The sequence below is a fragment of the Flavobacterium weaverense genome (assembly GCF_003688495.1).
Taxonomy (GTDB): Bacteria; Bacteroidota; Bacteroidia; order Flavobacteriales; family Flavobacteriaceae; genus Flavobacterium; species Flavobacterium weaverense.
On the sequence record NZ_REFH01000009.1, the window covers coordinates 288,357 to 346,027 of the forward strand.

Sequence of the window (57,671 nt, forward strand, 5' to 3'; positions counted from 1 at the left end):
CCAGACAAAGCGATTGACTTGATGGACGAAGCCGCTTCAAAACTTCGTATGGAAATCAATTCAAAACCTGAAGAATTGGATGTTTTGGATCGAAAAGTAATGCAATTAGAAATCGAAATTGAAGCGATCAAAAGAGAAAAGGACGAAAGCAAGCTTAAGATTTTAGGAATGGATTTAGCAAACCTGAAAGAAGATCGTAACGAAATCTACGCTAAATGGAAATCTGAAAAAGATGTAGTTGATAATATTCAAGCTGTAAAAACAGAAATTGAAGATTTTAAATATGAAGCAGAACGTGCAGAACGTGATGGTGATTATGGAAAAGTAGCTGAAATTCGTTACGGAAAAATAAAAGAGGCACAAGAGCGGTTAGACATATTAGTTAAGGAATTACAAGAAAATCAATCTGGAACTTCATTGATAAAAGAGGAAGTGACTCGTGAGGATATTGCTGAAGTGGTAGCGAAATGGACTGGTATTCCAGTTATGAAAATGCTTCAAGGGGAACGTGAAAAACTACTAAAACTAGAAGATGAATTACATCAAAGAGTTGTAGGTCAAGAAGAAGCTATTGAAGCAGTAAGTGATGCAGTTCGCAGAAGTCGCGCTGGACTTCAAGATATGAAAAAACCTGTGGGAACTTTCCTTTTCTTGGGAACAACTGGAGTTGGAAAAACCGAATTGGCAAAAGCACTAGCCGAATATTTATTTGATGATGAAAATGCAATGACGCGAATTGATATGAGTGAATATCAAGAACGTCATAGCGTAAGCCGTTTAGTTGGTGCGCCTCCAGGATATGTTGGTTATGATGAAGGTGGACAATTAACTGAGGCAGTGCGAAGAAAACCGTACTCTGTTATTTTGTTAGATGAAATTGAAAAAGCGCATCCTGACACTTTTAATATATTATTGCAAGTATTAGATGAAGGACGTTTGACTGATAACAAAGGAAGATTAGCAGATTTTAAAAACACAATAATTATAATGACTTCTAATATGGGAAGCCAAATTATTCAAGAGAAATTTGAAAATTTGAAAGGCGGTGTAGAAGCTGCGACCGAAGCTGCAAAGGTGGAAGTTTTAGCATTATTGAAACAAACCGTTCGACCGGAATTTATCAATCGTATTGATGAAATCGTAATGTTCACGCCTTTAACTACCGAGAACATTGCAAAGATTGTTGGCTTACAATTGAAAAGTGTTACTAAAATGTTAGCACTACAGGGAATTACTATGGATGCAACGCCAGAAGCGATTGCCTACTTGACTGAGAAAGGTTACGATCCGCAATTCGGAGCTCGACCTGTTAAGAGAGTTATTCAGAGAGATGTTCTTAACGAACTTTCGAAAGAAATTCTGGGTGGAAAAATAACTACGGATAGTATTGTTTTGATAGACGCTTTTGATGGAAAACTAGTTTTTAGAAATCAAACTGAGTTAGTTAATTAAATAAAAAAAAAAAATGCCAAAGCGCTGAGCTTTGGCAAAGTTTTTCAAAATCGTCAGATGAAAGTCTGGCGATTTTTTTATTTTAAGTAATATTGTCTTCCTAAAATAATTTATGAATTCTATGGATTGGGATCATTACTCCCTGCTTCAATAAAACATTTTTATCTGTCACCGCCCACACAGTAGTATCGACTACTTTTTTTGATTCAATATCTTCAAAGAAAATTTTGATTTTAGAATGCTCTAAATTACCTAGAGAAAGTGCTCTATTAATTTCACCTATTCGGGTTTTAATTTCGGTAACATCGTCAAGAACGTCTGTTGATGGAAATTTAAGAAGAGCGATATCTTCTTTATCTATGGAAATGAAATCTTCGGTCATAATTTAATATTTTAATTAATTTTATTTTATCTGACAATTATAAAAATCATCGCTTTTTTTACACAATAATAACCTACAAAATTAAAGCTTACTTCCTTTCTTACTGCCAATATTATATTAATTTAACAAATGAATAATTTAGCTTAATTCTACCGTAAAGCTACTTATTTAAAGGAAAAAAATATAAATTTTGTTAACTTTTTTTTCAGGCTATCTTCTTCCAAATACTGAGCTTAAAAAACTAAATAAAGCTATGCCTATTTTTTACTCATTATTAAATTCACTATTTTTGCTGTTAAATTTTTAGTCATGCCAAATAAGAAATACAAAATAGCAGTTATCCAACTGAACCTTAACGATATTGCTGAAAACAATTTAAAAAAATGTTTAAGTTGGGTTCGTGATGCAGCTAAACTTGGTGCCGAAGTTATTTCGTTGCCAGAACTTTACAGCAGTCATTATTTCTGCCAAAGTGAGGACGTAGACAATTTTGCATTAGCAGAACCATTGTATAGCACATCGTTTATTGCGTTCAGTGCATTAGCAAAAGAGTTGGGAGTAGTTATCATTGTACCTTTCTTCGAGAAAAGAATGGCTGGAATCTATCATAATAGCGCTTACATTATCGATACTGATGGATCAGAAGCGGGATTATATAGAAAAATGCATATTCCAGATGACCCCCATTTCTACGAAAAATTTTACTTTACTCCTGGAGATTTAGGATTTAAATCAATACCAACTCAGAAAGGAAAAATTGGAACTTTAATTTGTTGGGATCAGTGGTATCCAGAAGCTGCAAGAATTACAGCTCTTAAAGGTGCTGAAGTTTTATTTTATCCAACAGCAATTGGATGGCATCCCGGAGAAAAAGAGCAATATGGTGAAAACCAATATGGAGCTTGGATGAATGTTATGAAGGGACACGCTGTTGCTAACGGTGTTTATGTTGCTGCTGCAAATAGAATTGGTTTAGAGCAATATTTACCAAATACAGATGGAATTCAGTTTTGGGGTGCTTCGTTTATTGCAGGTCCACAAGGCGAAATTTTGGCGCAAGCCTCACACGATAAAGAAGAGATTCTTATTGCCGAAGTTGATTTAGATCTGCAAGAAAATGTTCGTCAGAACTGGCCATTTTTTAGAGACAGACGAATTGACGCTTTTGAGGATATTACTAAAAGAGCAATAGATTAATTATGAGTACAACTAATAGAAGATTTCCTGCGGAGTGGGAAAAACAACAAGGTGTTTTACTTTGCTTTCCTCACAATGGTAACGATTGGCCAGGAAAATACGAAGCTGTTAAATGGGCTTTTGTCGAATTTATCAAAAAAGTTGCTACGTTCGAAGAAGTATTTTTAATGGTTGCTGATGAGAATCAAAAAGAAAAAGTTAATGTAATGCTTGAAACTGCTCACGTTGATCTGAGCAAAGTTTCTTATGTTATTCAAAAAACGAATAGAAGTTGGATGCGTGATTCGGGACCAATTATCGTAAAAAACGGAACTGAAAGAGAAGCACTAAATTTTAATTTTAATGGTTGGGCAAAGTATAAAAACATACAGCTAGATAAACATGTTCCCAACACAGTTGGAGAATTTCTAAACATTCCTATTACGCAAGTGATGTATAAAGGAAAACCGGTAATTGTAGAGGGTGGCGCCATCGATAGCAACGGAAGAGGTACATTACTTACATCAGAAGAATGTTTAATGCATCCAAATATTCAAGTACGCAATCCAAATTTCACTAAACAGGATTACGAAGCAGTATTTAAAGAATATCTTGGAATTACTAACGTAATTTGGCTCGGAGACGGTGTTGAAGGTGATGATACTCACGGACATATTGATGACTTGTGTCGTTTTGTTAACGAGGATACTATTGTTACGATTGTAGAAACAGATCCAAAAGATCACAATTACAAACCTTTGCAAGATAATTTAAAAAGATTGCAGAACGCTAAACTTGAAGATGGAAAATCCCCAACAATTGTGGTTTTACCTATGCCTAAACGTGTAGACTTTGAAGGATTGAGATTACCAGCGAGTTATGCAAATTTCTTGATTTTAAATAATTCTGTACTTGTTCCAACATTTAATGATTCAAATGATAGAGTTGCTTTAAATATACTATCTGAATGTTTTCCAGATAGAGAAATCATAGGAATAAGTTGCACTGACTTTATCTGGGGTTTTGGAACTTTGCATTGCTTGAGCCAGCAAATTCCTGAATAAAGACAAAGGAATTATAAATTTTGAGATAAAAAAAAGACTTGTAGATTAAATATCCACAAGTCTTTTTTATTTGAGGTTTTAAATATTATTTATCTCTCGAAAATTCTATCTTTTTACCATCTGATGTAAGCATATTAAATCCATTTAGATTGTCGTTGAATTCAAATTTAAGACCTGCTTGTTTTGATTCAAAAGCATTTTTACCAATCGGCTCAACTGAAAAGCTAGGGTAATTAGTTATTGAAGCAGTTAAAGCACCATTTTTCTCAGTAAAAGTTATTTTTAAAGGTGCCATTTTAGTAGAATAAACTCCTAAGTAACCATCTAAAATTATATCTTTTTCAAGCAAACCTTTATCAACTGTCCAAATATTATTAGCAGCATTGCTATCTGGTAAAATGTGGTCAGGATCAATAGTGATACTTTCAATTTCTTCTGTCGAATCATGTTTGAAAGACCACGTTTTATTTTTCTGCCATACTTCTACTGGTAAATTTAAACGAGTAATTTTTCCAGTTTTAGTTTTCACATCTATAGCTACAGGCATAGCCATTTTTTCGAAGTTTTCTATTGTAATAACGATACCTTGTTTTGGATCATTCTTAACGTACTTCATACTATTTATTCCTTGATCTAAACGCCAGTTGTATTGAAACCAACCTCTCCAAAACCAACTTAAATCTTCACCCGCAACGTTCTCAATAGTTCTAAAGAAATCATCTGGCATAGGGTGTTTGTAAGCCCAACGATCAATATACGTTCTTAACGCTCTATCAAAACGTTCCTCGCCTAATATGTGTTCGCGCAAAATAATAAGTCCTGAACTTGGTTTTGCATATGCAAGAACACCAATGTTAGCTTCCTTCATATTATCAGGAGAACTCATTATCGTTTCAAGATTAGGACTTGTGTAATATTCTGCTCTTTGATGCATATCTGCATTTGGTTCTTTGTACTCACCATTATTAAAATCAGCAGAACTAACAGAATTTAAGAACGTATTGAAACCTTCGTCCATCCACCCAAATACTCTTTCATTTGAACCAACAATCATAGGAAACCAGATATGACCAAATTCATGATCAGTAACTCCCCATAAATCAGCGCCTTTTGATTCCCAACTACAGAAAACAATACCTGGATATTCCATACCACCTTCATTTCCGGCCACATTTGTAGCTACTGGATAAGGATATTCCATCCATCTTTTAGAGTAGTTTTCTATAGAACCTTTTGTATATTCAGTTGAACGTCCCCATGCATCATTGCCTGCGCTTTCTACTGGATAAGCTGACAATGCTAGCGATTTCTTACCACTTGGTAAATTAATTTTAGCACCATCTAATATAAATGCTGCTGAAGATGCCCATGATACATCACGAGAATTTTTCATCTTAAAGTTCCAAGTTTTTGTTGTTGCAGAAACATTTTTTGATGTTTTCTCAACTTCATCTGCAGTACGAATAAAAACAGTTTTATCACTTTGTTTTGCTTGTGATAAACGTTTTTGCTCTTCTGCAGTGTATACAGCCGTAGGATTTAATAATTCACCTGAACTCACAACAATATGATTTGCAGGAGCAGTAATACTTACATCAAAATCACCGTATTCTAAATAAAATTCAGAAGCTCCTAAATAAGGATTTGTATTCCATCCCTTTATATCGTCATAAACACACATTCTAGGATACCATTGTGCGATTGTAAATATTTTTCCATTTTTTGTTTCTAAAACTCCCGTTCTATCAGAACCTTCTAGTGGAGAGATGTAAGAAAAATCAATTTTGATATTAACTTTTCCACCTTTAGAATTAAGTTCTTGCGGAAGAAAAACTTGCATTCTTGTATCAGTAATCAAATATTTAGCTTCAGTTTCTGTAGTCTTTCCTTTAACTGTGCTAACTACTTTGACAGATTTTATTTTATGACCACCGTCAAAAATTTGACCTCTTGCTCCATTGCGACTTCCAGTTAACGGAACAATTGCATTTCCACGAGAGTCTGCTTTAAATAAATTTTGATCTAAGTGCATCCAAACAAAGTTCATTTTATCAGGACTATTGTTTGTATACGTAATTACACCTGATCCAACGATCTCATTAGTAGCCTCATTTAATTTAGCCGTCAATTTATAGTCGGCTCTGTTTTGCCAATACTCTGCTCCTGGCTGTCCACTTGCTGAACGAGTACTTGTACCGTTGTTCGAATAAAAAAACGGTGCAAACGCATCATGATAATTGTAATTAGAAACAGGACTTGTTGAAGTGCTTTTCGGGCTTTGCTGTGCCCATGCAGAGGTAATTCCCAATAATAAAGTCAGATGCAAAATGACTCCTAAGCGAATGTTTTTCATTTTTATAAATTTAATTACCAAATTAATGAAAAATATTCTTAATCTCAGATTATAATTAAATGTTTGAATTAGAATTAGGAAATTTTTATGAAAAATTCAATTGTCATATAGTAACGAGTGAATAAAATTTAAAATATATTTACATCTTAAACGTATTACTATTTTTACAAATTATAATTTTGGATATAACTATTAAAAACTCGCAGTTAACAGCAACTATAAAAAGCCTTGGTGCTGAATTATGTTCCTTGAAAGACAAATCAGAAAGAGAATATATATGGGAGGGCGATCCTAAATTTTGGGGGAAACACTCTCCTATTCTATTTCCGATTGTTGGTGCCTTAGCTCATGACTCCTATACTCTTGACAATAAGATTTATCATATGTCTCGACATGGATTTGCGAGAGAAATGATGTTTGAAATTAAAGAGCATAAAGAAGATCAAGTTATTTTATCGCTACAATCCTCTGAAGAAACTTTTAAATTATATCCTTTTGAATTTGAACTGCAAATAAGCTATACTGTAAATAACAATTCTTTAAGTATTGAATACAAAGTTATTAATAATAGCAAAGTAGATTTACCTTTTTCAATTGGAGCACATCCTGCATTTGCTTTACCATCTGCGTTTGAAAGCTATTGTGTTAAATTCGAAAAACAGGAATTATTAAAATATTTTCTTTTAAAAGACAATCTGATTTCAGATGAAACAGAAAATTTAGAATTGGAAAACAAAGAACTAAGATTAAATTATGACCTATTTAAAAATGATGCATTAGTTTTTAAAACGATGCAGTCTAAATCATTGACGATCTTAGAAAATGAAGTGCCTTTTCTAAAAGTTGATTTTAATGATTTTCCAAGTTTAGGATTATGGACTAAATTAGATGCTCCTTTTCTATGTATCGAACCTTGGTTTGGTTATTCAGATACTAAGGAATGTAATGGAAATCTTTATGAGAAAGAAGGAATTATCGTTTTAAAAAACGATGCAGTTTTTCATGCACAATTCACTATTGAAATCTTAAAATAAATAAAGTATGTTAACTGTAAATTTCCATCCTTTCCACAATCTCGAAACAGAACGTTTAATTTTAAGACGTGTTAATAGTAATGATATTAAAGAAGTTTTAGCGTTGCGCTCTAATGCTGAAACTATGAAATATATTCCGCGACCATTACTTAAAAATGATGAAGACGCGCTTGCCCACATTGCAATGATTGATGAAAAAATTGAAAGCAATGAAGGTATCAATTGGGCCATAACTATCAAAGGAGATCCAAGACTAATAGGTGTAATTGGTCACTATCGAATACAAAACGAACACTACCGCGCCGAGATTGGATACATGATTCTTCCAGAATATAATGGAAGAGGTATTGTAACTGAAGCTGTAAGAGAAGCAGTTAAATATGGATTTGAAGTCATGAAATTACATTCTATCGAAGCGATTATTGAACCTGATAATTTGGCTTCAGCTAAAGTTTTAGAAAAAAATGGATTTATAAAAGAAGCACATTTAAAAGAGAATGAGTTTTATGATGGTCGTTTTATTGATAGTGTTATTTACTCTATCCTAAACAAAAAATAGAAAAACTAACATTATTCTCTACATTTGTGATAGCGGAATTTATACATAAAAAGCTACCTAAAGTACAACTATGAAAAAAATATTCATTGCATTTTTCCTTATTTTATCTTTTTTATCGAATGCACAAACTTATATAAAAGCGAATGTCTTTACTACTTTATTAACAGTGCCTAATGTTGGTTTTGAGACTAGCATTGGCGAAAAATCCACCATAAATGTTGATGTTATCACATCTTTATGGAAATCAGTAAATGGGATTCCAAGACAGTTTCTAACTTTTACTCCTGAATATCGCTACCATTTTACAGGAAAATACAATGGTTTTTATTTAGGAGCGCATATTGGCGCTAGTATCTACAATTTCCAAAAATGGAATTATATAAACACTGATTATTATGAGAAGGGAGTTGGTTATTTTATTGGGTCAACTATTGGATATCAAGTAAAGCTTAATGATAAATTTATGTTGGATTGTTTCTTAGGCGGCGGTTGGCACCAAGGTTTTTATAAGGGATACGAAATAAGTACAGGAACACGATACGACAAGGCCGTCAATTTTAATAAAAGTGGTGAATGGTTTCCTTATCGAGGAGGAATTATGGTTTCCTATAAATTAAACTAAGATAATTTAGGTAAAGACTTAATATACAGCTCTTCTACTTGCTTTCTAGCCCAATCTGTTTTGCGAAGAAAAGTCAAAGAAGATTTCACACTAGGATTATCAGTAAAGCATTTGATTTTTATCAATTCGCTTAAAGTATCAAATCCATAATGCGCCACTAATTGCTCAACAATTTTTGATAAAGTGATTCCGTGAAGTGGATCTTTTGATTTTAAATTTTCCATTTTGCAAATATATAAAATCGACAACTAACAAATTTTAAAATAAGTTTAAATGAAAAAGTATTTATTAATTATAGCTCTTTTTGTTTTGCAAACTATCTTTAGTCAGAACAATACAAGTACTTATTATTTTATCCGTCATGGAGAAAAAATTGATAATTCTAAAAATCCAGATTTATCTAAAAGTGGACATGAAAGAGCCATAATGTGGAATGATTTATTTGCTGACATACAGTTTGATGCAATTTATTCCACTGATTACAAAAGAACAATACAAACGGTTTCACCTACAGCATTAAGCAAAAATATTAGCATCACCAAGTATAATCCGAAAGCTACTGAAACTTTTAAAAAAGATAATTTAGGAAAAAAAGTCCTGATCGTGGGTCACAGCAACACAATACCTAGTTTTGTAAATCAAATTATTGGTCAAAAAAAATATTCTGACATTGAAGATGATGTTTTTGGTAACTTATATATTGTCACTCTATTGGACGACAATGTTAGCTCTCAATTATTAAAACTAAAGTAAGCAGTAATTATACTTATAGCTAAATTCTTTTAAGAGCTAATTAGCATTCAATATTATTAATATTTTCTTTTTTATCATACCTTTGCCACACTATGTTAAAAACAATAAATATATTCAATAAAAGGGCTAAATTCGACTACGAAATAATCGAAACATTTACTGCTGGAATTGTGTTAGCTGGAACTGAAATCAAATCTATACGATTAGGGAAAGCTAATATAACGGAGAGTTTTTGCGAATTTAGCAATAACGAACTTTTTGCTATTAACACCTACATTGAAGAATATACTTTTGGTAACCAATTCAACCATAAAGCTAGAAGCGAACGTAAACTGCTTTTAAATAAAAAAGAACTGAAAGGTTTATTGAAAAGTGTGCAAGCCAAAGGATTGACAATCGTTCCTCTAAAATTGTTTACCAATGAAAAAGGAATGGCAAAACTTCAAATTGGTCTTTGTAAAGGAAAGAAAACCTACGACAAGCGTGAATCTTTAAAAGAACAAGATACCAAAAGAGACCTCGATAGAATCAAAAAAGCATTTTAAATTACATTTAAAAAGAGTAAAGTATTTATTTTAACTATAAAAAATGACTAAATTTGTCAAGACAATTTAATCAAGTCCTAAAATGAAAATGCTTCTTAAAAATGCTAGAGAAAAAAAAGGTCTCAAAACCAGAGAAGTGGCTCAACTTTTAGGGATTGATCAAGCTTTAATAAGTAAATTTGAAAGTGGCTCTCGAAAACCTACACGAGATCAAGTGATAAAACTAGCTTCATTACTAGAAATAGATTTAGAAACAATAATGGTCGCTTGGCTAAAAGAAAAAATTCTTTATGAAATTGGTCAAGATGAATTTGCTTTAAAAGCGCTAATAATTGCTGAACAAGAAATTAGACACCAAAGTAAGTCAACGACTAAAAAATTATCTTTAGCCTTACAGAAGTTATTACATGAAATTGACAATCTAAAAGCAAAACTAGATACTTTCCGTCAATATGATAGTTATCGGATTGCTCAAGCATTAGACCTAGAGTATACTTTTGAAAGCAATCGAATAGAGGGAAATACAATGACACTTCGCGAAACTGATTTAGTTATCAATGAAGGTTTGACTATTTCTGGTAAAAGCATGCGCGAGCATTTAGAAGCAATTAATCATCAAGAAGCAATTGCTTTTATAAAAGACTTAATGCAAAAAAACATACCGCTACATGAGCGCGAAGTTTTAGCCATACACAATCTAATTTTGAGAGGGATTCATCCTCAAGACGCTGGCAGATATAGAAAAGTACAAGTAATGATCAAAGGAAGTACTTACATGCCGCCACAACCATATATGGTTGCTAAGGAAATGGAGGTTTTTTTTATATGGTATGAAACTAACAAAAATAAAATTCATCCTATTGTTTTAGCTGCTGAAATGCACGAGCGTTTAGTAACTATTCATCCATTTATTGATGGAAATGTAAGGACTTCACGCTTAGTTATGAATTTGATTTTATTGCAACATGGCTATATAATTGCTAATATCAAAGGTGATTATGATAGTAAAATGCAGTACTATCAATCACTTGAAACTGCCCAAACTAAAAACAACAAAGACGATTTCATTCTTTTTATCGCTCAAACGGAAAAAGAAAGTTTAGAGCGCTACATTAGTATTATCGGTCAATAATTAACCATTTTACTAAGCCCTTCCTTTTACGAAGAGTTCAGTATAGTAATTAATTTTTATCCACTAATAAAGGAACGAATCGGAATTCTCCGAATTCATGTTTCTCAAATTGAGTTTCACTAACTCTAATTAATAAGGTCATAATCTGCACCTCTTCTCCTAAAGGAATTACGAGCCTTCCTCCCACTTTTAATTGTGCCATTAACGGTTGCGGAATAAACGGAGCTCCTGCAGTTACAATAATACTGTCAAATGGCGCGTATCCTGGTAAACCTTTGTAACCATCACCAAAAGAAATATGCTTTGGTCGAATGTTAAGCTTTGGAAATAAATTAGAAGTTTTCTTAAACAACTCATTTTGTCTTTCAATACTAAACACCTTGGCACCCATACTGCACAAAACAGCAGTTTGATATCCAGAACCTGTTCCTATTTCTAATATTTTATGCTCTTTTTTAACTTCTAATAATTGGGATTGAAAAGCTACAGTGTAAGGTTGCGAAATAGTTTGCCCAGCTCCTATCGGAAATGCTTTGTCTTGATACGCATAATCTTCAAAACTAGAGTTCAAAAACAAATGCCTAGGTATTTTTTTTATAGCCTCCAAAACACTTTTGTCAGTAATACCTTTTTTTTCTAAAACACTTACTAATTGATTCCGAAGTCCTTGATGTTTGGCTGTATCTTTCAAAATTTAATATTATTTTTTTGGTAAAAATAGAGGTAATTAAGGCAATAAGCAAGTAGCAAATTACAGATGAATTTATTATGATTTCAATAGAATTCGTTATTTTAAAAAATTGAATTTTAATTTTTATTCCTATTTTTGTAGAAAGAACATCATTATGCTAAAAATTGGAGTATTGGGTGCGGGCCACCTAGGAAAAATACATTTGCGTTTATTACAACAATCCGAAAAATATGAATTAGTGGGTTTTTACGACCCTAACCAAGAAAACGCCGAAAAAGTTGCTAAGGAATTTGGCTATAAACATTTCAGCACCATAGCTACTCTAATTCATGCCGTTGATGTAATTGATATTGTTACCCCTACTCTTTCTCATTATAAATGCGCTAAGGTTGCAATTAAATCTGGCAAGCATGTTTTTATAGAGAAACCAATTTCAAATACTGTTGAAGAAGCTGATGAAATAATTGCTTTAGCAAATGAGTATAATGTGAAAGGTCAAGTTGGTCACGTGGAGCGATTCAACCCAGCTTTTATCGCCACTAAAAATATGATCGAGAACCCAATGTTTATAGAAGCGCATCGTTTAGCTGAATTTAATCCTCGTGGAACTGATGTTCCTGTCGTTTTAGATTTGATGATTCATGATATAGATGCAATTTTAAGCGTTGTAAAATCTAAAGTTAAAAATATTAGCGCTAGCGGTGTTTCTGTTATTAGCGATACGCCTGATATTGCTAACGCTCGCATCGAGTTTGAAAACGGATGTGTAGCCAACTTAACTGCGAGTAGGATTTCGATGAAGAACATGCGCAAGTCCCGCTTTTTCCAAAAAGATGCTTACATCTCTGTAGATTTTCTGGAAAAGAAATGCGAAGTTGTAAAAATGAAAGATGCGCCAGAAATTCCTGGTGATTTTGATATGATTTTGCAAAATGCCGAAGGTGTGAAAAAGCAAATTTATTTCTCTAATCCTGATGTTGAGCAAAATAATGCAATCTTAGATGAATTAGAATCTTTTGCAAATGCTATTACTAATGATACTACTCCAATTGTTACATTAGAGCAAGCAACTGAAGCCTTAAGAGTAGCATATAGAATAATCGACTGTTTCGACAAATAATATTAAAGAACACTATTCAAATATTTTAAAAAAAATAAGAATGAAAACAATTGCAGTTATTGGTGCAGGAACAATGGGTAACGGAATCGCTCATACATTTGCGCAAAGTGGTTTCACAGTTAAACTAATTGACGTATCTGAAAAATCACTAGATAAAGGAATGGCTACAATAGCAGCTAATCTTGACAGAATGCTTTCAAAAGGAACAATTACTCAAGAAGATAAAGCTAAAACGATCACAAATATTATCACTTACACTGATATAAAAGATGGTGTTGTAGGAGCTGATCTGGTTGTGGAAGCGGCAACTGAAAATGTAGAATTAAAATTAAATATTTTTAAGCAGTTAAACGAAGCGTGTTCACACGACACGATTTTAGCTACTAATACTTCTTCAATTTCAATCACTCAAATAGGCGCTGTTGTTTCGCATCCTGAGCGCGTTATTGGTATGCACTTTATGAATCCAGTGCCGATTATGAAATTAGTAGAGATTATTCGCGGATACAACACTTCAAATGAAGTGACTAAAACGATAATGGAGCTATCTGAAAAATTAGGTAAAACTCCTGTTGAAGTAAACGACTATCCTGGATTTGTTGCTAATAGAATTTTGATGCCTATGATAAATGAAGCAATTGAAACCTTGTATAACAAAGTTGCAGGAGTTTATGAAATCGATACAGTAATGAAACTTGGAATGGGTCACCCAATGGGACCTTTACAACTTGCTGATTTTATTGGACTTGATGTATGTCTAGCAATCTTGAACGTAATGTATGATGGATTTAAAAACCCAAAATACGCGCCTTGCCCATTATTAGTAAATATGGTTCGCGCAGGAAAACTAGGTGTTAAATCTGGAGAAGGCTTCTACGATTACTCTGAGAGTAAAAAAGCAGAAAAAATCTCTAAACAATTTATATAATTTTTCAATTTTAAATGTCGAAAGCCTATGTGGTAATTTACAAAGGCTTCCGACATTTATTTTTTACTTTCCAAAAATTATGGCTAAAATATTTCCTTTTCAAGCAGTTCGACCTACTCGCGATAAAGTGTGCTTAGTAACCTGTCGCTCGTATGAAGAATATGTAAATGCAGAATTAGCCGCGCAATTAGACTTTAATCCATTGTCTTTTTTACATATTTTAAAACCTGCTTACACCAATCAGGAAACTGTTTCTTTCGAAAAAAGATACAAGCAAGTACATCAAAAATATCAAGATTTTAAAAATGAAATTATTCTAATAAAGGATAAAAAACCTGCGATATATATTCATAAAATTGTAACTAAAACGCACTCTTTTACTGGAATTATAGTGGGGACTAGCGTTAAAGATTATTGCAATAATATAATCAAAAAGCACGAAGACATTCTTGAGTTCCGAGTTCAACTACTTAAAGACTATATGAAATTTTCAGAGTTCAATACAGAACCCGTGTTAATGACGTATCCCGATAACAAAACGATCGAAAACTGGATTTTCAACTGTTGCCACAAACTTGCTGATTTTGAATTTTCTACTACCAAAAAAGAAATTCATTATTTGTGGAAAATTGAAGATACATTAGAAATTAATTGGCTACAAAATATATTTGAAAAAACAGAAAGTCTTTATATAGCAGACGGTCATCACAGAACTGAAGCTTTAAAACTACTCTCTGAAGAGAATTCTGAAAACACTTCTCAAGATCATATTTTGAGTTATCTAATTTCGGAAAACAATGTTAAGATATACGAATTCAATCGTTTAATAAAAGATCTTAATGGATTTTCTAAAAGTGATTTTATTATGGAACTCGCGAAGGATTTTAAAATTGAAAATAAATTTCAACAACCTTTCCAACCTTTAAAAAAACATCAATTTGGAATGTATCTCGATAATGAATTTTATAGTTTAGAATTAAAGAAGGATGCTGATTTATTAGAAACTGCACTAGAGACATTAGATACACAAATTTTGTATAAAAAAGTGCTTTTACCGCTTTTAGGAATAGAAGATTTGCGAAATGATGAAAGAATTGAATACCTTTCAGGAAAGCAATCTATTTTAGAAGTCAAGAATAAAATTGATCAAGGTGAGTTTGAAGTTGGTTTTTTATTATATCCTTCAAACATTAGAGAAATAAAAGCATTAGCAGATGCCAATCAAATTATGCCTCCTAAAAGTACATTTATAGAACCAAAATTTAGAAGCGGATTAGTTATCTATGAGTTCTAAAATGAAATTAATAATATAATTAAAAGATTAAAAAATGTCAATAGCTGAAAATTTACTTTCAATAAAATCTACTTTACCGGAGCACCTTACACTTGTTGCTGTTTCTAAGACTAAACCTGTTTCCGACTTGATGCAAGCCTATGATGCTGGTCAACGTATTTTTGGAGAAAATAAAATACAAGAAATGGCTGAAAAATGGGAAGAGATGCCAAAAGATATTCAATGGCAAATGATAGGCCATGTACAATCTAATAAAGTTAAATTTATGGCACCTTTTGTAAATTTAATTCATGGAGTAGATAGCTTAAAGTTATTGCAGGAAATTGACAAGCAAGCTAAAAAGAACGATCGGACAATTGATTGTTTGTTACAAATTCATATTGCTGAAGAAGAGACAAAGTTTGGATTAAATGAAGAGGAACTAACAGAACTGCTATCTTCAACAACTTTTCACGAAATGAAAAACATTAAAGTAAGTGGCATAATGGGAATGGCAACATTTACAGATAATAAAGAACAAGTAAAAAAAGAGTTTACCCATTTAAAATCAATTTTTGACAAACTACAAGATTCAAAAGAAGAAAACCTTCAACCCAAAACACTCTCTATGGGTATGTCAGGAGATTATCAGATTGCAATTGACTGCGGAAGTACAATGGTTCGAATAGGAAGTAGTATCTTTGGCGGGAGAAATTGATTGATGACTTGATAATTAAATTACTGATGTGAGATTTTAGAAATTTGATTTTTTAGAAGAATTAGTACTTATCAATCACTAGAAACTCATAAAGTAAAACTGAACACTGAATACTGAAATTTGTACGCAATACTCGACATAGAAACCACTGGAGGACAATTTAACGAAGAGGGAATCACTGAAATCGCCATTTATAAATTTGATGGGCATGAAGTTGTGGACCAATTTATTAGTTTAGTGAATCCTGAAATTCCGATTCAACCTTTTGTGGTTAAGCTAACTGGTATTAATAATGCCATGTTGAGTTCAGCTCCTAAGTTTTTTGAAGTAGCTAAGCGAATTATAGAAATTACCACAAATTGTGTTATTGTAGCACACAATGCATCATTTGATTACCGAATCTTAAGAACAGAATTTAGACGATTAGGATACGACTTTCAAGCTCGAACACTTTGCACCGTAGAATTATCAAAAAAATTATTACCAGAACAACCTTCTCATAGTTTAGGAAAACTAGTTCGCGCTCTTGGAATTCCAATGGCAGATCGGCATAGAGCAAGTGGTGATGCGCTTGCAACCATCAAACTGTTTAAGATTTTACTTGAAAAAGACTTAGAAAAAGAAATTGTAAAGGACTTTATCAAGTTAGAAGTAGAGAAAGGAATTGCTCCAAAATTACGAGAGTTAATTTCGAGCTTACCTTCAACTACAGGAGTGTATTACATTCACAATGAGAAAGGTAATTTAATATATATTGGGAAAAGTCGAAATATAAAAAAGCGCATCAATCAACATTTTACAGGCACATCAGCAAAATGTAAAAAAATTCAAGCGCAGGTTTATACCGTAACTTATGATGAGACTGGAAGCGAATTGATAGCATTATTGAAGGAAAGCGAAGAGATAAAAGTAAATAAACCAATTTTAAATAGAGCGCAGCGCAAAAGCATATTTCAATCTGCGCTATACGCGGAAAAAGATGAAAAGGGATATATAAATCTTCGAATACAAAAAGCTGACGGTAGAAAAAGAGAGATTACTTCTTTTGCCTCATTGCAAGAAGCTAAGAATGCATTATTCAGAATTACTTCCCATTATAATTTATGTCAGAAATTAACCGGATTATATGATACAAAAACAAGTTGCTTTCAGTATAGTATAAAAGAGTGCGATGGTGCTTGTATTGGTGCTATCTCGCCCGAGGTTTACAATGCAAGAGTTCAAGAATTTATAGAAAAAAATACTTTTGAAAATCAAAATATGATTTTGATTGATAAAGGTCGAAGCATTAGCGAAAGATCAGCGGTTTTAATAGAAAACGGAATCTATAAAGGGTACGCTTTCTATGATTTAAACTACCAAATCAATAACATCGAAATATTAACAAATATTATTATTCCGATGCAAAATAATCGAGACACAAAGAATATTATTCAAGGGCACATTAGAAAAAGTAAAACATTAAAAACCTTAAAATTTTAAGCGTATATTAATTAATAAAAAATTTATGGAAAGAATGAAGTCAAGATTTGACACCTTCAGACAAAAAGTAAATATCATAATATACGGAACTAATACAGCTTACGGTCGTTTATTTGATCTAGTACTTTTAGGTGTTATTGTGGTGAGTGTAATAATTGTGATGCTGGAAACAGTAAAAGGTTTTGATCAGAAATACCATATAGAGCTACTTGTTTTAGAGTGGATTATAACTATTTTTTTTACTATTGAATACATTCTTCGTATTATTTCAATTAAAAAACCAATACGCTATATCTTTAGTTTTTATGGAATAATTGACTTGCTAGCGACATTACCGATGTATTTTTCTCTGTTTTTTGCAGGTGCAAGTGTACTATCCGTTTTACGAGCAGTGCGTCTTTTAAGATTATTCAAAATTTTAAAACATCCTAAATTTTCAAATCAATCTAGCCACTTACATCAAGCCTTAATAGCAAGCAAAGGGAAAATTCTTATTTTTATGTACTTCATGTTAGTTAGTAGCGTTATTATTGGCTCGCTAATGTATGTTGTAGAAGGAAGTCAAGGAGCGTTTACAAGCATACCCGTTAGTATTTACTGGACAATAGTAACTTTAACAACCGTGGGTTACGGAGATATTTCCCCTGCAACTCCATTAGGACAGTCCATTGCTTCAATAGTGATGATAATGGGATATGGAATTATTGCTGTGCCAACAGGGATAGTTTCGGCTGAATTTGCTAGTTTTAATTTTAAAAAATCAATACCGGAGCGAGTTAATCCATGCCCAAATTGTGGAGTGGATGGACATGAATTTAATGCGAAATACTGCAATAATTGCGGTGAAGCACTCTAATTTAATAACTTGAAGCTAATCCAGCTATACACTTCAACTCCTCATCTTTACAGTAAATTTTCTAATATTTAAAAAAGCTTCCTCTGGTCGCTCTTTTAAACTAAGAAAATTAAACTATAAAATTCCGGGGTTTCCATTTCTATCTGGGCTAAAACATATGAAATATCTAATTACAATAGTAGGACCAACAGCAATAGGAAAAACTTCTTGGAGTATCATTCTGGCTAAACATTTCAATTGCGAAATAGTGTCCTGCGATAGCCGACAGTTTTTTAAAGAAATGACTTTAGGTACAGCTGTGCCAAACGATTTGGAATTGGCAGCAGCGAAACATCACTTCATACAAAATAAATCGATATTCGAGAATTACACCGTTGGTGATTATGAAAAGGAGGCTATTACTAAATTAGATGAATTGTTTCGAACAAATGACTACGCTATATTAGTTGGCGGATCCGGTTTGTATGTCGATGCAGTTCTTAAAGGATTTGATGAATTTCCAGATATAGATATTGAAGTTAGATCAGCAGTGAATTCTAGCTACGAAAAATTAGGTATTGGTTACTTGCAAAGTCAATTACTCGATTTAGATCCACAATATTACAATACGCTTTTACAGGAAAATCCGCAAACCTTACAAAACCCTCAAAGAATGATGCGATTTGTAGAAGTTTGCATCGGAGCTGGGAATCCCTATTCTTTTTATTTAAATCAGAAGCAAAAGAGTCGCAACTTCACACCTATTTTAATTGGATTAGAAGCAGACAGGAAATTAATTTACGACAGAATAAATAGACGTGTCGATGTTATGATGAACGAAGGATTACTTACTGAAGCTAAAAAATTATATCCTAACAAAGATTTAAATGCACTTCAAACAGTAGGTTACAGAGAGCTTTTTAGCTATTTTAATAATGAAATTTCACTTGATTTTGCGATTGAGGAAATTAAAAAAAACACAAGACGTTTTTCTAAACGACAATTGACTTGGTTTAAAAGGAATAGTGATACAAAATGGTTTGATTACGAAACTAAAGTGGACGAATTGATAACTTATATAAAATCTTTTAAATAGATAAAAGAAGTTAGAAAATTCAAATTCTCAAATAAAAACTATATATGCCTGTAGCTCCTAATTTCACCTCAGTATTAAGCAAAGATTGGAATATTAACTTTACGCAATGTGCGCCAAATGGCTATCTTAAGTATACTGATTTATGCAATCTTTTACAATTGACCGCTGCAGCTCATTCAGAAATAGGTGGAATTAGCTTTATGGATATGCAGGAATTTGATCAGGCTTGGGTTTTAAGTCGGATGCGTGTTGAAATCACCAAGCTTCCTAAATCAGGAGATATTGTTAATGTTACAACTTGGATAAATTCTCTTGAAAATTCACGCTCTGTTCGTGCTCTCGAAATGCATTTAAATGGTGAAAAGATTATTGGCTCAGAAACGTATTGGGCAGTTTTTAATACAAAAAGACGTCGTCCAGAAGCCTTGGCAATTCCTTTTGAGCACTTTGAATTATATCCCGAACGAAAAGCTACAAATGAAGGTTTCTCCAAAATAAGTTTAAATCATGAAAAGGAAATAGTGCTTGAAAAAACAGTATTCTTGTCTGATTTAGATATTGTGAATCACGTAAATAATGTAAAATATTTAGAATGGTGTCTCGACTTAGCTGACGAAAACTTGATTTTGAGTCAGAAGATGAAAAGTTTTGAGATGAACTTTTTGAGAGAATTATCATTAAAAGATACTGTAGTAATTCACGAGAGTACTGAAGACAATAAAACCGTATTTAGCATTACAAAAGAGGAAAAGATTAGCTTTGCTTTACAATTGAACTGGAAGTAGAATTTCTATCATCAACTTGGCCTAGCCCCGATTGTAAAGACATCCTTTTTCTTGCTGCGAAAGCAAAAAGAAAAAGATATAGTGGAAAGCGGGAAATAGCTCCAAAAAAAAAGGCTCCAATTTCTTGAAGCCTTCTCTACTCTATTATATTGTTTTCTTATTTTTAACGACTAATCTAAAACCTTCTCCGTGAATGTTTAGGATTTCTACATCTTCATCAAGTTTTAAATACTTTCTCAACTTAGCGATATAAACATCCATACTTCTTGAAGTAAAATAGTTGTCATCTCTCCATATTTTTGTCAACGCTAATTCTCTTGGCATTAAGTCATTTTCGTGAAGAATCAGCATTTTAAGCAACTCATTCTCTTTAGGTGATAACTTTATTGGCTCTTCGTTATTGAAGGTCAAGAAACGCAACTTTGAATTTAAGTGAAATTTTCCAATGTTGAACTCAAACTGAACTTGCTCTGCCTTAGTATCAGAAGATTTTCTCTGAATTATTGCTTTAATTTTCATCAACAAGACCTCTGAATCAAATGGCTTATTCAAATAATCATCAGCTCCTGCTTTGTATCCTTTTAAAACGTCTTCCTTCATTGATTTAGCAGTTAGGAAAATAATAGGAACTTCATTATTTTTCTCTCTGATTTCCTTCGCTAAAGTGTATCCATCTTTGTACGGCATCATCACATCCAGAATACATAGATCAAAAGTATCTTTTTTGAATTTTTCAAATCCTTCCATTCCGTTCTTAGCTAGAGTAACGTCAAAGTCATTTAACATTAAATAGTCTTTTAATACTGCTCCAAAATTAAGATCGTCTTCTACAAGAAGTATTTTTTTATTTACATTTTCCATATACTAATTTATTAGTGGTAATTTTATTATGAAGGTACTTCCTTTTCCCTTTTCACTTTCTACATAAACTTGACCGTTGTGGTCATCAACTATTCTTTTTACATACGCTAAACCTAAACCGTGTCCTTTGACATTGTGTATATCTCCTGTATGTTCTCTATAAAACTTTTCAAAAATTCTTTTTTGAGCTATTTTACTCATTCCTAAACCTTTATCTTTAATTTTTACAATAATCATATCCTTGATATTCTCTGTAAAAATTTCTATTTCTGGAATATTCGGAGAGTACTTAATTGCATTCTCTAAAATATTTACAATCACATTCGTAAAATGAACGTCATTAATCAATACTGTATTTCTTAAAGCATCAAAATGAGTTGTAATTGTTCCTTCTCTATCTTCTAAAATTAAATTAACATGCTCAACTGCATCATTTATCACATCATGAACATTATGTGACTCTTTAATTATATCTAATTCTTTTTTCTCTAATTTTGAGATACGCAACACATTTTCTACTTGTGCATGCATGCGCTTATTCTCATCCTTAATCATTTGAAGGTATCGCAAAACCTTTTCCTTGTCATCAATTATTTTTGGATTTCTAATGGCATCCAAAGCTAAATTAATAGTCGCAATGGGGGTTTTAAACTCGTGCGTCATATTATTGATAAAATCATTTTTTATCTCAGATATTTGTCTCTGTCTAATTAATTGATTCAATGCGCTTGTATAAGCGATCAATATAATTAATGTAAAAACTATCGAAAGAATCGTAATACTAACTAACTCTGATAGTAAAAATTTCTTTTTGTAGGGAAATGTTACTAATAACTGATATTTACTATTTCCTTCATTATCAGAAAAAATTGGAATTGAGTAAGTAGCATCTTTATCGTATTTAAAATCATTAGATTTTACTTTTGTTGCTAGATTATTACTGTAAATACTAAATTCAAATTTAGTGTTCACACCAGATTCTTCTAATTCCTTTCTTATAAGTTTGCTTAGTACTTCCTTAGTAACACGATCTTGTATAGGTAATACTGATGCAAAATCTTTATAGTAAATTTCGAATGATGCGTTGTCAAGAACATCTAAATTACCCATCTTTTCAACTCGAACATCTGGGATCAAACTTTTTGACACACTCGATTTATCAACAGAATTATCATTATATACTTCTGTTACTCGCTTAGAACTAAAACTTCTAAATTTTTCACTATCAAATTTTTTATCAAAGAACGTGGGCGAAATTTTAAAATCTTCAGCTGTTATACTGTTTGAATAAACTATTGTTTTATTCGTCTTAAGATTTTTTTGAATGTATGTAAACTTTGTTATTTCGTCCTTTTGAGGCATTTTTCCCGTACTATCTTTAATACGGTTAATCTTATCATAAAAATTATAGGCTTCCTGCTTCTGAATCTTATCAGCGACATTGCCAATTACTTGCTTTACATGAAACTTAAATTGCTCATCATTATTCTTAAAAGAAGTATTAAACCAATACACCTGAACAAGAATGATCCCAATTAGGGATAAACTCATCAACAAAACAAGTAATCTAAAAAAAAGTTTATTCATCGAAACAAAATTAGTATTTTAACAATATATTAAATAATACATTAACCAAACATTAACACCAAACACTCTTATTGTCTTTTCTCTAAAATTTTAAGAATTTCCTCTGCTTTTTGTTTAGCCTTATCAAGTGAGATATTTTCTATAACAAAATTGCTTTTAGAAATTCGCTGCTCATCAGTCCATTGCGCTTCCATCCTTTTTAATATAAGTTCGCGAGTGGTTTTATCGCGCTTCATCACGCGCTCGATCCTAATATCCACAGGCGCTGTAACCGCTATCACAAAGTCACAATTTTTATGACTCCCGCTTTCAAACAAAATTGCTGCCTCGTATAACACAAATGAATTTGATTGATGTTGCAGTAACCAATTCTTGAAATGACTTTTTACTGCAGGGTGAACAATTGCGTTCAATATTTGTAATTTTTCAGGATTATCAAATACGATTTTAGCTAATTTTTCTCTAATGAGAATATCGTTTTCAAAAAGTGATTCTCCAAAAGCGTCTTTAATAGAATTTACTATCTTTATAGACTGCATTAATTTCCGAGCTTCATCATCAGCGATATAAAGCGGAATACCAAAAGAATGAAAATAATTAGCAATAGTTGTTTTACCACTTCCTATTCCACCTGTCAATCCAATAATTTTAGTCATAACTATATTTTGAAAAATAATTCTGGAAAAGCTTCCTGCGGTTTTTGTTTTAAAATAATAACTTTAAAGTAGGATTTCATAAATCCAGTTCCGTATCCATAAAACTGATTCCAAACGGCGATGAGCGATAAATAACCAATTTTAATACTCTTATTTTGATAAGAGGACACCAAGAACAATACCAAAAAGTAAATAAAGTACAGTTGCAGTAAATAATCAAAATTATAGAACAACATTAAAAATATGGATACTATTAGTCCTATTAAAAATGCAGAAGGAAAGAAAAAAGTTAATTTATTGTATTTTGGGTACCAACTGTTCAATATAGGTCTCGCTTTACCAAATTTGTTTACCTGTATAGAAAACTTATTCCAGTCAATTCTTCTCTTATGATATACATACGCATTTGGAAAGAGTTTAGTTTCAAAACCTAAATTCCATAATCGAATTGATAAGTCGGGATCTTCTCCTGGATGGATGTTTCCAAAGCCTTGAGATGCTTCAAAAGCTTTTTTAGACAATCCCATATTAAAACTTCGAGGTTGAAACTTGTCTAGTTTTTCTGAACCACCTCTAATTCCTCCTGTTGTAAGGAAAGAAGTCATAGCAAAATTAATCGCTTTTTGGATGTCTGAAAAGCTATCTAGTGCTCTATCCGGACCTCCAAAACAGTCCACGTAATTTTGCTTCAAAGCCTTATCGACTTCAACTAAATAGTTAGATGGAATAATGCAATCAGAATCAAAAATGATAAAATAATCACCACGCGCTTTTCTCATTCCATAATTGCGCGAGTCACCAGGTCCTGAATTTTCCTTAAAGTAATAGGAGATTGTTAAACGATCGCTGTATTTTTCTGCCACATCGTTACACAATAAAGTGGAACCATCTTCAACAAGTACGATTTCGAAAATGTCTTTATAAGTTGATTGTGCTAAACTTTCCAACAGTTCATCCACTTCATCCGGACGATTATAAACAGGTATTATTAAGGAGAAAAACATAAATTAGAATGGGTATTATTTGATTTTTTAGGCTTTAAAAATTTTAACAAATGTAATCTTTATCCATAAAAAAACCACCAACTAAAAGTTGATGGTTTTAAAATATTTTTGGACATTATTTCTATATTCCTTTAGGTAGAATATTGCATAATTATGCAATACTTTCAATATTTACTAGTTCATTAGCGTCAGCTTTATAATCTACACCATCAACATCAAAACCAAATAAATTATAAAAATCTTTTCTATATCCTTCTAAGTCACCTAATTCAGATAGATTCTCAGTTACTGCTTGAGCCCACAACGTAGCAATTTTTGCTTGTACATCAGCGCGCATTTCTAAATCGTCTACACGAATTCTACCTTTCTCATCTACAGGAACTTCCTTTCCTGTAAACAGTCTTTCTTGATATAATCGTTGGATTTGCTCAATACAACCTTCGTGAATTCCTTCTTCTTTCATTATTTTATACAATAAAGAAATATATAAAGGAATAACAGGAATTGCAGAACTCGCTTGAGTCACTAATGCTTTATTTACAGATACAAAAGCTTTACCATCAATGTCAGCAAGTTTTTCAGTAATTGCAAAAGCTGTAGCTTCAAGATGATCTTTAGCTCTACCAATAGTTCCTTTTCTATAAACTGCCTCTGTTAATGATGGCCCGATATAAGAATAGGCGACAGTGGTAGCTCCAGAAGCTAATAAGTTTTGAGATTTTAAAGCGTCAATCCACATCAACCAGTCTTCTCCACCCATTACAGCTACTGTATTTTCAATATCGTCACCACTACTTGGTTGAATAGAAATTTCAGAAACTTTACCAGAGTGAAAGTCAACCGTTTTATTTGTAAAAACATCTCCAATAGGTTTCAAAACAGAACGATGCAGTACTGCAGTTTCAGGATTCATACGTACTGGCGATGCTAAACTGTAGATAATTAAGTCTACTTGTCCTAGATCAGCTTTTATTAAATCTAATGTTTGCTTCTTAATCTCATGTGAGAAAGCATCTCCATTTATACTTTTAGCATACAAACCTGCTTTATGAGCTTCAGTTTCAAATGCAGCAGAATTGTACCAACCTGGTGAAGCAGTTTTCCCTTCTGATGGTTCTTTTTCAAAGAACACACCAATTGTAGCAGCATCACAACCAAAAGCACTTGTGATTCTAGATGCTAATCCAAAACCTGTTGACGCTCCAATTACCAATACTTTTTTTGCGCCATCAATAGCACCCTTTGATTTTATATATTCTATCTGATTTTTAACATTTTGTGCGCATCCGTCTGGATGAGATGTCGTACAAATAAATCCTCTCATTCTAGGTTCTATAATCATATTTGGTATTCTTTAAATTTAATATTTTATATATATTTTTAAACTAATATTTTTTTTTTGCCAATAGAAAACAAATATAAAGTAAAATATTAGTTGAGCAAGGCTTTTGCGTGATTTAAGGCGGAGTCGGAAACAACAGTTCCAGACAGCATTTGTGCAATTTCGACTATTCGATCATTATCATTCAGCAACTTTAATTCTGACTGTGTATCATCACCTATAGTAGACTTAGAAACTTTAAAATGAGCGTCACCTTTAGCCGCAATTTGTGGTAAATGCGTAATAGCAAAAATCTGCATTTCTTTACTCATTTCCTTCATTATTTCACCCATTCGTATCGCAATCTCACCAGAAACTCCAGTATCAATTTCGTCAAAAATAAGTGTAGGCAGTTTCGAATATTTAGCTAATATTGCTTTAACAGCTAGCATTATTCGAGACATCTCTCCTCCTGAAGCTACTTTTTTTAATATTCCAAAATCAGTTCCTTTATTAGCTGAAAATAAAAACTGAAGTACATCTTTTCCATTACTATAATAACTTTCGCTCTGCGTTATATCAATTTGGAACCGAACATTTGGCATTCCTAGAGTGGCCAAAATAGAAATTAATTTTTCAGATAAAACTGGAATAAATCTAAATCTATTTTTATGAATTGTATCAGCTAACTTATCTAATTTACTTCCTTGTTTTTCAATTGTTGTGGTCAACTTTAAAATTTCTTCTTCAATATTTCCCAATTCTAAAACCGAATTTTCAAGATTAGTTTGAATTTCGATAAGACCTTCTACAGTTGCAACTTGATGTTTCTTTTGTAAAGTAAAAATAACTTGTAGCTTTTGACTTATTAGGTCAAGTTGTTCTGGATCATTGACTAACTTTTCAGAACAACGACTCATTTCTTGTGAGATATCGTCAAACTCAATTGTTAAGCTAGTGATTCGCTCTAAAAGCGAACTGTAATCAGAAGAAAATGTTGCTATTTTTTGTAGCGCAACTTTAATTTCCTTTAAATTATTACTGACTCCTATTTGTTCCTCATTGGCAACAGCCAAAGCTTTATCAATAGACTCTTTAATAATTTCAACGTTATTTAATTTCTCAAACTCTGATTCTAAAATCTCTTGATCACCCGCTTTTAATTGCGCTGCAACTAATTCATCTAATAAGAAAGTGTTGTAATCTTGCTCTTTTTGTGAATCAGCCTGTCTTTTTTTAAGTGTATTTAATTTAGTTTTATCAGCTTTGAAACTTTTTAAAATCAATTGATAATCACTAATAGTTTCCTTATTATTAGCGACAGCATCAATTATTTTAAATTGTACATTCTCATCAGATAGTTCTTGAGTTTGCTGCTGCGAATGAATATCAATTAGAAATAAACTTAACTCCTGCAATTCCTGAAGATTTACGGGACTGTCATTGATAAAAGCTCGAGATTTACCAGAAGGTAGAATTTCACGTCTTATGATAGTATCATTTTCATAATCTAAATCATTGGATTCAAAAAAGGATTCCAAATTATATTTTACAATATCAAAATGCGCTTCAATAATACATTTTTCTTCCTTATTCTTTAGAGAAGTCAAATCAGCTCTTTTTCCTAAAACTAATCCTATTGCGCCTAAAATTATAGATTTTCCCGCACCTGTTTCTCCTGTAATAGTAGAGAAGCCTTTGGAAAAATCAATGCTAAGCTTTTCTATTAAAGCATAGTTTTTAATCGAAAGTGACGTTATCATTTATATATTTTTATTGCAATGAAGAGTGAATTTATCAAGAATTTCTTGAAATCAATTAATAAGTAATTGATGACCATTTACTCGTGTTCAAAGGAGATATTCTATTCAAATTATCAGTTAAATCAGAAATCGTTATACTTGGTCCACCTGAAAAAACAGAGACGATTTCATCTGATTTAGCATCAAAAAACACTCTGGTTAAAAAAGCGTTCGGCCTTGTGGCATTTAGTTTTGATAGATTAACAAGAGCTGTTTTTATCTTTTCTTTAGAAGCTTTCAAATCCTTAGTCATTAAATCCATCCCAGTATGATAATCAAACATTGTTAGTCTAACTTGTTTAAATGTTGGAGATAGAAGATCGTTTATTAAAAAGTAACGTGTTTGATTTCCATCACCTTGTCCCCAACCTTTTGAACCACTTTGCTGCGCAACATTTGCAATATTTTGCGCAATTTCTAAGCTACTGTCTCCTGATTGCAATGCGAAAGTATCTGAATCAAGTCCTAATATAACGTAGCTGTAAAAAGCAAGTACTGAAACTAAGTTCGAGTCAAATGTCGTAGGATTAAATGTTAAGTTTTCAAATTCTGTATATCTAAAATTAAAATCTTTATCATTAAAATTTAAAACAGGAGAAGAATACGAGGAATTATAAATTGGTCTTGCTGATTGAACTTGGATAGTTGCCGTAAACTGATCAGAAGCGTTTGAATTGATCGTAATGTACATCGAACAGTTCACTTTTTCATTTTGTTTAAAAGCAATTCCTGTCCAATCCGTTTTATTGACAAATTCAGTTATAGATGTTTCTAGAGTTTTAAAAACTTGCTGATTTGTAACACTCAATCTTTGCGAATCTACAGTCACAGTACAATTCAATTGCTGAGCTTGAGCAAATGCAACTGTTAAGAAAATTAGAAAAGTAACTATTTTATTCATTTTACGTTTTTTGTTTTCAGTTGTACATCTTAGAAATGGCAAATAATATGAGCTTAGTTTTAAATACTTTACTACTATTTAATTCCAAAATGAGCTATTACTTTTTTCAAAATATCATCTGCAACCGCTTGTTTAGACTTTAATTCCATGGCTTCGATACGAAAAGACTTATCTATAAAAGTTACTTTATTTGTTTCTTTACCAAATCCTGCGCCTTCATCCTGTAAAGAATTCAGAACTATCAAATCTAAGTTTTTTTTCTGAATTTTCAACTTTGCATTTTCAATTTCATTTTCAGTTTCCAAAGCAAAACCAATGAGAAACTGATTCTTCTTTTGGGATCCCAGAGAAGCTAAAATGTCTTTTGTTTTTTCTAATTCGATGACAAAACTATCGGCTGCCTTTTTAATCTTTTGTTCCGCAACATATTTTGGTCTATAATCAGCAACGGCTGCTGCTGCAATCATTACATCAACATCATCGTAAACATCGTGACAAGCATTAAACATTTCCTCGGCAGAAACTACTTCAATTAAATTTATTAAAGGATTTGACACTTTACAGTGCGTAGGTCCAGATACTAAAGTTACTGATGCTCCTAAGTTGGCAGCACTATTAGCAATATCAAAACCCATTTTTCCAGACGAATGATTTCCAATGAAACGCACGGGATCGATTGCTTCATAAGTAGGTCCGGCGGTAATTAATATTTTTTTTCCTTTTAAAGGAAGTTTACTTTCTAAATCAGCTTCGATAAAAGAAACTATTGTTGCTGGTTCAGCCATTCTTCCTTCGCCAGATAAACCACTAGCTAATTCACCGTTTTCAGCGGGAATTATAATGTTTCCAAAATGATTTAAGGAAGCAAAATTATTAATCGTAGAAGAATGCTTATACATATCTAAGTCCATTGCAGGAGCAAAATAAACAGGACATTTTGCTGATAGATAAGCGGCAAGTAATAAGTTATCGCAAGTTCCATTTACCATTTTGGATAATGTATTTGCTGTAGCGGGAGCAATAACCATCAAATCAGCCCAAAGAGCTAATTCTACATGATTATTCCATTTTTCATTTTCGTTTTCTTCATTATAGAAACTAGAAAATACGGGATTTTTTGATAAAGTAGATAACGTTAACGGCGTTATAAAATCCTTAGAAGCAGGTGTCATTATCACTTGGACATGTGCACCTGCTTTTATAAAGAGTCGTACTAATGAGGCTGTTTTATAGGCTGCAATTCCACCAGAAATTCCTAGTAAAATTTTCTTACCATTTAAAACTGACATCGTACTATTATTTGTTAGAATCTCTATGGTAAATTTTACCATCTAACCATTCTTGAACTGCTAAAGCGTGTGGCTTAGGTAGTTTTTCGTAAAATTTAGAAACCTCAATTTGTTCTTTATTTTCAAAAACTTCTTCAAGACTGTCATTATATGTAGCAAACTCTTCCAATTTTTCAGTCAGTTCTTTTTTAATTTCAGAATTGATTTGGTTTGCTCTTTTAGCCATAATGGTTATCGCTTCATACACATTACCAGTAGGTTCTTCAATAACTGTTTTGTTGTACGTTATTGTATTTACTGGAGCATTCGTCTTTTTTAAATCCATGGCTTTATTTATTTAGTAAATTTTTGTAAATCTTTTTCTATTCGTACTAACATTTCGTTAGCTACTTTTTTGTATTTTGTTTCAGCATTAAACTTCATCAAATTTGACTGAGCAGTTTTAGCAACAAGTAATCTCTCTTCCATTTTTGCAGGAACACTATTTATACCTAATTGATACGCTGAATCAAACTTGTAAAATAATGCATCTTCTTTATATGGAGTTCCTGGATAATCTGATATAAAGTTATCTAAAGCTACAATGGCTGCTTTGTAATCAGATATGGTGTTGTATCCTTTAGCATTTTCATAAACTTTCTTTTCAATTTTATCGCTCAATGCTTTTACAGCAGTATTAGCTTCTGCTAAATATTGAGAATTAGGATAATTGTCAATAAATGTTTGCAATTTATCTAACGCTTTATACGTATCTGTTTGATCTAAACTATAAACAGGTGAAAGCATCGAGTAACTTTTAGCTCCTAAATAAGCTGCTTCTTGTAATTTTTCGCTTTTTGGGTAACCTGAAACAAAGCTTTCAAATTGGTAACCTGCTAAATAATATTGTTTTGTTTTATAGTAAGACTGTGAAAACATATAGAACAGTTTCTCTGCTTGAGGCTTTCCTCTATAGGCTGGAGCTATCTGTTCAAAAATTCGAATTGCTTTCGAATATTTTCCTGCGTCGTATAATTTAGTTGCCATTTCAAATTTAACAGCGACATCTTCAGTTTTTAATGCTTTTTGATACTCATTACAAGAACTAAAAACAGCGATAAGAAGTAATAGAGATATTATTTTTTTCATTTTTTTACTTTTTTGATGATTTCTTAGTTGGAACAACCTACGAAATCATACCGAAGTTTCGGTGGCAAATTTAGTTATTAATTTAGCGACTTCAAAATATATTTTTTGTTTAAAAAAAGACTGCTTTTTTAAGCTAAAGTATTAATTTTTTTTACAAATAGATCTAATCGTTCTGCTAGAGAATCGTCGACTTTTACTAAGGGTAAACGAACAACATTTTCTGAAATCCCTTGTGATAGAAAGACTTGCTTGATACCAGCTGGATTTCCTTGTTCGAAAATCATATCAATAGAATCAGATAGAAGATATTGATATTTAAAAGCTTCATCTACCTTTCTATTAAGGCCTAAACGAATCATTTCTGAAAACTCTTTCGGAAAACCTTGTCCTATTACTGAAATTACACCCGCTCCTCCTGCTAAAACCATTGGTAAAGCAATCATATCATCACCCGAAATTACAAGAAAATCAGATGGTTTATTTTTTAGCAACTGCATTGCTTGCACGATATCTCCGGCCGCCTCTTTTATACCTACAACGTTCTTAAAATCATTTGCTAAACGCAATACTGTTGAAGGCAACATATTACTACCAGTTCGTCCAGGAACGTTATATAAAACAACTGGGATTGGCGAAGCTTCGGCAATCGCTTTAAAATGCTGGTAAATTCCTTCCTGTGTTGGTTTGTTGTAATAAGGTGAAACTGATAATATAGCGACAAAAGCAGACAAATCTCTAGTTTTTAGTTCTTCTATTATTTCCATAGTATTGTTCCCACCCACTCCTAAAACTAAAGGTAGTCGATTATCATTCACTTCTATAACAGTCTTAATTACTAACTCCTTTTCATTGGAAGACAAAGTAGCGTTCTCAGCAGTTGTACCCATCACAACTAAGTACTCAATTCCCCCATCGATAGAGAAATTTACAATTCTTTTTAATGCTTCTGTGTCAACAGAAAAATCCACTTTAAATGGAGTAACCAGAGCGACACCTGTTCCTATTAATGCTTGCATAGTTAGCGTTATATTTTGTTTAATAATTTTAAATATTTAAATAATTCATCTGTAAAAACAGCTGGAGTATTAGCATCTGTTTTAATTATAAAGTGATTCAATCTCTTATCCACCGACGCAAAACCAACTTTAAATTCTGCTTGAGAATCTTTAGTTATCTGTATTAATATCGCTTTCTCAACTTCATAATAATTGATTAATAAATCAAATTTTTCTGCGATGAAATCATTTACTATTGGTTCCACAATTTGTCCCTTCCAATTTAGAGATGAATAACTGAACGAATTTCCAGTTTTCAAATTGTCTTTTCTATTATTGTCAAAGTAAATAATGGTCGTTATGCTCTCGCGCTTTATTCCATTGCTTATCAAACTATTAATTAATTTATCAGTGTCTAAAAAATTACTTGCGTCGACTAATAATCCAACCTTAACAATTAGATTATCTGAAAAAATAGTATTCAAATCTTTCAAGTTCCGTTTTAATGTTTTTTTTACAATAAAATCCTTTATATAATTTAAAAACATATTACTTTTACTTGGTTACAAAATTAATTAATTAAGTTGCATTTAAAATGGTAAATCTAAAAAAGTATAATGACGTTTTTAAACTTTTTGTTATATTCTTAACATTATTAATTGTTGTTTCCTGTGGCAAACAGAACTACAACATTACAAAGATAGAGGGTAAAAGAATTCCTATAACTGAAAAGGAAAATCAAGTCGCTCAGATTGAGAATTTTATTAAACCTTATCGCGAACATATCAACAATGATTTAGATAGTATTTTAGCCTACTGTCCTACTACTTTAGATAAAAGTGGCCAATGGCAATCTACAATTGGAAATCTTATGGCTGATGTTTCTTTGATGCGCGGTAATCTAGTATTTGAAACTAGAGAGAAGAAAAAAATTGATATATGCTTACTGAATAGTGGTGGAATACGCTCAATACTTCCCAAAGGAAATATAACTGCAAGAAATGCATTTGAGATTATGCCCTTTGAAAATAGTATGGTTGTAATCGCCTTAAAAGGAGAACAAATTAATGAAATGGTAGACTTTTTAATCACGGATAAAAAATCGCATCCATTATCAGGAATAACTTTCACGATTGATAAAAGTAATAAATCAAAGAATGTTTTAGTTCAGGGAAAACCGATTCAAAAAGAAACTATTTATTATGTAGGAACAAATGATTACTTATCTGACGGAGGAGACAACATGAATTTCTTTAAAAAAGGAATTCAAAAATTTGATTTGGACTACAAATTACGAAATATCCTTATTGATTATTTTAAACAAGTAGATACGATTCCTGTTATAAAAGATATTAGAATTACTGTAGAATAAGTAATTGCTATAAATAATAAAATATTCATCGTTAATAGAAATCCTATCTGTCATAAAACAGCAAAGAAATAGCTTTTGAGTTGTAAGTATCAGCTCCATTAAGCCGGAAATAGATCCTAATTTTTATTATAAGAATTAGTTTAAAAAAAATAAAAATGAAAAGAAGAGAATTTATAGAAAAAACAGCTGCAGGTTCAGCATTATTGAGCCTAGGATTGTCACTAAGTAGTTTTGAAACAGTAAAAACCCAACAATTAACTATTTTACACACTAATGATGTGCATAGTTATATTGATCCATTTCCAGCGGATCACCCTAGAAACGCTAATATGGGCGGTGTGGCTAGAAGAGCATCATTAATCGAAAAAATACGAGAAGAAAATCCAAACGTTTTACTTTTAGACGCTGGAGATATATTTCAAGGTACACCCTACTTCAACTACTACGGAGGAGAATTAGAATTCAAATTGATGAGTATGATGAAATATGATGTTGCAACAATTGGTAACCACGATTTTGACAATGGCTTACAAGGTTTATATGCACAACTTCCGCACGCTAGCTTTGACTTTGTTTCGGCCAATTACGATTTTAAAAATACCGTAATGGACGGACATGTAAAGCCATACAAAATTTTTAATAAAAACGGAATTAAGGTTGGGGTTTTTGGATTAGGAGTTGAGCTGCAAGGTCTAGTAGATAAAAAGATGTATGGAGAAACAGTTTACAATGATCCTGTTGAAACAACTCAAGACATGGTCAGGATTTTGAAACAAGAGCAAAAATGTGATTTAGTAATTTGCCTATCTCATATAGGATATAATTATAGAAATGAACCAGAGAAAATCTGTGACTTGAAATTAGCAACTTTAACTAAGGATATAGATATGATTCTAGGAGGTCACACGCACACTTTTCTCGATAAACCTACAGTTGTTAAAAACTTGGACGGAAAAGATGTTTTAGTGAATCAGGTAGGATGCTACGGTATAAATCTTGGAAGAATAGATGTGTTTTTTGACTCTGATAAAAATAAAATTCACGATGGAAGATCAATTGTTGTTTAGCACAATTCCTTTAACAGGTTTAGTTTCTACATCAATTACAAATCTATAAAAAGTGTAATAAACACCAGCGTTTAGTAGCATCGCCAAAGGTCTAAAGGCAATTGGCGCCATATTTAGCAGATAGTATTTTTCAATAAATACAATAAAGTATTGCATTACTGACAGCAAACCAAATATAAATAACCACGAATTTGTCTTGTTATAATTCATAACGTAAGCCGACAAAGTGAGTCCACCTATTACTGAAATCAACAAGTTCTGGAAAATTAAAATAACATAACTGCTAGTATTGATTTCTGTAGTAATCAGTAATAAGTACGAGAAAATAAATAAAAATGGAGTCATAGCGATCAAAACAGGTACATAATCTGTAAGTTTTATTAATCGCGCTACGTAATAAATTATTAGCAGCCGATGACCTAAGAAAACCAACAATCCTATAAACAACAAATTTTCTACTTTTGATATAAAAAACAAATTTGTGACTAAGGATAAACTCAGGACTACAAAAAACAATTTTGTTCTTTCCGTAGATGCGTTCCAATAAAGTGCCATTATACCAATCGATAATAAGGGCTTAAATATAAATAATAGCAAATGATCTAGAAGTATTTCTGATGTAATCTCAATAATAACGGTAACAAAAAAGAATGCAGTTAGCCATCGACCAACATAATTTTCATATTTAAGTGTTAGCATAATTTTTATCTTTTAATTACTTAAATAGATTTACATTGAGAGTGACAAACTTCATTTTACACAAGAAAAATAATAAATCGCAATTAAAATTTCCTTATTCGATTAGTTTCATAAAATCAGTTTCAGATATAATAGGAATATTAAGTTTACTAGCTTTTTCTAACTTAGCTGGACCCATATTATCACCTGCAACAACATAATCTGTTTTAGCAGAAATTGAACTACCTACCTTAGCACCATTATCTTCAATAGCTTTTTTCAAATCATCTCTAGAAAATTTTTCAAAAACACCAGAAACAACGAAGATTTTCCCTTGTAATTTATCAGTAGCATCAAGATTTACTTTTTCAATGATTTCAAATTGAACACCGTAACTTTTGAGTCTTTCGATACTCCTTCTATTTTCTTCATTGTCAAAAAACTCGATAACACTTTTAGCAATTCGATCACCTATCTCATCCACTAAAATCAGATCAGCCAAACTTGCTTTACTCAGTGCGTCAATATTTCTGTAATGTTTTGCTAATTTTTTAGCTACAGTTTCTCCAACGAATCGAATACCCAATGCAAAAAGAACACTCTCGAATGGAATTTTAATAGAATTACGAACACCAGTAACTAAATTTTCAGCAGATTTTTGCGCCATTCGCTCTAAAGGAAGAATTTGCTCTACAGTCAAATCATATAAATCTGCATAGTTATGAACCAATCCGTTGTTGAATAAGAGTGTCACTGTTTCTCCTCCTAAACCTTCAATATCCATCGCTTTCCTCGAAATGTAATGTTGGATTCTACCAATAATTTGTGGAGGACAACCATAAAAATTAGGACAATAATGATTGGCTTCCCCTTCATTTCGAATAAGCAATGTTTGACATTCTGGACAATTTGTAATATACTGCGTGGGCTCTGAGTTTTCAAGACGCTTTGTGACATCTACAGCTATAATTTTTGGGATAATTTCACCACCTTTTTCTACGAAAACAGTATCTCCAACACGGATATCTAATTTCTCAATTTGGTCTGCATTGTGCAGTGAAGCCCTTTTTACAATAGTTCCAGCAAGTTGCACTGCTTCTAAATTTGCAACTGGAGTTATTGCGCCAGTACGTCCTACTTGATAAGAAATTGAATTTAGAATTGTTGAAACTTGCTCAGATTTAAATTTGTATGCGATAGCCCAACGTGGTGATTTAGCAGTAAAACCCAATTCATCTTGATGATAAAAAGAATTTACCTTCACTACTACTCCGTCAGTCTCATAAGGTAGATTATGCCTATGAACATCCCAATAATCAATAAATTCAAAGACTCCGTCTAAATTATGAGCTAATTTTGCTTCTTTAGGTGCTTTAAACCCCCAACTCCTAGCCATTTCTAATCCTTCAAACTGCGATGTAAAAGGCAAATTACTGCCCACTATAAAGTAAAGTAAACAATCAAGTGGACGTTTAGCTACTTCAGCACTATCTTGTAACTTTAAACTTCCTGATGCTGTATTCCTGGGATTCGAATATGGTGCTTCACCTATTTCTATCAAATCCTGATTCATTTTCTCAAAACCTGCAAACGGCAAAATAATCTCTCCACGAATATCAAATTTAGAAGGGAAATTACCTTTTAATTTAAGTGGGACAGATTTAATAGTTTTAATGTTGCTCGTTACATCATCACCCTGGAATCCATCACCGCGCGTTACAGCACGTTTAAGAACTCCATTTTCATAAGTAATACTAATTGAAGCACCATCGTATTTTAATTCGCAAGTGTATTCTAAAGGCATATCGCCTAATACTTTCTGAACACGTTTCTCCCACTCGATTAACTCCTCTTTTGAATAAGAATTGTCGAGAGAATACATTCGGTATTCATGCGGAACAGTTTGGAAATTTTTAGTAATTGTTCCGCCCACTCTTTGCGTAGGAGAACTTTCGTCAAAATATTCAGGATTTTGATCTTCAAGTGTTTGAAGTTCTTTTAATTTCAAATCAAATTCATAATCAGAAATTGTGGGTGTATCTAACACGTAGTAATTATAGTTGTGCTGATTTAATTCCTCTCTTAAAACTTGAATTGTATTTTGAATATTCATATAAAATAAAAATTGGCTATTTTAGTTTCTGTAAAAGAGTACTAAAATAACCAATTAAAAAGTAATAACAATAAATTTTACGATTCAATAATTGAATTTATTTGGTTGTATAAAAGACCATCGCTTAAAAAGGCACCTTGCTGAATTAATGCAAATATCGAAGTATTGCGCTCTTCTGTAAATTCCTTTTTACCAACTTTCATTTCGATTGTATCAGTAAACATATTATCGCTTAACCATTGTAATCCTTCTCTAGAAAGAAAATCAGTTTCTGGAACTAAAGATTTCAAAACAATTGAATGAACGTAAGTTTCAAAACAATGAAAGAGAAAAATATGATTTTTAGAAAAGTGCTCTAAAAATTCCGCTTTTCCTAGGACTCCTTCCCATACTAAATCAGAGAATACATCTAGCTCTTGCTCAGCAACTTCAGGCTTCTCTCTTTTTATGGTATCCCATTCTGCTTTGTCAATCGTTTGAGTAGCCAGAAATGTGCTGAATTCCTGATGTAGCTCTTCAAACTGCTCCTTAGTTAATCTTGAATATTTCATAATAGTAAATTTTGCAGCTAACGCGCTAAAGCGCAAAGCAATTTTTTATGACTTGTGATTATATTTTCATTTTTATGTTATTGCTTCATCCCTCGCAATGACCTTAAACAAAAAAAATCCCGACTCACATCGGGATTTAGATCTATTTAGATAGAAATTATGCGTTTTCAGCAACGATTTCATAATCTAATTCAACGATAACATCTCTGTGTAAACGAACGCTAGCAGTATATTTACCAGTACGTTTAACAATTCCGCTAGTGATGAATTTTCTTTCGATTGTTTGTCCACCTTTAGCTAAAGCTTCAGCGATATCAATATTCGTGATTGAACCGAATAATTTTTCACCACCTGCTTTTGCAAAGATTTTAATTTCGATAGCTTTTAAAGCTTCTGCTAATGCTTTTGCATCTGCAACTACTTTAGCTTCTTTGTGTGCTCTTTGTTTTAGGTTTTCAGCTAATACTTTCTTTGCAGAAGAAGTAGCTAAGTGTGCTTGACCAGTTGGGATCAAAAAGTTACGACCGTAACCATTTTTTACCGTAACGATATCATCTTTAAATCCTAAATTTTGAACATCTTGTCTTAAAATAAGTTCCATGTTGTTGTCCTTGTATTATAGAAGTTAGGTTTCATATTTCAGAAAACCAACAAACTTTGTTAAATATTATTTTAGTAAATCCGCCACGTATGGCATTAAAGCTAAGTGACGTGCTCTTTTCACAGCAACTGAAACTTTTCTTTGGTATTTTAATGAAGTTCCTGTTAAACGACGAGGAAGAATTTTCCCTTGTTCGTTTACGAATTTCAATAAGAAATCAGCATCTTTATAATCAATATATTTGATACCTGATTTTTTGAAACGACAATACTTTTTTTGTTTATTTGTCTCTATGTTTAAAGGCGTAAGATATCTGATATCTCCGTCTTTTTTTCCTGAAGCCGATTGTTGTAGTGTAGCCATGATTATGCTTTTGTTGCTTTTAATTTAGTTCTTCTTCTCTCAGCCCAAGAAATTGCGTGTTTATCTAAACTTACAGTTAAGAAACGCATAATTCTCTCGTCACGTCTAAATTCAGTTTCAAAAGCAATAAGAACTTCTCCAGATACTTTGAATTCGAATAAATGGTAAAAACCAGATTTTTTGTTTTGAATTTCGTAAGCCATTTTTTTAAGGCCCCAATCTTCTTTAGACACCATTTCTGCTCCTCTACTAGTAAGAAAATCTTCAAATTTGCTTACTGTTTCCTTTACCTGTGTGTCAGATAAAACGGGATTTAAAATGAAAACAGTTTCATAATGATTCATAAAAAATGTATTTAATGTTAATTTGGGTGCAAAAGTAAACATTAATTCTGAACAAACAACACTAAACTCCTTTTATTCGACGAATGACAAAAAAAAAAGCCATTAAGTAGTTTTTTTTCAAATAAAAAAAGTATGTTTACGTAGCCAAATCTAAATTCTTTTATTTATGAAACTCAACTGTGTTGTCGTGGATGATAGTTCTATCCAGAGAATGATAATTGCTAAATTAGTCAATAATCATCAAAATTTGAACTTAATAGGAGATTTTTCCAATGCCATTGAAGCTAAAAGTTGCATGTCTTTGCATAATGTAGATTTAATTTTTCTTGACATTGAAATGCCTGTTATTAATGGATTTGATTTCCTTGATGGATTAAAAATAAAACCACAAATTATTTTTATTACATCAAAGGCGGAATATGCTATGAAAGCTTTTGATTATGATGCTACGGATTATCTTCAAAAACCAATAGCAATTGATCGTTTTAATGCTTCTGTTAAAAGAGCAATCGACTTTCATTTATTAAAGAAAGATAGTAAAGAGGAAGAAGGCGAGCATATCTTTATCAAGAGTAATTTAAAGAAATTGAAAATCTTTACTTCTAAAATAAAATGGATTGAGGCTTTTGGTGACTATGTAAGAGTGGTTACAGAGGATGATAGTAATCTAGTACTATCAACTATGAAGTCTTTTGAAAATGATTTGTCAAAAGAGAAATTTGTTAGAGTACACAAGTCGTACATTATAAATATTGATAAGGTAGAACGTTTTAACAGTAAATATGCTGAAATTGGAATGACTAAAATTCCATTGAGCCGACATAAAAAAGAAGACTTAGTTAAGGCACTAGCGTTTTCATAAATACTTTTCTTTAGTAAAATATAATTAGAGCTTGGCGCTTTATAAGAATTCCTATCTATCCACTACTTTTAAAATTAGTGGATAAATAGGAATTTCAATTTTTAAGTCATTTGTTTTTCGAACAAATACACCTTATAGATTACCATTAATAAAAATCAACATTGAGAGTTACTTTTATCGATCTAAAATGAGCTACAGCTTCAAAACTATTTAGCATTTTTTGAATAGCTTCTTTCGTATTTCCTATATGTACATTTTGAGGAATTTTAATAATGATGGTACGAATGTATTCATTCCTAATTCTACTTATAAGTGGCTCTTCAGGACCTAATACTGGTATTTGCAAGTTCTGACTCATTACTTGATACAGCCACATCGAACCACTTTTCAACTTATCGTAATCGCGTTGCTTCAATGTTATCTTTATAATTCTGAAATAGGGAGGATATTTATAAATTTGCCTATCATACAATTGCTCGTTGTACATGCCTAAATAGTCATTATTAGTAACTTGTTGTATTGTATTATGATTAGGATTATACGTTTGAATAATCACTTTTCCTTGTTTCTCAGATCTTCCTGCTCTTCCAGCAACCTGAGTCAACATTTGGAAACTTCTCTCAAAAGCTCTAAAATCAGGATGATACAACATATTGTCAGCATTCATAACACCAACTAAACTTACGTTATCAAAATCTAATCCTTTTGCCAACATTTGAGTTCCTACTAATATGTCAATTTCTCTATTTTTAAAACTATCAATTATTTTTTCGAAACCAAATTTCCCTCGAGTTGTATCTTGATCCATCCTTCCTATTTTCGAACTTGGAAAAATACTTACTAATTCTTGCTCAATCTGCTCAGTTCCAAATCCCTTTGTCGTTAAATCAACACTCGAGCAGGCGTGACAATTAGTTGGCTTTGCCATACTGTAGCCACAATAGTGACAGCGTAACTGATTTTTATGTTTATGATACGTCAAACTTACATCGCATTGCTGACATTGAGGCACGTGTCCGCAAGTGAGACATTCTATTATAGGAGAATAACCTCTTCTATTTTGAAACAAAATAACTTGCTCTCCTAAGGATAACGCGCTTGTAATTTCGGCTATCATAATATCACTGAAATGTCCTGTCATCTTTTTTCGAAAGTATTTATCTTTCAAATCTACAAGCTCAATTGCAGGCATCATTACATTTCCATATCGCTTGGTAATTTCAACTAAACCAAATTTATCTGATTTAGCATTAAAATAGGTTTCAATACATGGTGTGGCAGATCCTAGTAAAACTTTCGATTTATGAGAATACGCTAAAACTATTGCTGCATCACGGGCATGATATCTTGGTGCAGGATCAGCTTGTTTGAATGTTTGCTCATGTTCTTCATCAACAATGATTAGTCCAAGACTATTAAAAGGTAAAAACAAAGCAGACCTTGCCCCTATTACTACTTGCGCTTTTTCAGAGTTTTGCAGCACTTGGTTCCAAACTTCTATGCGTTCATTATTATTATATTTCGAATGAAAAACAGCTACTTTATTTCCAAAATAAGCACTTAAACGTCCAACTAATTGTGTCGTCAAAGCGATCTCAGGCAATAAATATAAAATTTGCTTTCCTGTCGCAAGATGCTCTTCAATAAGCTTTATGTAGATTTCGGTTTTCCCGCTGGATGTAACGCCATGAAGCAAGCAAACTTCCTTACTATCAAAATTATCTTTAATTGCAACAAATGCTTCGTTCTGCGCTTCACTTAATTTCAATTCTTTCTTGAGAAAGTTACCGTCAAAATTTATGCGATCTTCTTGCAGTAAATAATCTTCAAAAATCTCTTTCTCAATTAAAGCTTTTACAATCGCTGATGAAGAATTTGCTTCTTCAATCAACTTTTTAACTGTTATAGGTTTTTTTTCTGTCGCGCTTAACTGAAAGTAGCGCATAACAATTTCCTTTTGTTTGGCAGCACTTTTTAAGATTTCTAATAATTCACTTAGACCTTGATTCGAATTATACTTTTCGTGCAAACGAACGTATCGAACTAACTTTGGTTTGTAAGTCTCTTGAATTTCCTCTTGTAGAACTAAAATGTTTTTATCAATTAATTTCTGGATAACAGGAAATATATTTTTCTTGTTTAAGATGGCAATAATATCTTGAACCTTTAAAGAACTTTGCTGTTGGAGTGCTTCGTAAACGAGAAACTCTTCATCACTAAGAAGAGAAGAATCTACAAAAATATCAGTTTTTTGAGAAATTAAAGTTTCACTTTCTAATAAAAGTGCACTAGGCATAGCTCCTCTATAAACATCGCCTATGGCGCACATATAGTAAGAAGCAATCCATTGCCAATGGGCAATTTGTATTAATGTGACAATAGGATTTTCATCTAAGATTTGATGAATTTCTTTAGCCTCGTATAAAGTGGGTTGATTTCGATGAATTTCTATTACTAATGCAGTATAAATTTTACTTTTGCCAAAAGGCACTGCAACTCGCATTCCTGGTTTTATATAAAAAAACTCAGCTTCAGATATACTATATGTAAATGTTTTGGCTAAGGAAAGCGGTAAAATTACTTCGACGAAATACATCTTAAATTAATTATGAGTTATGAATTGAGTTATGATTTGGATCTTTACTCTGAACTCATAACTCACAATTTACTATTATTTTACTCTTTGCCAAGTTTGTGTTCTTCCAAATAAAGAAAGACCTATGTAACCACGCACATTTAATTTATCGTTTCCGTCTAATGCTAGAAAGCATTTGTATGTTTTCCCACTTACTGGATCAATGATTTTTCCACCGTTATACTCAGAACCATCTTTCTTAAGTCCTTTTATGATAACAAGCCCCATTACTGGTTTATTCTTGTCAGCACCTGGACAATTAGTACAAAGATTCTTCTTCTTATCGGCATCTAAAATATCAACCACTTTTCCGTAAATTTTACCTGAATTTTCATATATCTCCACAACCGATTTTGGTTTACCTGTTTCATCATCGATAGTTTTCCATTTTCCAATAACTGAATTTCCTTGTGCATAAAATGCCATTGAAATAAATAAGGCGAGAATTGTTAGTGTGTTTTTCATATTATTTGTTTTTTTTTGTTTTTGATTATGATTATGATTAAAAATATTGCTTTCAAGGACTTATATTGCTTGATTTTATTTAATCAAATACTATTTTTTGCCTTTAATTTATTTACTGTTGCATTCAATTCGAAACCTAATAAAAGTATCATGCAATTGATCCAAATATAAAACATCAAAACCAATAATGTTCCTATCGACCCATATAATTCATTGTACTGTGAAAACTTTGTTACCCATATTCCGAAAAAGTAAGAATCTAGTACGATCAAAATCGTTGTAAATACAGATCCAATTGAAATAAAAGCTCGGTTTTTATCATGTTTTGTACCAAATTTAAATAGTACTGAAGTCGTTATCAAAATCATTAAAATAACGAATGCATAACGGCCAATCACAATTAGTTGAACTTGATCACTAAAAACAGTCATTTGCAATATCACTTCAAAAACTACAATTATCGATACCGTTACTATTAACAGTAAAGATAGCAACATTGACATTGCTAACGCGACTAAATATTGATTGATAAAACCTCGTTTTATTAAAACATGTCTCGATGTTTCAAATCCACCTAAAATTCCATTTAATCCATTTGCCATTAAAAATATAGACAACATAAAACCGGAAGAAAGTAAACCCGAATCACTATTATTAAGAATGTCTGTTATGATTTGGTAAATAGCATCATACGTATTTGGTGGAACGCCATCTTTAACAAACATCAGGAAATCCTCTTGAAATCCTACAATTGGTATAAATGGAATAAGATTTAAGATAAATAAAGCAAATGGAAAAAGTGCCATAAAAAAGCTAAATGCAATAGCACTTGCGTGATAAGTTAATGCACTTTCTACGATTCCTAAACCATAAAGCTCTAGCAGATCATATAAAGATAATCCTTCTAGCCACGGAAGTTTTATCTTTTGTAAACCGTGAACTAGATTCCTTACAATAGGAATTCTCTCTAGTTTCGCTTCAATTTCTTTACTCATATTGCTTTTAAGCTCAAATCCATGTTGTAAACTGAATGTGTTAACGCACCAGATGAAATATAATCAACACCACATTCCGCATAACTCCGTATTGTACTTTCATTAATATTTCCAGAAGATTCTGTTAAACATTTAGAACCTATAAGTTCAACTGCTTTCCTAGTATCTTCAAAATTAAAATTGTCAATTAAAATTCGATAAATTCCATCGCTTTTTAAAATCTCTTGTATCTCGTCTAAGTTTCTAGCTTCGATGATGATTTTTAAATAAAGATTATTTTCTTTTAAATATGCTTTTGTTTTGGCTATAGCCAAAGTAATTCCGCCTGCAAAATCATTGTGATTATCTTTTAACATAATCATATCATATAAGGCAAAACGATGGTTTTCTCCACCACCTATTTTTACAGCCCATTTTTCACAAGCTCTAAAACCCGGAGTGGTTTTTCTAGTATCTAAAACTTTAGTGTTTGTACCCTCTAAAAGCTGAACGTATTTATTTGTCTTTGTCGCAATGGCCGACATTCGCTGCATTGAATTCAACACTAATCGTTCTGCTTTCAAAATGGATTGAGAACTTCCAGAAACGTGAAAAACTATATCGCCTTTCTTAACTTGAGTTCCATCTTCGATGAAAGTCTCTATCTCCAAATTAGCGTCTACGTACTTAAATACCATTTTAGCAAAAACTACGCCAGCAATTATACCATCTTCTTTTACAAGCAGTTTCGCTTTTCCTTGTGCAGAGTCAGGAATACAAGCTAACGAACTATAATCGCCAGGACCAACATCTTCCCTAATAGCATTTTCAATAATTAAATCTAGTTCCTTTTGGAATTGTATATCGCTAATCATTTTATAAAAAATTTATGGAATGCTAAAGTAATGTATATTTTATGGATTTGAAAATTTGTTATTATGTAATTCACGATTCCGAATCTAAAAAATTTACGCCGTTACAAAAATAAAATAATGATCAAAACGCATAATCGAACATTTAACAACGGATAGAAGATCGGAAATGAATATCATTAGTTTTGGCTTTGCTATTTAAAATCATATATTTGAAAATACTAAAATAAATACACTTTTATGAAATATTATATAAGCCTCCTCTTCGCATCGTCATTATTAATTACTTCTTGTAAAAACGATACTGAGGAAAAAAATAGCAACGTTCGTGGCACTGTGGTTCCCTTTACAGAAGTCGGTAACCAAATGAAAGCGCAGTCACAATCAGCAACAACAGATCAAAATTCACAAAATATGAATCCATCAGCTGTTGCTGCAGGAATGAATCCTGCCCACGGACAACCCGGTCATCGTTGCGAAATTCCTGTTGGTGCACCTTTAAACGGAGCTGCGCCGTCAAATACGCCACAAAAAGTAACAGCGCCAACTCCAACAGTGACAACCACTACAACTCCAGCTGAAACAGTTGTTACAGCCGAAGGAATGAATCCACCTCATGGTCAAGCTAATCATAGATGTGATATTGCTGTAGGTGCGCCATTAACACCCTAATCATTTTCTAAATTCAGCATAAAAAAATATAATTATGAATGCAATAGAAATTTTTGATTCTAGTTCGAATGCTAATTCTAGTGCTTGGATCGTTGTGAACGACGGGGTAATGGGAGGAAAATCGCAGAGCACCTTCCATTTAGGTGCTGAAGGAAATGCAATATTTGAAGGCGCAGTTTCGCTGGAGAATAATGGTGGATTTTGCTCGGTAAAGTTGGACGCAAAAGCTTTAGATTTATCAAATAGCAATGTGTTTACGATTCGAATGAAAGGTGATGGAAAAGAATATCAATTTAGAGTAAAATCTAAAAAAGAAGATTCGCACTCCTATATTTATCATTTTCAAACATCTGGAAACTGGGAAAATATTGAAATTCCAATTATAGAATTATATCCATCTTTTAGAGGAAAAAAATTAGATTTACCCAATTATGATGGCTCCAATTTAGAAGAAGTCGCATTTTTAATAGGAAATAAGCAAGAAGAAAAATTTCAGTTGTTAATTTCAAAAATTGAAGCCACTTAACAATTTTGATCTTCTTAAAATTTTAAAATGCAAAATAGTACTCACTGGGCCATACTTCTAAGTAATCATGTCGCTAAAAAGAAATTTATTGATAAAATCTTGAATCATGAAGCTCCTATTGAACTAAATTTTTTCAACAATCGAAAAGGAATTTTGTTTTCTGACTTAGCAATTGAAGATTTTATAGAGAAAGAATACCAATACGATTCAATTGAAGCAGATCCAGCAACTAAAAGACAATTGCGTACTTTTTCCTCTGGTGAACGTAAAAAAGAGTTTTTAAAATATTGTATTATTCAGAATACTGATTATATAATTCTAGATAATGCTTTAGATCATTTAGACTACAATTCAAGAATAGAACTGCATATTGAATTGGAACAGCTTTCTAAAAAAGTTAGTCTAATTCAAATTATAAATCGAAGTGTAGATATATTTCCTTTTATTATTAACAGGAGACAAATTCTAGACAACTCTTTTAAATTAATTCATTTTACAGACTTACCCGCAGCAGACCATTTTTTACTAAAGTCAATTCCACAGCCACTTGAAAAGATTAATCTTGCTGAATCAAATTTAGTTGAGATGATAAATTTGAATGTAAGCTATGACGAAAAACCAATTTTAAAAAATATTAATTGGACGATCAAAAATGGAGAATTTTGGCAACTTATAGGTCCGAATGGCTCTGGTAAAAGCACAATCCTTTCGCTGATTACAGGTGATAATTCAAAAGGGTACGGACAAGAATTGTATCTATTTGGTAGAAAAAAAGGAACGGGCGAAACTATTTGGGACATCAAGAAAAATATTGGTCAGTTTTCAACGGCAATGATAGACTTATTTCAAAAGAGCCATACAGTAGAACAAATGATTCTTTCTGGTTTTTTTAACTCAGTCGGGCTTTATCTTCAACCTAGTACATTACAGACAAAGGTTATGAATGAGTGGTTAGAATTTCTCAGCATGAGTCACTTGAAAAAAACGGCATTCATTCATCTTTCTGCAGGTCAACAGCGGGTTATCATGATTGTGCGAGCCGTTTTAAAACACCCACCTTTATTAATTTTAGACGAACCTACTGAAGGTTTAGATGATGAAAATGTCTCATTAGTTACGCAGCTTATTTCCGCGCTAGCTAAAGAAACTTCTATCGCTATAATTTTTGTTTCTCATCGAAAAGAAGACTTATTGTCACCAAATTTAATTTTCGAATTAACTCCAAAACCGACCGGTTCAGAAGGGAGAATTAAATTCCAAAACTAGTTTACTATCTTTGCATTCTTATTGAAAAACGAACTGATGAATATCAAATTAATTGCTATTGGTAAAACGGATAATAAAGCCCTTCAAACTTTAATAGACGATTATACAAAACGCCTCTCTTTTTATATCAAATTTGATCTGGATATAATTCCAGACATCAAAAACGTAAAAAACTTATCAGAAAGTCAACAAAAAGAAAAAGAGGGCGAACTGATATTAGAAAAGATCAGTCCCACGGATCAACTAATTTTATTGGATGAAAACGGAAAAACATTTTCTAGCGTAGCTTTTTCAGAGGAACTTCAAAAAAAAATGAACTCAGGCGTTAAAACTCTAGTTTTTGTAATCGGTGGACCTTATGGTTTTTCAGATACTGTTTATGCAAAAGCGCAAGGGAAAATTTCACTTTCTTTAATGACTTTTTCACATCAAATGGTGCGTTTATTTTTTATCGAACAATTATATAGAGGCTTTACCATTTTGAAGAATGAACCGTATCATCATCAATAAAACGCTTTATATTCGAATTACTAAATGAAGCAAACACAGTAAGTCGGTACAATTTATATTTCTTTAATTATAGTTTGTAATATAAATCCTATACATAAAGTTAAACAATAAATAATTTCGTGTTAAATAGAAATATAAGTTTGAAAAACACTTCTAAATTTACTTCAACTTAATTTTAAACACTTAATAATGAAAAACTTAATTCGATTTTTTGCAATTTCAATTTGTGTGCTAACTTTCATATCTTGTGACAACGACAATGATTCAAATGATGGCCCAAATGTTACAACTTTTACTGCTAATCTAAGTGGTGAAAATGAAGTTCCTGCCAATAGCTCAGCAGCTAAAGGAACTGCGACTCTTACTTTTAATAACACTACAAAAGCGTTTACTATCAACGTTACTCATAACCTAACGACAGCTGTAGCTGGGCATATTCATATGGGTGCTGCTGGTACTAACGGAGCAGTTATCTTCCCTTTTACAAGCGCTGCTTCACCTATTACGTTTACAAGTGTTGCGTTAACGACTGCACAAGAAGCAGATCTAAAAGCAAACTTAAACTATGTTAATTTACATAGTACTGCTTTTGCTGGCGGAGAAATTAGAGGTCAACTTATAAAAGGTGCTACAACTGGAGGAGGAAAGTAAATATTATTTCAGAAAATTAAAAAATCTTACTTTATAAATAGAGTAAGATTTTTTTTTTGGCAATTAGAAGCTTAAAATTGAGTTCATTTAAGTATCTACATTTTGATGGAGAAACTACTTTTAAAAAATGAACTCCTGATTCTCATCAAAACTCAACTCTTTTTTATTTAGTTTAATATTTTTTATAAAAACCTTACTATATATGTAAGACCCATAACTTATGTTTTTATCAAAGCATAAGATGAAAGTTTTTTCATTTTCAATTTTTATATTATTCAGATATTCTTCTAATTTCAATTTTGAAACTACGGAGTCATTTACTTCTAACCTATCTTTATAAAAGCAAATTTTTAAATTTCCCTTAGTCGGTTCCTCCATTTTATAATAAACGTTTGTAAAAGGTATGAAAGCTAAATTTTTCCCGATTGTATCAGCATATGAATAATAATTTTCTGCTTTTTCATTCTTGTGGGCTTTTTCTTCACGCTTTTTCTGCTGAAGCTTAATCACGTGAGGAATTACTAAACGCAACGGTAAACGCCTATCAATATTAAGAATCCAATTAGTAGAAATAATACTGTTCTTACGATTTAATTCAGCTGTAGTATCTTTTCCGTTTGCGCGAAAAAAGATATAAATTGGAGATAAATCGTCAATGTTTTTCACAATTGTAGTAGCCGCTTTTGGCAACAATACATCTTCTTTATTTCCACAAGAAAAGAGCATGATAAAAGCAATAAGAGTAAAATACTTCATTTTTAATTATTTATTTTATTGAATAAGGTAACACATTCCACTGCTTCTTTTACATCATGGACTCGGATAATTTTAGCGCCTTTAGTCAATGCCAACGTATTTAGCACTGTAGTACCATTTAAAGAATCCTTTATTTTAATATCAAGCGATTTATAAATCATTGATTTTCTTGAAACACCTGTAAGTAGTGGTAAATCTAAAATTTTAAATAAATCTAGTTTTTGAAAAACCTCATAGTTTTGTTCTAAAGTTTTGGCAAAACCAAAACCTGGATCTATAATTAAATCATTAATTCCGAATTTTCTAGCAGCAGCAACTTTTTCAGAAAAGTAAAACAACATTTCTTTTACGATATCATTATAGTTTGTCATCGTTTGCATCGTTTGTGGAGTCCCGCGCATATGCATCATTATGTACGGCACATTGAATTTACCTACCGTTTCCAACATTTTTTCATCAAGCATTCCCGCCGAAATATCATTGATAATCGCCGCGCCACTTTTAAGGGCAATCGCTGCAACTTCACTTCTAAAAGTGTCAATTGATAAAAAGCTGTCAGGAAAGTGCTTAAGGATTAATTCTACAACAGGAACTATTCTCGAAATTTCTTCTGTTTCTGATACAAAATCAGCATTCGGCTTACTAGAATAAGCACCAACATCGATAAAGCTAGCACCATCAAGTAGCATTTTTTCTACTTGGTATAGAATTTCGGATTTGCTTTTATACTTTCCGCCATCGTAAAAAGAGTTGGGCGTTACATTTAAAATTCCCATTACTTTAGGAATCGATAAATCAACCAATATGCCTTTGCAGTTAATAGTCATTCGTTTATTGTTTAATAGACATCAAAATTCTGTAGTCAAAAATATTATTCCTATTTTTGAAAAAATTTGAATACAAATATACATCAATAATGAAGAATACTTCAAAGGAATATGACACCGTAATTACTACTTGTCGTACACTGTTTATTAATAAAATGAAAGATTATGGATGCGCCTGGCGTATTTTAAGACTTCCCTCATTGACTGATCAAATCTATATCAAAGCACAGCGAATTAGAAGTTTACAAGAAAATGAAATTCGCAAAGTGGATGAAGATGAAACAGGTGAATTTATTGGGATTATCAATTATTCGATCATGGCATTAATTCAATTAGAAATAGGTGTAGCTGAGCAGCCAGATTTAAGCGTTGAAAAAGCGACTCAATTATATGATGAAAAAGTAGCATTGACAAAAGAATTAATGCAAAATAAAAATCACGATTACGGGGAAGCTTGGCGCGAAATGCGAGTAAGTTCACTAACAGATTTGATTTTGCAAAAACTACTTCGTGTCAAACAAATTGAAGATAATAAAGGAAAGACTTTAGTGTCTGAAGGAATCGACGCTAATTACCAAGATATGATTAACTACTCAATTTTCGCTTTGATTTTAATGGGTTTTGGTAATAAATAAGTTTTTACTTTAGTAAAATCCTAGAAAAGGTAAATCAACTACTAAAATTTGTGCCTCTGTGAATTCGTGGCAATGAAAAATAAAAAAATAAAAATGAAAAACATAATAACTCAATTTTCTAGAATATTTGTTGGAATATTATTCATCATCTCTGGATTAATAAAATTAAACGATCCTTTAGGATTCTCTTACAAGCTTGCAGAATATTTTAGCGAGCCAGTATTCAATATGCCTTTTTTCGTACCGTTCTCACTAGCGATTGCTTTAATTTTAGTGATTTTAGAAGTAGTTTTAGGTATCATGCTACTGATTGGCTTTAAAACAAAATTTACGGTTTGGAGTTTACTAATTTTAATAGTAATGTTTACATTCCTAACTTTTTATTCAGCATATTTTAATGTTGTAAAAGATTGTGGCTGTTTTGGAGATGCTTTGAAACTAACACCTTGGGAATCTTTTACAAAGGATATAGTACTGTTATTTTTTATTCTTATATTATATTTTAATCAAAATCTAATCAATCCTTTGTTTAAAAATAACATTCAAAACATTATTATTTACGCCAGTATTGTATTATGCTCACTTATGGGAGTTGTAGTGCTTAATCATTTACCGCTTATTGATTTTAGACCATTCAAATTAGGAAATAATATTCCAGAGGGAATGCAAATTCCTGATGATGCTGAAAAATCAGTTGTTGAAATGGTTTTCATCTATAAAGTGGCAGGTATAAATAAAGAATTTACTGAAAACGAACTAGCAAATATTCCAGAAGATGCTGTATTTGTTGATCGAAAAGACAAAGTTATTACAGAAGGTTATGTTCCTCCTATTCATGATTTTACAATGGAAAAAGATGACACTGACTACACTGCAGAATTTATGGACGCACCAAAAGTACTGCTGATAGTGGCTTACGATTTAGTAAATGCTGATAAAGATGGATTAGCTAAAATGGAAAAACTGTATCTTCAAGCCAAAGCTAAAGGATATAAAGTTGGAGGAATGACTGCTTCTACTCCAGAGCAAATTGCTGCAGTAAAAAAAGAATTTGCTTTAACATTTGACTTCTACTTCTGTGATGCAATTACTTTAAAAACGATTGAAAGAGCAAATCCCAGTATCATTATATTAGAAAAAGGAACAATTATGCAGAAATTACACCATAACGATTTAAAAGCTTTAAAGCTTTAAAGCTTTAAAGCTTTAAATACTATTTAAATTAATTAAAAAGGATATAGATTGTAGTTACTATTTACTAGAGCTATAAACTATATCCTTTTCTGTTTTTCTTACAATATATTTCTTTTTCCATAATTCTAAATAAGTATAATTATATTACTTATCAACTATAACGTTAATAGTGTGGTATTTTCGAATCATAGATAGTAAAAAAACTACAATCCCTTACCATGGTTCAAATTGTTTGTTTAGCTTTGTTAAAAACAACATTGAAATGAAAAAAATAATATTTGCTCTAATTGCTTTTACGACATTTTCTTGTTCGAAAGCTCAAAAGACAGAATTCTCAAAAGAAGCACTATCTGAAACTTTACTTGCTACTGATGGAAGTCAAGTGGCTTTCAAAAACATTTTAAAAAAATATAAAGGAAAAACTTTAGTGATCGAAGTTTGGGCGTCATGGTGCGGTGATTGTGTCAAAGCAATGCCTAAAATCAAGGAACTTCAAGCTAAAAATCCTAAAGCAGGATATCTTTTTATCTCTATGGATAAAACCGCTGAACAGTGGAAAAATGGAATTGAAAAGCACGAAATAAAAGGAAATCATTTTATGGCAAATGACCAGATGAAAGGCGTATTTGCAAAAGCTTTAAACGTGGATTGGATTCCAAGATATATCATTGTAGACAAAAAAGGAAAAATTGTTCTTTACCGCGCAATAGAAACAGATTTTGATAAGATTAATGAAATCGTAGCAAAATTGAAATAGAAAGAACAAATATTAATTTCGAAAGAAAAAACAATATAACACAAACATAATGAGAAAGAAGATTGTTGCAGGAAACTGGAAAATGCATAAAAATGCAGAGCAAACTGAAGATTTACTAAATGAATTGATCGCAAAAATGCCAACTGAAACTGACGCACAAGTTATCGTTGCTCCTACTTTTGTTAATTTGGCTTCAGCCGTAGATCATTTAGAGTTTACAAATATTGATGTTGCCGCACAAAATGTTCACCAAGCTGAAGCTGGCGCTTTTACTGGTGAGATTTCTGCAGATATGCTAAAGAGTGTTGGAGTAAATACTGTTATCTTAGGTCACTCTGAACGTAGAGCTATTTTCCATGAAACAGATGCATTAATCGCTAATAAAGTTGATACAGCATTAGAGCACGACATGACTGTAATCTTCTGTTTTGGTGAAGAATTAAAAGATCGTCAATCGAAAAGTCATTTTAACATTGTTGAAAATCAGTTAAAAGATGGTCTTTTTCATATCCAAGCAAATCAATGGGAAAATGTTGTTTTGGCATACGAACCTGTTTGGGCAATAGGAACAGGAGAAACCGCTTCTCCAGAGCAAGCTCAAGAAATGCATGAGTTTATTAGACAGACTGTTCGCACTGCTTTTGGTATCGAAATCGCAGATAACGTTTCAATTCTTTACGGAGGAAGCGTAAAACCTGACAATGCTAAAGAGATTTTCTCTAAGCCAGATGTTGACGGAGGTTTAATAGGTGGAGCTGCATTAAAAGCTGAGGATTTTGTTGCGATTGTAAAAGCGATTTAAAAGTTCTAAATAAAATTTAAAAAGAGGTTTGAAAGTATTCAAATCTCTTTTTTTTTGTTTTCATTATTCCATAGAATTAGATAATGCTACCTTTGCAAAAAAAAGAGCATGTCAAACATATATATTGGATATCATTTTACAATCGAACCTAAAGAATTAGGTTCAGAAATACTAATTGCTGAGCTAGGAGAAAAAGCATTTGAAAGCTTTACCGAGACAGAGAAAGGAATTTCAGCTTTCGTTCAAAAAGATTTGTGGGATGAATTGATTCTTGACGGCATCCGAATTTTAGAATCTGATGAATTTAAAATTGAATATACTTTCGAAGAAATCGAACAGGTCAATTGGAATGAGGAATGGGAAAAGAATTTTGAAGCAATCGAAGTTGATGGAAATTGTCACGTTCGTGCTCCTTTTCATCCAAAAACAGATGCCGAATTTGATATCGTAATTGAGCCAAAAATGAGTTTTGGAACTGGTCACCATGAAACTACACACATGATGATTCAGCATCTTTTAGAAATTGATGTCACTGGAATGAAAACACTTGATATGGGTTGCGGAACTGCAATTTTAGCAATTTTAGCTGAGATGAAAGGCGCAAAGCCTATTGATGCTATTGATATTGACAACTGGTGTTACTTAAACTCTATCGAAAATGCAGAACGCAATAACTGCAAGCAAATTACAGTTTACGAAGGAGAAGCTGCGCTGTTAAAAGATAAAAAATACGATTTGATTATTGCTAACATCAACCGCAATATTTTGTTGAACGACATGCAAAGTTATGTTGATTGTTTAAATTCAGGTGGAACCCTACTTTTAAGCGGTTTCTACAACGAAGATATTCCAGTTATCGATGCGTCATGTACTGAGAAAGGATTGACTTACGTTAAAAAATTTGAAAGAAACAATTGGGTATCTTTAAAATATGTAAATTAGTATAAATATTTTTTTTATTAATTACGAAAGTATAAACAATACAAAATGAGTACTAAAGAAAAAGTAAGAGAGCGAGTAAGTGTCAAAGAGGCTGTTCAATTAGACAACGAAATCATAGTTTACAATGATGATGTGAATACATTTGACCACGTAATAGAGACTTTAATGCGTGTTTGCGAGCATACTCCTGAACAAGCAGAACAATGTTCTCTTATTATACATTACAATGGAAAATGCACCGTAAAAACAGGTACATTTGAAAAATTAAAACCACAATGCACGCAATTATTAGAAGCAGGATTAAATGCTGAGATAATTTAAAAATTTAGAGCTCCTTTTCGAGAAATAATTTACTGTAAATAATTATAAAACACTCTCTTTTATCCTATATTTGATAAAAGAAAGTGTTTTTTTTATGGAAGAATATGGAAAAATTCTGGTTTTTGTAATGCCTATTTTTTTAATCTTAATAATTATTGAGAAAATTTACGGACATTACAAAGGAGAAGATTCTTCTCCTAATATGGATTCTGTTTCAAGTGTAAGCTCTGGAATGGTAAATTCCGTAAAAGATGTTTTGGGCATTAGTATTACACTAATTTCATATGACTGGATTGTTTCCAAGATTGCTTTATTCCAGTTAGATGCAACATTCCTAACCTACTTGATAGGTTTTATAGTTATCGATTTCTATGGTTACTGGAGTCATCGTCTATCGCACCAAATCAATTTTTTATGGAATAAACATGCGATTCATCACAGTAGCGAAGAATTTAATTTGGCTTGTGCTTTACGCCAGACTGTTTCTAGCTTTGTTAATCTATTTACTTTCCTTTTAATTCCGGCTGCAGTTATAGGCGTTCCCGCCAAAGTTATTGCAATCACAATTCCAATACATCTATTTTTGCAATTTTGGTATCATACCAAGCATATCAAAAAAATAGGTTTTCTTGAAAATATTTTAGTTTCCCCTTCTCATCATAGAGTGCATCATGCGATAAATCCAGAATACATGGATAAAAATCATTCACAAATATTTATTTTTTGGGATAAATTATTTGGCACTTTTCAAGAAGAGTTAGATGCTGTTCCTCCCGTTTATGGCATTACAAGACCTGCACGAACTTGGAACCCCATTCGCATCAATTTTCAGCATTTAGGATTATTAATTACAGATGCTTGGCGCGCTGAAAAGTGGCAAGACAAATTTATGATTTGGTTTAAACCAACCGGCTGGCGACCAGAAAATTTCGAAACTAAGTATCCAGTAGCAAAAATAACTGATGTTTATAATTTTGAAAAATATGGATTTCAATATTCAAAAAAGTTAATGTACTGGTCTATTTTCCAAGCTGCTTTCACTTTACTATTGATTACGTATATGTACAATTCAATTGCAGTAATAGGATTGCCAAATGTATTTATTTACGGAGCTTTTATTTTTCTCAGTGTTTACAGTTATACAGAGTTAATGGATGCGCGAAAAATTTCACTTGCTTGGGAAAGTCTACGTTTTGTATTTGGTATTGGATTAATAATTTACTTTGGAGACTGGTTTGGTATTGATGCTTCCTTTCCTTTTGCAACCTCTATCATTATCGGTTATCTTATTTTGTCTCTTTTTATTACTTTATACTTTACAACTACTAATTTTCAAAAATCAAAAGTGTTACAAACCCAAACTCAAAAAATTTTATGAAAACTACTATCATTTTAAAAAGCTTTATAGGTTTCTGTATCTTTTATTTGATTTTAACTCTTTTAGGAAGAGATGATATTACATCTTTTCTAAAACCATTTTTGATTCCTTTTCTAATTGTAGCAGTATACTTTCACGATAACTTTAAAAGCAAAAAGATCCTTTTGATTGCCTTAGTTTTTTCATGGATTGGAGATATTATATTATTATTTTCTAATAAATCAGAAATCTATTTTGTGGGTGGACTTTTTGCTTTTCTACTATCACATATATTCTTTATTCTACTGTTCAATAAGCAACTAAAAATATATTTAAAGAAAAGCAAGATTATTTATTGGATAGGAATCACAGCTATTATTGTTTACTTGATAGCCATAATGCTAATTTTAATGCCAAATCTTGGCGAACTAATTCTACCTGTATTTATTTATGCAATGACAATTTCAATCATGTTATTGTTTGCGCTGAAAGGTTTTATGAATTGGGAAAAACCTGCGAACACGTATATTTTTATTGGAGCATTAATTTTTGTGGCATCAGACAGTCTTTTAGCATTTGATAAATTTTGTGCACCACTGCAATACAGCTCCTTTCTTATAATGCTAACATACTTAGTAGCACAGTATTTAATAGTCATAGGTATTTTAAAATTAAATAAAAAAAAGCTGCAAATTCTTTAGAATATGCAGCTTTACGCTCGTAAAATTTAGATTGAAAAAAACACAATTTCAAAACGTACTGTGCACCTCAATAAATCCTATTCATAAAATAAATCTGAATGGCTAATTTCTTGTTTGTTCTCGCCTTCTTGTTTTATAAAGCATTGCAATGCAGCACTTCCTGCGGCATCAAAATACGATATGGAAATCTTATGATAACCTTTTTCTAGATAAGCTGCTCCAAAAGCTTCATTTATCCAATGTCTACCATCATTATCAACAATTACTTCATCACCAATTATAATTTTGGCTCCATCGTCTGCAATGCAAGAGAAAGTATAATTTGCAGTTTCCGGAATGTAAATATATCCATTCAGTTTTAACCCGAAGTAGCGAATCTCTTTTTGCTTAAATGAGTTAATGCTAATTACATCGGTGTAAATTCCAGAACGTTTAGGCTTTGCAAAATCAATTTCATTTGTCTGGTTAAAGAACGCTTGATAATAATCATATTTCAAACCTTGTTTTTTAGGCTTTATTTTTAAAGCTTTCATAATTTCAGAATTTTTAACTAACGTTTTAGTGATTGAACTTTCTAGACCAGATTCACTTATTTGGACTGTTTTTATTGTTCTATACTCGCCTTTCGGAATTGTAATACTTACTGGATTTTTATATAAAACACTTGTCTGATCGGGATTAAATCCATCAATTGAATAAAATATTTTACCATTCTTAATACTTGGTTCCAAATCTAAAATATATCGTGATGCCACCATTGCGGTATCTTTAGACTTATATGGCGATGGAACTCTATACAAGGTTTTATTCTTTTCCAATTTACTTAAATGATGTGGTACAGCCTGTAAAGTAAAGTTATCGTAATTCTTATTTGCAGTATTTGTCCACGCAATTTCGGCCAAGGCAAAAACTCTTGGATAGAGCATATAGTTTAACTTTGCAGGACTCGTAAGATATTCCGACCATAAATTTGCTTGAACTCCCACAATATATTTTTGTTCATCAACCGTCAAACTATCCACTGGAGTTGGATTATAATTGTAAACTTCTTCTGTGGTAGTCAATCGACCAACACTTAAGGGTTCATTTAAAGAAAACCCTTGATTATGATCAAAATAAACGTAATCTTCAGGAGTCATAATTACAGGATGCTTTTGCTTTGCCGCAGCAATTCCTCCTTGTTCTCCACGCCATGACATTACCGCTGCATTTGGCGCAAGCCCACCTTCTAAAATTTCGTCCCAACCAAAGATTTGTCTTCCTTTTGCATTTAGCGATTTCTCTATTCTTTTGATAAAATAACTTTGCAATTC

The 57,671-nt window shown here is 32.0% G+C and carries 61 protein-coding genes and 1 pseudogene (2 of these 62 cut by a window edge); 33 read left to right on the top strand and 29 right to left on the bottom strand.

From position 1 onward, the window contains the following. Positions 1–1,452, top strand: the 3' portion of a protein-coding gene (gene clpB, locus BC961_RS08015; protein WP_121925335.1) for an ATP-dependent chaperone ClpB. Its footprint begins 1,152 nt before the window's first position; 1,452 of the gene's 2,604 nt are visible here — the last part of the coding sequence; its start codon lies off the left edge, out of view; the stop codon is at positions 1,450–1,452. 100 nt (positions 1,453–1,552) lie between these two features. Here clpB and BC961_RS08020 read toward each other — a convergent pair whose 3' ends face one another. Further along, a complete protein-coding gene (locus tag BC961_RS08020; protein WP_121925336.1) occupies positions 1,553–1,834 on the bottom strand; it encodes a hypothetical protein in 282 nt (93 codons plus the stop codon). A 309-nt stretch (positions 1,835–2,143) separates the two neighbouring features. Between BC961_RS08020 and BC961_RS08025 the strand changes: the two genes are divergently transcribed. Both BC961_RS08025 and BC961_RS08030 read left to right on the top strand, forming a co-directional pair. Further along, positions 2,144–3,031 carry a carbon-nitrogen hydrolase gene (locus tag BC961_RS08025; RefSeq protein WP_121925337.1) on the top strand — a complete coding sequence of 296 codons (888 nt, stop codon included), beginning with the start codon at positions 2,144–2,146 and terminating at the stop codon, positions 3,029–3,031. Between the two features lie 2 nt (positions 3,032–3,033). Beyond that, complete coding sequence (locus BC961_RS08030; RefSeq protein WP_121925338.1) at positions 3,034–4,074, top strand: agmatine deiminase family protein; 1,041 nt, start codon at positions 3,034–3,036, stop codon at positions 4,072–4,074. Between the two features lie 85 nt (positions 4,075–4,159). On the opposite strand, the gene BC961_RS08035 is transcribed toward BC961_RS08030, so the two are convergent. Next, a complete protein-coding gene (locus BC961_RS08035; protein WP_121925339.1) occupies positions 4,160–6,427 on the bottom strand; it encodes a M1 family metallopeptidase in 2,268 nt (755 codons plus the stop codon). 179 nt (positions 6,428–6,606) lie between these two features. Here BC961_RS08035 and BC961_RS08040 point away from each other — a divergent pair, with 179 nt between their 5' ends. From BC961_RS08040 to BC961_RS08050, 3 genes are all read left to right on the top strand, one after another. Next, a complete protein-coding gene (locus tag BC961_RS08040; RefSeq protein ID WP_121925340.1) occupies positions 6,607–7,461 on the top strand; it encodes an aldose 1-epimerase family protein in 855 nt (284 codons plus the stop codon). Between the two features lie 7 nt (positions 7,462–7,468). Next, positions 7,469–8,020 carry a GNAT family N-acetyltransferase gene (locus tag BC961_RS08045; RefSeq protein ID WP_121925341.1) on the top strand — a complete coding sequence of 184 codons (552 nt, stop codon included), beginning with the start codon at positions 7,469–7,471 and terminating at the stop codon, positions 8,018–8,020. Between the two features lie 70 nt (positions 8,021–8,090). Further along, entirely contained in the window at positions 8,091–8,642 is a 552-nt protein-coding gene (locus BC961_RS08050; protein WP_121925342.1) for a DUF3575 domain-containing protein, read from the top strand. On the opposite strand, the gene BC961_RS08055 is transcribed toward BC961_RS08050, so the two are convergent. Next, complete coding sequence (locus BC961_RS08055; RefSeq protein WP_121925343.1) at positions 8,639–8,866, bottom strand: VF530 family protein; 228 nt, start codon at positions 8,864–8,866, stop codon at positions 8,639–8,641. The two genes, BC961_RS08050 and BC961_RS08055, sit on opposite strands and share 4 nt — an antisense overlap. Positions 8,867–8,915: 49 nt before the next feature. On the opposite strand from BC961_RS08055, the gene BC961_RS08060 reads away from it, so the two are divergent. The 3 genes from BC961_RS08060 (at position 8,916) to BC961_RS08070 (ending at position 11,072) form a co-directional block, all read left to right on the top strand. Further along, positions 8,916–9,395 (top strand): phosphoglycerate mutase family protein, encoded by a 480-nt coding sequence (locus BC961_RS08060; RefSeq protein ID WP_121925344.1) that lies wholly within the window; start codon positions 8,916–8,918, stop codon positions 9,393–9,395. Positions 9,396–9,487: 92 nt separating this feature from the next. After that, positions 9,488–9,940 carry an SsrA-binding protein SmpB gene (smpB, locus tag BC961_RS08065; protein ID WP_121925345.1) on the top strand — a complete coding sequence of 151 codons (453 nt, stop codon included), beginning with the start codon at positions 9,488–9,490 and terminating at the stop codon, positions 9,938–9,940. An 82-nt stretch (positions 9,941–10,022) separates the two neighbouring features. Further along, positions 10,023–11,072, top strand: a complete 1,050-nt coding sequence (locus BC961_RS08070; protein ID WP_121925346.1) for a Fic family protein — start codon at positions 10,023–10,025, stop codon at positions 11,070–11,072. A gap of 49 nt (positions 11,073–11,121) precedes the next feature. Here BC961_RS08070 and BC961_RS08075 read toward each other — a convergent pair whose 3' ends face one another. After that, complete coding sequence (locus BC961_RS08075; RefSeq protein ID WP_121925347.1) at positions 11,122–11,763, bottom strand: protein-L-isoaspartate(D-aspartate) O-methyltransferase; 642 nt, start codon at positions 11,761–11,763, stop codon at positions 11,122–11,124. Between the two features lie 154 nt (positions 11,764–11,917). Between BC961_RS08075 and BC961_RS08080 the strand changes: the two genes are divergently transcribed. The 8 genes from BC961_RS08080 to BC961_RS08115 all read left to right on the top strand — a co-directional run bounded on the left by BC961_RS08080 (position 11,918) and on the right by BC961_RS08115 (position 20,000). Beyond that, complete coding sequence (locus BC961_RS08080) at positions 11,918–12,883, top strand: Gfo/Idh/MocA family protein (protein WP_121925348.1); 966 nt, start codon at positions 11,918–11,920, stop codon at positions 12,881–12,883. A 40-nt stretch (positions 12,884–12,923) separates the two neighbouring features. Beyond that, positions 12,924–13,811, top strand: coding sequence for a 3-hydroxyacyl-CoA dehydrogenase family protein (locus tag BC961_RS08085; RefSeq protein WP_121925349.1), 888 nt, complete (start codon positions 12,924–12,926; stop codon positions 13,809–13,811). 79 nt (positions 13,812–13,890) lie between these two features. Beyond that, complete coding sequence (locus BC961_RS08090; protein ID WP_121925350.1) at positions 13,891–15,105, top strand: DUF1015 domain-containing protein; 1,215 nt, start codon at positions 13,891–13,893, stop codon at positions 15,103–15,105. 34 nt (positions 15,106–15,139) lie between these two features. Next, positions 15,140–15,802: a YggS family pyridoxal phosphate-dependent enzyme gene (locus BC961_RS08095; protein ID WP_121925351.1), complete on the top strand. Its 663-nt coding sequence runs from the start codon at positions 15,140–15,142 to the stop codon at positions 15,800–15,802. Positions 15,803–15,922: 120 nt separating this feature from the next. Beyond that, complete coding sequence (locus BC961_RS08100; protein WP_121925352.1) at positions 15,923–17,284, top strand: exonuclease domain-containing protein; 1,362 nt, start codon at positions 15,923–15,925, stop codon at positions 17,282–17,284. A 25-nt stretch (positions 17,285–17,309) separates the two neighbouring features. Continuing rightward, positions 17,310–18,140, top strand: coding sequence for an ion transporter (locus tag BC961_RS08105; RefSeq protein WP_121925353.1), 831 nt, complete (start codon positions 17,310–17,312; stop codon positions 18,138–18,140). A gap of 157 nt (positions 18,141–18,297) precedes the next feature. Then, entirely contained in the window at positions 18,298–19,215 is a 918-nt protein-coding gene (miaA, locus tag BC961_RS08110; RefSeq protein ID WP_121925354.1) for a tRNA (adenosine(37)-N6)-dimethylallyltransferase MiaA, read from the top strand. 44 nt (positions 19,216–19,259) lie between these two features. Continuing rightward, positions 19,260–20,000 carry an acyl-[acyl-carrier-protein] thioesterase gene (locus tag BC961_RS08115; RefSeq protein ID WP_121925355.1) on the top strand — a complete coding sequence of 247 codons (741 nt, stop codon included), beginning with the start codon at positions 19,260–19,262 and terminating at the stop codon, positions 19,998–20,000. Positions 20,001–20,144: 144 nt separating this feature from the next. On the opposite strand, the gene BC961_RS08120 is transcribed toward BC961_RS08115, so the two are convergent. The 12 genes from BC961_RS08120 to BC961_RS08175 form a co-directional block, all read right to left on the bottom strand. Continuing rightward, a complete protein-coding gene (locus tag BC961_RS08120; RefSeq protein ID WP_121925356.1) occupies positions 20,145–20,861 on the bottom strand; it encodes a response regulator transcription factor in 717 nt (238 codons plus the stop codon). 3 nt (positions 20,862–20,864) lie between these two features. Beyond that, positions 20,865–22,448, bottom strand: coding sequence for a sensor histidine kinase (locus BC961_RS08125; protein WP_121925357.1), 1,584 nt, complete (start codon positions 22,446–22,448; stop codon positions 20,865–20,867). Positions 22,449–22,516: 68 nt separating this feature from the next. Next, positions 22,517–23,104 (bottom strand): dephospho-CoA kinase, encoded by a 588-nt coding sequence (gene coaE / locus BC961_RS08130; protein WP_121925358.1) that lies wholly within the window; start codon positions 23,102–23,104, stop codon positions 22,517–22,519. A 2-nt stretch (positions 23,105–23,106) separates the two neighbouring features. Then, positions 23,107–24,108: a glycosyltransferase gene (locus tag BC961_RS08135; protein WP_121925359.1), complete on the bottom strand. Its 1,002-nt coding sequence runs from the start codon at positions 24,106–24,108 to the stop codon at positions 23,107–23,109. Between the two features lie 151 nt (positions 24,109–24,259). Then, the gene (gene fabV / locus BC961_RS08140) at positions 24,260–25,450 is read right to left on the bottom strand and encodes an enoyl-ACP reductase FabV (protein WP_121925360.1); all 1,191 of its coding nucleotides are present in this window, start codon (positions 25,448–25,450) and stop codon (positions 24,260–24,262) included. 89 nt (positions 25,451–25,539) lie between these two features. Then, a complete protein-coding gene (gene recN / locus BC961_RS08145; RefSeq protein ID WP_121925361.1) occupies positions 25,540–27,192 on the bottom strand; it encodes a DNA repair protein RecN in 1,653 nt (550 codons plus the stop codon). Positions 27,193–27,247: 55 nt separating this feature from the next. After that, a complete protein-coding gene (gene porD / locus BC961_RS08150; protein WP_121925362.1) occupies positions 27,248–28,132 on the bottom strand; it encodes a type IX secretion system protein PorD in 885 nt (294 codons plus the stop codon). 74 nt (positions 28,133–28,206) lie between these two features. After that, positions 28,207–29,421 carry a bifunctional phosphopantothenoylcysteine decarboxylase/phosphopantothenate--cysteine ligase CoaBC gene (gene coaBC / locus BC961_RS08155; RefSeq protein WP_121925687.1) on the bottom strand — a complete coding sequence of 405 codons (1,215 nt, stop codon included), beginning with the start codon at positions 29,419–29,421 and terminating at the stop codon, positions 28,207–28,209. Positions 29,422–29,428: 7 nt separating this feature from the next. Then, positions 29,429–29,746 carry a DNA-directed RNA polymerase subunit omega gene (locus BC961_RS08160; RefSeq protein WP_026709525.1) on the bottom strand — a complete coding sequence of 106 codons (318 nt, stop codon included), beginning with the start codon at positions 29,744–29,746 and terminating at the stop codon, positions 29,429–29,431. A gap of 8 nt (positions 29,747–29,754) precedes the next feature. Next, entirely contained in the window at positions 29,755–30,549 is a 795-nt protein-coding gene (locus tag BC961_RS08165; protein ID WP_121925688.1) for an outer membrane protein assembly factor BamD, read from the bottom strand. A 128-nt stretch (positions 30,550–30,677) separates the two neighbouring features. After that, a complete protein-coding gene (dapA, locus tag BC961_RS08170; RefSeq protein ID WP_121925363.1) occupies positions 30,678–31,565 on the bottom strand; it encodes a 4-hydroxy-tetrahydrodipicolinate synthase in 888 nt (295 codons plus the stop codon). A gap of 8 nt (positions 31,566–31,573) precedes the next feature. After that, entirely contained in the window at positions 31,574–32,092 is a 519-nt protein-coding gene (locus BC961_RS08175) for a DUF6913 domain-containing protein (protein WP_121925364.1), read from the bottom strand. A 47-nt stretch (positions 32,093–32,139) separates the two neighbouring features. Between BC961_RS08175 and BC961_RS08180 the strand changes: the two genes are divergently transcribed. Both BC961_RS08180 and BC961_RS08185 read left to right on the top strand, forming a co-directional pair. Beyond that, entirely contained in the window at positions 32,140–32,916 is a 777-nt protein-coding gene (locus BC961_RS08180) for a 5'-nucleotidase C-terminal domain-containing protein (protein WP_121925365.1), read from the top strand. Between the two features lie 155 nt (positions 32,917–33,071). Further along, complete coding sequence (locus tag BC961_RS08185; RefSeq protein ID WP_121925366.1) at positions 33,072–33,983, top strand: bifunctional metallophosphatase/5'-nucleotidase; 912 nt, start codon at positions 33,072–33,074, stop codon at positions 33,981–33,983. Here BC961_RS08185 and BC961_RS08190 read toward each other — a convergent pair. The 6 genes from BC961_RS08190 to rpsF all read right to left on the bottom strand — a co-directional run bounded on the left by BC961_RS08190 (position 33,969) and on the right by rpsF (position 38,633). Beyond that, positions 33,969–34,682 (bottom strand): hypothetical protein, encoded by a 714-nt coding sequence (locus BC961_RS08190; protein WP_121925367.1) that lies wholly within the window; start codon positions 34,680–34,682, stop codon positions 33,969–33,971. The genes BC961_RS08185 and BC961_RS08190 overlap by 15 nt on opposite strands. A 94-nt stretch (positions 34,683–34,776) precedes the next feature. Beyond that, complete coding sequence (ligA, locus tag BC961_RS08195; protein WP_121925368.1) at positions 34,777–36,774, bottom strand: NAD-dependent DNA ligase LigA; 1,998 nt, start codon at positions 36,772–36,774, stop codon at positions 34,777–34,779. Positions 36,775–36,851: 77 nt separating this feature from the next. Further along, the gene (locus BC961_RS08200) at positions 36,852–37,325 is read right to left on the bottom strand and encodes a DUF6495 family protein (protein ID WP_121925369.1); all 474 of its coding nucleotides are present in this window, start codon (positions 37,323–37,325) and stop codon (positions 36,852–36,854) included. Positions 37,326–37,482: 157 nt separating this feature from the next. Beyond that, on the bottom strand, positions 37,483–37,926 hold the full coding sequence (gene rplI / locus BC961_RS08205; RefSeq protein WP_121925370.1) for a 50S ribosomal protein L9: 444 nt from the start codon (positions 37,924–37,926) through the stop codon (positions 37,483–37,485). A 66-nt stretch (positions 37,927–37,992) separates the two neighbouring features. Next, a complete protein-coding gene (gene rpsR / locus BC961_RS08210) occupies positions 37,993–38,289 on the bottom strand; it encodes a 30S ribosomal protein S18 (RefSeq protein WP_066077030.1) in 297 nt (98 codons plus the stop codon). 2 nt (positions 38,290–38,291) lie between these two features. Beyond that, positions 38,292–38,633: a 30S ribosomal protein S6 gene (gene rpsF / locus BC961_RS08215; protein ID WP_121925371.1), complete on the bottom strand. Its 342-nt coding sequence runs from the start codon at positions 38,631–38,633 to the stop codon at positions 38,292–38,294. A gap of 166 nt (positions 38,634–38,799) precedes the next feature. Here rpsF and BC961_RS08220 point away from each other — a divergent pair, with 166 nt between their 5' ends. Further along, positions 38,800–39,495 (top strand): LytR/AlgR family response regulator transcription factor, encoded by a 696-nt coding sequence (locus BC961_RS08220; protein WP_121925372.1) that lies wholly within the window; start codon positions 38,800–38,802, stop codon positions 39,493–39,495. Positions 39,496–39,640: 145 nt separating this feature from the next. Here the strand turns inward: BC961_RS08220 and priA are convergent, their stop codons facing one another. From priA to nadC, 4 genes are all read right to left on the bottom strand, one after another. Next, entirely contained in the window at positions 39,641–42,091 is a 2,451-nt protein-coding gene (priA, locus tag BC961_RS08225; RefSeq protein ID WP_121925373.1) for a replication restart helicase PriA, read from the bottom strand. Positions 42,092–42,166: 75 nt separating this feature from the next. Next, positions 42,167–42,595 carry a DUF2147 domain-containing protein gene (locus tag BC961_RS08230; RefSeq protein ID WP_121925374.1) on the bottom strand — a complete coding sequence of 143 codons (429 nt, stop codon included), beginning with the start codon at positions 42,593–42,595 and terminating at the stop codon, positions 42,167–42,169. Between the two features lie 83 nt (positions 42,596–42,678). After that, positions 42,679–43,590: a YihY/virulence factor BrkB family protein gene (locus BC961_RS08235; RefSeq protein ID WP_121925375.1), complete on the bottom strand. Its 912-nt coding sequence runs from the start codon at positions 43,588–43,590 to the stop codon at positions 42,679–42,681. Beyond that, positions 43,587–44,444: a carboxylating nicotinate-nucleotide diphosphorylase gene (nadC, locus tag BC961_RS08240; RefSeq protein ID WP_121925376.1), complete on the bottom strand. Its 858-nt coding sequence runs from the start codon at positions 44,442–44,444 to the stop codon at positions 43,587–43,589. Before nadC ends, BC961_RS08235 begins: the two co-directional genes overlap by 4 nt. A gap of 429 nt (positions 44,445–44,873) precedes the next feature. Here nadC and BC961_RS14980 point away from each other — a divergent pair. The 5 genes and pseudogenes from BC961_RS14980 to BC961_RS08265 form a co-directional block, all read left to right on the top strand. Continuing rightward, positions 44,874–45,113 (top strand): annotated as a pseudogene (locus BC961_RS14980) (hypothetical protein); the annotation flags it as partial. A 34-nt stretch (positions 45,114–45,147) separates the two neighbouring features. Then, positions 45,148–45,639, top strand: coding sequence for a CIA30 family protein (locus BC961_RS08250; RefSeq protein ID WP_121925378.1), 492 nt, complete (start codon positions 45,148–45,150; stop codon positions 45,637–45,639). A gap of 27 nt (positions 45,640–45,666) precedes the next feature. After that, positions 45,667–46,905 carry an ATP-binding cassette domain-containing protein gene (locus BC961_RS08255; protein ID WP_121925379.1) on the top strand — a complete coding sequence of 413 codons (1,239 nt, stop codon included), beginning with the start codon at positions 45,667–45,669 and terminating at the stop codon, positions 46,903–46,905. A 36-nt stretch (positions 46,906–46,941) separates the two neighbouring features. Continuing rightward, the gene (gene rlmH / locus BC961_RS08260; RefSeq protein WP_121925380.1) at positions 46,942–47,415 is read left to right on the top strand and encodes a 23S rRNA (pseudouridine(1915)-N(3))-methyltransferase RlmH; all 474 of its coding nucleotides are present in this window, start codon (positions 46,942–46,944) and stop codon (positions 47,413–47,415) included. A 189-nt stretch (positions 47,416–47,604) separates the two neighbouring features. Further along, complete coding sequence (locus BC961_RS08265) at positions 47,605–48,066, top strand: CHRD domain-containing protein (RefSeq protein WP_121925381.1); 462 nt, start codon at positions 47,605–47,607, stop codon at positions 48,064–48,066. 120 nt (positions 48,067–48,186) lie between these two features. On the opposite strand, the gene BC961_RS08270 is transcribed toward BC961_RS08265, so the two are convergent. Further along, positions 48,187–48,822 carry a hypothetical protein gene (locus tag BC961_RS08270; protein ID WP_121925382.1) on the bottom strand — a complete coding sequence of 212 codons (636 nt, stop codon included), beginning with the start codon at positions 48,820–48,822 and terminating at the stop codon, positions 48,187–48,189. A 2-nt stretch (positions 48,823–48,824) separates the two neighbouring features. Further along, on the bottom strand, positions 48,825–49,649 hold the full coding sequence (gene folP / locus BC961_RS08275; RefSeq protein WP_121925383.1) for a dihydropteroate synthase: 825 nt from the start codon (positions 49,647–49,649) through the stop codon (positions 48,825–48,827). Between the two features lie 89 nt (positions 49,650–49,738). Here folP and BC961_RS08280 point away from each other — a divergent pair, with 89 nt between their 5' ends. The 8 genes from BC961_RS08280 (at position 49,739) to BC961_RS08315 (ending at position 56,358) form a co-directional block, all read left to right on the top strand. Further along, a complete protein-coding gene (locus BC961_RS08280) occupies positions 49,739–50,284 on the top strand; it encodes a DUF1599 domain-containing protein (protein WP_121925384.1) in 546 nt (181 codons plus the stop codon). A 93-nt stretch (positions 50,285–50,377) separates the two neighbouring features. After that, on the top strand, positions 50,378–51,478 hold the full coding sequence (locus tag BC961_RS08285) for a BT_3928 family protein (RefSeq protein WP_121925689.1): 1,101 nt from the start codon (positions 50,378–50,380) through the stop codon (positions 51,476–51,478). Positions 51,479–51,740: 262 nt separating this feature from the next. Further along, positions 51,741–52,235 carry a TlpA family protein disulfide reductase gene (locus BC961_RS08290; protein WP_121925385.1) on the top strand — a complete coding sequence of 165 codons (495 nt, stop codon included), beginning with the start codon at positions 51,741–51,743 and terminating at the stop codon, positions 52,233–52,235. 49 nt (positions 52,236–52,284) lie between these two features. Continuing rightward, positions 52,285–53,037 carry a triose-phosphate isomerase gene (gene tpiA / locus BC961_RS08295; protein ID WP_121925386.1) on the top strand — a complete coding sequence of 251 codons (753 nt, stop codon included), beginning with the start codon at positions 52,285–52,287 and terminating at the stop codon, positions 53,035–53,037. A gap of 108 nt (positions 53,038–53,145) precedes the next feature. Then, a complete protein-coding gene (gene prmA / locus BC961_RS08300; RefSeq protein ID WP_121925387.1) occupies positions 53,146–53,979 on the top strand; it encodes a 50S ribosomal protein L11 methyltransferase in 834 nt (277 codons plus the stop codon). A 45-nt stretch (positions 53,980–54,024) separates the two neighbouring features. Beyond that, entirely contained in the window at positions 54,025–54,300 is a 276-nt protein-coding gene (locus tag BC961_RS08305; protein ID WP_121925388.1) for an ATP-dependent Clp protease adaptor ClpS, read from the top strand. 94 nt (positions 54,301–54,394) lie between these two features. Next, on the top strand, positions 54,395–55,678 hold the full coding sequence (locus BC961_RS08310) for a sterol desaturase family protein (protein WP_121925389.1): 1,284 nt from the start codon (positions 54,395–54,397) through the stop codon (positions 55,676–55,678). Beyond that, entirely contained in the window at positions 55,675–56,358 is a 684-nt protein-coding gene (locus tag BC961_RS08315) for a lysoplasmalogenase (RefSeq protein ID WP_121925390.1), read from the top strand. Before BC961_RS08310 ends, BC961_RS08315 begins: the two co-directional genes overlap by 4 nt. Positions 56,359–56,435: 77 nt before the next feature. On the opposite strand, the gene BC961_RS08320 is transcribed toward BC961_RS08315, so the two are convergent. Further along, on the bottom strand, positions 56,436–57,671 hold the 3' portion of the coding sequence (locus tag BC961_RS08320) for a family 20 glycosylhydrolase (RefSeq protein WP_121925391.1). 1,044 nt of this gene lie beyond the right edge of the window; only the last 1,236 of its 2,280 coding nucleotides appear in the window; the start codon falls outside the window, past its right edge; the stop codon is at positions 56,436–56,438.

Bases quoted from the DNA above. Each gene is read 5' to 3' on its own strand.
- BC961_RS08020 (WP_121925336.1), bottom strand. From the start codon at position 1,834: ATGACCGAAGATTTCATTTCCATAGATAAAGAAGATATCGCTCTTCTT.
- BC961_RS08025 (WP_121925337.1), top strand. From the start codon at position 2,144: ATGCCAAATAAGAAATACAAAATAGCAGTTATCCAACTGAACCTTAAC.
- BC961_RS08030 (WP_121925338.1), top strand. From the start codon at position 3,034: ATGAGTACAACTAATAGAAGATTTCCTGCGGAGTGGGAAAAACAACAA.
- BC961_RS08035 (WP_121925339.1), bottom strand. From the start codon at position 6,427: ATGAAAAACATTCGCTTAGGAGTCATTTTGCATCTGACTTTATTATTG.
- BC961_RS08045 (WP_121925341.1), top strand. From the start codon at position 7,469: ATGTTAACTGTAAATTTCCATCCTTTCCACAATCTCGAAACAGAACGT.
- BC961_RS08050 (WP_121925342.1), top strand. From the start codon at position 8,091: ATGAAAAAAATATTCATTGCATTTTTCCTTATTTTATCTTTTTTATCG.
- BC961_RS08055 (WP_121925343.1), bottom strand. From the start codon at position 8,866: ATGGAAAATTTAAAATCAAAAGATCCACTTCACGGAATCACTTTATCA.
- BC961_RS08060 (WP_121925344.1), top strand. From the start codon at position 8,916: ATGAAAAAGTATTTATTAATTATAGCTCTTTTTGTTTTGCAAACTATC.
- smpB (WP_121925345.1), top strand. From the start codon at position 9,488: ATGTTAAAAACAATAAATATATTCAATAAAAGGGCTAAATTCGACTAC.
- BC961_RS08070 (WP_121925346.1), top strand. From the start codon at position 10,023: ATGAAAATGCTTCTTAAAAATGCTAGAGAAAAAAAAGGTCTCAAAACC.
- BC961_RS08080 (WP_121925348.1), top strand. From the start codon at position 11,918: ATGCTAAAAATTGGAGTATTGGGTGCGGGCCACCTAGGAAAAATACAT.
- BC961_RS08085 (WP_121925349.1), top strand. From the start codon at position 12,924: ATGAAAACAATTGCAGTTATTGGTGCAGGAACAATGGGTAACGGAATC.
- BC961_RS08090 (WP_121925350.1), top strand. From the start codon at position 13,891: ATGGCTAAAATATTTCCTTTTCAAGCAGTTCGACCTACTCGCGATAAA.
- BC961_RS08095 (WP_121925351.1), top strand. From the start codon at position 15,140: ATGTCAATAGCTGAAAATTTACTTTCAATAAAATCTACTTTACCGGAG.
- BC961_RS08105 (WP_121925353.1), top strand. From the start codon at position 17,310: ATGGAAAGAATGAAGTCAAGATTTGACACCTTCAGACAAAAAGTAAAT.
- miaA (WP_121925354.1), top strand. From the start codon at position 18,298: ATGAAATATCTAATTACAATAGTAGGACCAACAGCAATAGGAAAAACT.
- BC961_RS08115 (WP_121925355.1), top strand. From the start codon at position 19,260: ATGCCTGTAGCTCCTAATTTCACCTCAGTATTAAGCAAAGATTGGAAT.
- BC961_RS08120 (WP_121925356.1), bottom strand. From the start codon at position 20,861: ATGGAAAATGTAAATAAAAAAATACTTCTTGTAGAAGACGATCTTAAT.
- BC961_RS08125 (WP_121925357.1), bottom strand. From the start codon at position 22,448: ATGAATAAACTTTTTTTTAGATTACTTGTTTTGTTGATGAGTTTATCC.
- coaE (WP_121925358.1), bottom strand. From the start codon at position 23,104: ATGACTAAAATTATTGGATTGACAGGTGGAATAGGAAGTGGTAAAACA.
- BC961_RS08135 (WP_121925359.1), bottom strand. From the start codon at position 24,108: ATGTTTTTCTCCTTAATAATACCTGTTTATAATCGTCCGGATGAAGTG.
- fabV (WP_121925360.1), bottom strand. From the start codon at position 25,450: ATGATTATAGAACCTAGAATGAGAGGATTTATTTGTACGACATCTCAT.
- recN (WP_121925361.1), bottom strand. From the start codon at position 27,192: ATGATAACGTCACTTTCGATTAAAAACTATGCTTTAATAGAAAAGCTT.
- porD (WP_121925362.1), bottom strand. From the start codon at position 28,132: ATGAATAAAATAGTTACTTTTCTAATTTTCTTAACAGTTGCATTTGCT.
- coaBC (WP_121925687.1), bottom strand. From the start codon at position 29,421: ATGTCAGTTTTAAATGGTAAGAAAATTTTACTAGGAATTTCTGGTGGA.
- BC961_RS08160 (WP_026709525.1), bottom strand. From the start codon at position 29,746: ATGGATTTAAAAAAGACGAATGCTCCAGTAAATACAATAACGTACAAC.
- BC961_RS08165 (WP_121925688.1), bottom strand. From the start codon at position 30,549: ATGAAAAAAATAATATCTCTATTACTTCTTATCGCTGTTTTTAGTTCT.
- dapA (WP_121925363.1), bottom strand. From the start codon at position 31,565: ATGCAAGCATTAATAGGAACAGGTGTCGCTCTGGTTACTCCATTTAAA.
- BC961_RS08175 (WP_121925364.1), bottom strand. From the start codon at position 32,092: ATGTTTTTAAATTATATAAAGGATTTTATTGTAAAAAAAACATTAAAA.
- BC961_RS08180 (WP_121925365.1), top strand. From the start codon at position 32,140: ATGGTAAATCTAAAAAAGTATAATGACGTTTTTAAACTTTTTGTTATA.
- BC961_RS08185 (WP_121925366.1), top strand. From the start codon at position 33,072: ATGAAAAGAAGAGAATTTATAGAAAAAACAGCTGCAGGTTCAGCATTA.
- BC961_RS08190 (WP_121925367.1), bottom strand. From the start codon at position 34,682: ATGCTAACACTTAAATATGAAAATTATGTTGGTCGATGGCTAACTGCA.
- ligA (WP_121925368.1), bottom strand. From the start codon at position 36,774: ATGAATATTCAAAATACAATTCAAGTTTTAAGAGAGGAATTAAATCAG.
- BC961_RS08200 (WP_121925369.1), bottom strand. From the start codon at position 37,325: ATGAAATATTCAAGATTAACTAAGGAGCAGTTTGAAGAGCTACATCAG.
- rplI (WP_121925370.1), bottom strand. From the start codon at position 37,926: ATGGAACTTATTTTAAGACAAGATGTTCAAAATTTAGGATTTAAAGAT.
- rpsR (WP_066077030.1), bottom strand. From the start codon at position 38,289: ATGGCTACACTACAACAATCGGCTTCAGGAAAAAAAGACGGAGATATC.
- rpsF (WP_121925371.1), bottom strand. From the start codon at position 38,633: ATGAATCATTATGAAACTGTTTTCATTTTAAATCCCGTTTTATCTGAC.
- BC961_RS08220 (WP_121925372.1), top strand. From the start codon at position 38,800: ATGAAACTCAACTGTGTTGTCGTGGATGATAGTTCTATCCAGAGAATG.
- priA (WP_121925373.1), bottom strand. From the start codon at position 42,091: ATGTATTTCGTCGAAGTAATTTTACCGCTTTCCTTAGCCAAAACATTT.
- BC961_RS08230 (WP_121925374.1), bottom strand. From the start codon at position 42,595: ATGAAAAACACACTAACAATTCTCGCCTTATTTATTTCAATGGCATTT.
- BC961_RS08235 (WP_121925375.1), bottom strand. From the start codon at position 43,590: ATGAGTAAAGAAATTGAAGCGAAACTAGAGAGAATTCCTATTGTAAGG.
- nadC (WP_121925376.1), bottom strand. From the start codon at position 44,444: ATGATTAGCGATATACAATTCCAAAAGGAACTAGATTTAATTATTGAA.
- BC961_RS08250 (WP_121925378.1), top strand. From the start codon at position 45,148: ATGAATGCAATAGAAATTTTTGATTCTAGTTCGAATGCTAATTCTAGT.
- BC961_RS08255 (WP_121925379.1), top strand. From the start codon at position 45,667: ATGCAAAATAGTACTCACTGGGCCATACTTCTAAGTAATCATGTCGCT.
- rlmH (WP_121925380.1), top strand. From the start codon at position 46,942: ATGAATATCAAATTAATTGCTATTGGTAAAACGGATAATAAAGCCCTT.
- BC961_RS08265 (WP_121925381.1), top strand. From the start codon at position 47,605: ATGAAAAACTTAATTCGATTTTTTGCAATTTCAATTTGTGTGCTAACT.
- BC961_RS08270 (WP_121925382.1), bottom strand. From the start codon at position 48,822: ATGAAGTATTTTACTCTTATTGCTTTTATCATGCTCTTTTCTTGTGGA.
- folP (WP_121925383.1), bottom strand. From the start codon at position 49,649: ATGACTATTAACTGCAAAGGCATATTGGTTGATTTATCGATTCCTAAA.
- BC961_RS08280 (WP_121925384.1), top strand. From the start codon at position 49,739: ATGAAGAATACTTCAAAGGAATATGACACCGTAATTACTACTTGTCGT.
- BC961_RS08285 (WP_121925689.1), top strand. From the start codon at position 50,378: ATGAAAAACATAATAACTCAATTTTCTAGAATATTTGTTGGAATATTA.
- BC961_RS08290 (WP_121925385.1), top strand. From the start codon at position 51,741: ATGAAAAAAATAATATTTGCTCTAATTGCTTTTACGACATTTTCTTGT.
- tpiA (WP_121925386.1), top strand. From the start codon at position 52,285: ATGAGAAAGAAGATTGTTGCAGGAAACTGGAAAATGCATAAAAATGCA.
- prmA (WP_121925387.1), top strand. From the start codon at position 53,146: ATGTCAAACATATATATTGGATATCATTTTACAATCGAACCTAAAGAA.
- BC961_RS08305 (WP_121925388.1), top strand. From the start codon at position 54,025: ATGAGTACTAAAGAAAAAGTAAGAGAGCGAGTAAGTGTCAAAGAGGCT.
- BC961_RS08310 (WP_121925389.1), top strand. From the start codon at position 54,395: ATGGAAGAATATGGAAAAATTCTGGTTTTTGTAATGCCTATTTTTTTA.
- BC961_RS08315 (WP_121925390.1), top strand. From the start codon at position 55,675: ATGAAAACTACTATCATTTTAAAAAGCTTTATAGGTTTCTGTATCTTT.